The 53931-nt window shown below is 69.5% G+C and carries 67 protein-coding genes (2 of these 67 running past the window's edge); 49 read left to right on the plus strand and 18 right to left on the minus strand.

Annotation, left to right across the window (positions count from 1 at the left end; all coding sequences use genetic code 11):
- On the plus strand, window positions 1-115 hold the 3' portion of the coding sequence (locus ACIO52_RS01140) for an Rpn family recombination-promoting nuclease/putative transposase (RefSeq protein ID WP_402640601.1). Its footprint begins 866 nt before the window's first position; only the last 115 of its 981 coding nucleotides appear in the window; the start codon falls outside the window, past its left edge; the stop codon is at window positions 113-115.
- Window positions 116-183: 68 nt separating this feature from the next.
- Here the strand turns inward: ACIO52_RS01140 and ACIO52_RS01145 are convergent, their stop codons facing one another.
- The gene (locus ACIO52_RS01145) at window positions 184-1314 is read right to left on the minus strand and encodes a serine hydrolase domain-containing protein (protein ID WP_402640605.1); all 1131 of its coding nucleotides are present in this window, start codon (window positions 1312-1314) and stop codon (window positions 184-186) included.
- A gap of 204 nt (window positions 1315-1518) precedes the next feature.
- On the opposite strand from ACIO52_RS01145, the gene ACIO52_RS01150 reads away from it, so the two are divergent.
- Window positions 1519-1866, plus strand: a complete 348-nt coding sequence (locus ACIO52_RS01150; RefSeq protein ID WP_316576213.1) for a DoxX family protein — start codon at window positions 1519-1521, stop codon at window positions 1864-1866.
- Between the two features lie 71 nt (window positions 1867-1937).
- On the opposite strand, the gene ACIO52_RS01155 is transcribed toward ACIO52_RS01150, so the two are convergent.
- Window positions 1938-2684, minus strand: a complete 747-nt coding sequence (locus ACIO52_RS01155) for a hypothetical protein (protein ID WP_402640608.1) — start codon at window positions 2682-2684, stop codon at window positions 1938-1940.
- A gap of 359 nt (window positions 2685-3043) precedes the next feature.
- Between ACIO52_RS01155 and ACIO52_RS01160 the strand changes: the two genes are divergently transcribed.
- The 8 genes from ACIO52_RS01160 (at window position 3044) to ACIO52_RS01195 (ending at window position 8101) form a co-directional block, all read left to right on the plus strand.
- Complete coding sequence (locus ACIO52_RS01160) at window positions 3044-3406, plus strand: hypothetical protein (RefSeq protein WP_402640611.1); 363 nt, start codon at window positions 3044-3046, stop codon at window positions 3404-3406.
- Window position 3407: 1 nt separating this feature from the next.
- Window positions 3408-4043 (plus strand): DUF3558 domain-containing protein, encoded by a 636-nt coding sequence (locus ACIO52_RS01165; RefSeq protein WP_316576210.1) that lies wholly within the window; start codon window positions 3408-3410, stop codon window positions 4041-4043.
- A gap of 21 nt (window positions 4044-4064) precedes the next feature.
- Window positions 4065-4265, plus strand: coding sequence for a hypothetical protein (locus ACIO52_RS01170; protein WP_402640614.1), 201 nt, complete (start codon window positions 4065-4067; stop codon window positions 4263-4265).
- 3 nt (window positions 4266-4268) lie between these two features.
- Window positions 4269-4895, plus strand: coding sequence for a DUF3558 domain-containing protein (locus ACIO52_RS01175; protein WP_316576209.1), 627 nt, complete (start codon window positions 4269-4271; stop codon window positions 4893-4895).
- Between the two features lie 157 nt (window positions 4896-5052).
- Window positions 5053-5415: a hypothetical protein gene (locus ACIO52_RS01180; RefSeq protein ID WP_402640617.1), complete on the plus strand. Its 363-nt coding sequence runs from the start codon at window positions 5053-5055 to the stop codon at window positions 5413-5415.
- Window positions 5415-6050, plus strand: coding sequence for a DUF3558 domain-containing protein (locus ACIO52_RS01185; protein ID WP_402640620.1), 636 nt, complete (start codon window positions 5415-5417; stop codon window positions 6048-6050). Before ACIO52_RS01180 ends, ACIO52_RS01185 begins: the two co-directional genes overlap by 1 nt.
- Before the next feature lie 3 nt (window positions 6051-6053).
- Entirely contained in the window at window positions 6054-7400 is a 1347-nt protein-coding gene (locus ACIO52_RS01190; RefSeq protein ID WP_316576206.1) for a hypothetical protein, read from the plus strand.
- Window positions 7397-8101, plus strand: a complete 705-nt coding sequence (locus ACIO52_RS01195; RefSeq protein ID WP_218721988.1) for an ESX secretion-associated protein EspG — start codon at window positions 7397-7399, stop codon at window positions 8099-8101. Before ACIO52_RS01190 ends, ACIO52_RS01195 begins: the two co-directional genes overlap by 4 nt.
- A 59-nt stretch (window positions 8102-8160) precedes the next feature.
- Here the strand turns inward: ACIO52_RS01195 and ACIO52_RS01200 are convergent, their stop codons facing one another.
- A complete protein-coding gene (locus ACIO52_RS01200; protein WP_402640623.1) occupies window positions 8161-8901 on the minus strand; it encodes an NADPH-dependent F420 reductase in 741 nt (246 codons plus the stop codon).
- Window positions 8902-9011: 110 nt separating this feature from the next.
- Between ACIO52_RS01200 and ACIO52_RS01205 the strand changes: the two genes are divergently transcribed.
- The 3 genes from ACIO52_RS01205 (at window position 9012) to ACIO52_RS01215 (ending at window position 11452) form a co-directional block, all read left to right on the plus strand.
- Window positions 9012-9398, plus strand: coding sequence for a helix-turn-helix domain-containing protein (locus ACIO52_RS01205; protein ID WP_218721986.1), 387 nt, complete (start codon window positions 9012-9014; stop codon window positions 9396-9398).
- Window positions 9399-9527: 129 nt separating this feature from the next.
- Window positions 9528-10766 (plus strand): cell wall metabolism sensor histidine kinase WalK, encoded by a 1239-nt coding sequence (locus ACIO52_RS01210; protein ID WP_218721985.1) that lies wholly within the window; start codon window positions 9528-9530, stop codon window positions 10764-10766.
- On the plus strand, window positions 10763-11452 hold the full coding sequence (locus ACIO52_RS01215) for a response regulator transcription factor (RefSeq protein ID WP_019049472.1): 690 nt from the start codon (window positions 10763-10765) through the stop codon (window positions 11450-11452). The genes ACIO52_RS01210 and ACIO52_RS01215 overlap by 4 nt, the downstream gene beginning before the upstream one ends.
- A gap of 60 nt (window positions 11453-11512) precedes the next feature.
- Here ACIO52_RS01215 and ACIO52_RS01220 read toward each other — a convergent pair whose 3' ends face one another.
- Together ACIO52_RS01220 and ACIO52_RS01225 are read right to left on the minus strand one after the other, a co-directional pair.
- Complete coding sequence (locus ACIO52_RS01220; protein ID WP_218721984.1) at window positions 11513-11842, minus strand: hypothetical protein; 330 nt, start codon at window positions 11840-11842, stop codon at window positions 11513-11515.
- A gap of 70 nt (window positions 11843-11912) precedes the next feature.
- Entirely contained in the window at window positions 11913-12791 is an 879-nt protein-coding gene (locus tag ACIO52_RS01225; protein WP_308248698.1) for a hypothetical protein, read from the minus strand.
- A 65-nt stretch (window positions 12792-12856) separates the two neighbouring features.
- Between ACIO52_RS01225 and ACIO52_RS01230 the strand changes: the two genes are divergently transcribed.
- The 9 genes from ACIO52_RS01230 (at window position 12857) to ACIO52_RS01270 (ending at window position 21319) form a co-directional block, all read left to right on the plus strand.
- A complete protein-coding gene (locus tag ACIO52_RS01230) occupies window positions 12857-13840 on the plus strand; it encodes a Ppx/GppA phosphatase family protein (protein WP_218721983.1) in 984 nt (327 codons plus the stop codon).
- Window positions 13837-15627, plus strand: a complete 1791-nt coding sequence (locus ACIO52_RS01235) for a hypothetical protein (RefSeq protein ID WP_402640630.1) — start codon at window positions 13837-13839, stop codon at window positions 15625-15627. Before ACIO52_RS01230 ends, ACIO52_RS01235 begins: the two co-directional genes overlap by 4 nt.
- Window positions 15628-15642: 15 nt before the next feature.
- Complete coding sequence (locus ACIO52_RS01240; RefSeq protein WP_374104825.1) at window positions 15643-16509, plus strand: sugar phosphate isomerase/epimerase family protein; 867 nt, start codon at window positions 15643-15645, stop codon at window positions 16507-16509.
- A gap of 93 nt (window positions 16510-16602) precedes the next feature.
- Window positions 16603-17469 carry a thioesterase family protein gene (locus ACIO52_RS01245; protein WP_218716617.1) on the plus strand — a complete coding sequence of 289 codons (867 nt, stop codon included), beginning with the start codon at window positions 16603-16605 and terminating at the stop codon, window positions 17467-17469.
- 28 nt (window positions 17470-17497) lie between these two features.
- A complete protein-coding gene (proC, locus tag ACIO52_RS01250; RefSeq protein ID WP_402640634.1) occupies window positions 17498-18316 on the plus strand; it encodes a pyrroline-5-carboxylate reductase in 819 nt (272 codons plus the stop codon).
- Window positions 18317-18478: 162 nt separating this feature from the next.
- A complete protein-coding gene (locus ACIO52_RS01255) occupies window positions 18479-18748 on the plus strand; it encodes a helix-turn-helix domain-containing protein (protein ID WP_255586995.1) in 270 nt (89 codons plus the stop codon).
- A gap of 184 nt (window positions 18749-18932) precedes the next feature.
- The gene (locus ACIO52_RS01260) at window positions 18933-19034 is read left to right on the plus strand and encodes a 30S ribosomal protein bS22 (protein WP_003402602.1); all 102 of its coding nucleotides are present in this window, start codon (window positions 18933-18935) and stop codon (window positions 19032-19034) included.
- Window positions 19035-19271: 237 nt separating this feature from the next.
- Window positions 19272-20306, plus strand: coding sequence for an NAD-dependent epimerase/dehydratase family protein (locus ACIO52_RS01265; RefSeq protein ID WP_218716619.1), 1035 nt, complete (start codon window positions 19272-19274; stop codon window positions 20304-20306).
- Entirely contained in the window at window positions 20303-21319 is a 1017-nt protein-coding gene (locus ACIO52_RS01270) for a lysophospholipid acyltransferase family protein (RefSeq protein ID WP_316576202.1), read from the plus strand. Before ACIO52_RS01265 ends, ACIO52_RS01270 begins: the two co-directional genes overlap by 4 nt.
- A 15-nt stretch (window positions 21320-21334) precedes the next feature.
- On the opposite strand, the gene ACIO52_RS01275 is transcribed toward ACIO52_RS01270, so the two are convergent.
- Window positions 21335-22264, minus strand: coding sequence for an HAD family phosphatase (locus ACIO52_RS01275; RefSeq protein ID WP_255587002.1), 930 nt, complete (start codon window positions 22262-22264; stop codon window positions 21335-21337).
- Between the two features lie 184 nt (window positions 22265-22448).
- Here ACIO52_RS01275 and ACIO52_RS01280 point away from each other — a divergent pair, with 184 nt between their 5' ends.
- From ACIO52_RS01280 to ACIO52_RS01300, 5 genes are all read left to right on the plus strand, one after another.
- Entirely contained in the window at window positions 22449-22730 is a 282-nt protein-coding gene (locus ACIO52_RS01280) for a glutaredoxin family protein (protein WP_218716622.1), read from the plus strand.
- A gap of 206 nt (window positions 22731-22936) precedes the next feature.
- Window positions 22937-23821, plus strand: coding sequence for a redox-sensing transcriptional repressor Rex (locus tag ACIO52_RS01285; RefSeq protein ID WP_316576201.1), 885 nt, complete (start codon window positions 22937-22939; stop codon window positions 23819-23821).
- A 76-nt stretch (window positions 23822-23897) separates the two neighbouring features.
- Window positions 23898-25373 carry a glutamyl-tRNA reductase gene (locus tag ACIO52_RS01290; RefSeq protein WP_218716624.1) on the plus strand — a complete coding sequence of 492 codons (1476 nt, stop codon included), beginning with the start codon at window positions 23898-23900 and terminating at the stop codon, window positions 25371-25373.
- Window positions 25370-26440, plus strand: a complete 1071-nt coding sequence (hemC, locus tag ACIO52_RS01295) for a hydroxymethylbilane synthase (protein WP_218716625.1) — start codon at window positions 25370-25372, stop codon at window positions 26438-26440. The genes ACIO52_RS01290 and hemC overlap by 4 nt, the downstream gene beginning before the upstream one ends.
- Window positions 26437-28008 (plus strand): bifunctional uroporphyrinogen-III C-methyltransferase/uroporphyrinogen-III synthase, encoded by a 1572-nt coding sequence (locus ACIO52_RS01300; RefSeq protein WP_218716626.1) that lies wholly within the window; start codon window positions 26437-26439, stop codon window positions 28006-28008. The genes hemC and ACIO52_RS01300 overlap by 4 nt, the downstream gene beginning before the upstream one ends.
- Window positions 28009-28064: 56 nt before the next feature.
- Here ACIO52_RS01300 and ACIO52_RS01305 read toward each other — a convergent pair whose 3' ends face one another.
- On the minus strand, window positions 28065-28349 hold the full coding sequence (locus tag ACIO52_RS01305; RefSeq protein WP_218716627.1) for a hypothetical protein: 285 nt from the start codon (window positions 28347-28349) through the stop codon (window positions 28065-28067).
- Between the two features lie 222 nt (window positions 28350-28571).
- Between ACIO52_RS01305 and ACIO52_RS01310 the strand changes: the two genes are divergently transcribed.
- The 6 genes from ACIO52_RS01310 (at window position 28572) to ACIO52_RS01335 (ending at window position 32569) form a co-directional block, all read left to right on the plus strand.
- Window positions 28572-29750 carry a serine hydrolase domain-containing protein gene (locus ACIO52_RS01310; protein ID WP_402640642.1) on the plus strand — a complete coding sequence of 393 codons (1179 nt, stop codon included), beginning with the start codon at window positions 28572-28574 and terminating at the stop codon, window positions 29748-29750.
- A 42-nt stretch (window positions 29751-29792) separates the two neighbouring features.
- On the plus strand, window positions 29793-30770 hold the full coding sequence (gene hemB / locus ACIO52_RS01315) for a porphobilinogen synthase (protein WP_218716629.1): 978 nt from the start codon (window positions 29793-29795) through the stop codon (window positions 30768-30770).
- On the plus strand, window positions 30767-31279 hold the full coding sequence (locus ACIO52_RS01320) for a hypothetical protein (protein ID WP_308248371.1): 513 nt from the start codon (window positions 30767-30769) through the stop codon (window positions 31277-31279). The genes hemB and ACIO52_RS01320 overlap by 4 nt, the downstream gene beginning before the upstream one ends.
- 278 nt (window positions 31280-31557) lie before the next feature.
- Complete coding sequence (locus ACIO52_RS01325; RefSeq protein WP_218716630.1) at window positions 31558-31998, plus strand: hypothetical protein; 441 nt, start codon at window positions 31558-31560, stop codon at window positions 31996-31998.
- A complete protein-coding gene (locus tag ACIO52_RS01330) occupies window positions 31995-32264 on the plus strand; it encodes a hypothetical protein (protein WP_218716631.1) in 270 nt (89 codons plus the stop codon). The genes ACIO52_RS01325 and ACIO52_RS01330 overlap by 4 nt, the downstream gene beginning before the upstream one ends.
- Window positions 32265-32347: 83 nt before the next feature.
- A complete protein-coding gene (locus ACIO52_RS01335; protein WP_316576199.1) occupies window positions 32348-32569 on the plus strand; it encodes a hypothetical protein in 222 nt (73 codons plus the stop codon).
- Here ACIO52_RS01335 and ACIO52_RS01340 read toward each other — a convergent pair.
- On the minus strand, window positions 32566-32973 hold the full coding sequence (locus ACIO52_RS01340) for a hypothetical protein (protein ID WP_218716633.1): 408 nt from the start codon (window positions 32971-32973) through the stop codon (window positions 32566-32568). The genes ACIO52_RS01335 and ACIO52_RS01340 overlap by 4 nt on opposite strands.
- Before the next feature lie 253 nt (window positions 32974-33226).
- Here ACIO52_RS01340 and hemL point away from each other — a divergent pair, with 253 nt between their 5' ends.
- The 9 genes from hemL (at window position 33227) to ACIO52_RS01385 (ending at window position 40159) form a co-directional block, all read left to right on the plus strand.
- The gene (hemL, locus tag ACIO52_RS01345; RefSeq protein WP_402642122.1) at window positions 33227-34525 is read left to right on the plus strand and encodes a glutamate-1-semialdehyde 2,1-aminomutase; all 1299 of its coding nucleotides are present in this window, start codon (window positions 33227-33229) and stop codon (window positions 34523-34525) included.
- Window positions 34522-35259 carry a histidine phosphatase family protein gene (locus ACIO52_RS01350; protein ID WP_402640647.1) on the plus strand — a complete coding sequence of 246 codons (738 nt, stop codon included), beginning with the start codon at window positions 34522-34524 and terminating at the stop codon, window positions 35257-35259. The genes hemL and ACIO52_RS01350 overlap by 4 nt, the downstream gene beginning before the upstream one ends.
- Entirely contained in the window at window positions 35256-35897 is a 642-nt protein-coding gene (locus ACIO52_RS01355) for a TlpA disulfide reductase family protein (protein WP_218716634.1), read from the plus strand. Before ACIO52_RS01350 ends, ACIO52_RS01355 begins: the two co-directional genes overlap by 4 nt.
- A gap of 56 nt (window positions 35898-35953) precedes the next feature.
- Window positions 35954-36121, plus strand: coding sequence for a hypothetical protein (locus ACIO52_RS01360; RefSeq protein WP_218716635.1), 168 nt, complete (start codon window positions 35954-35956; stop codon window positions 36119-36121).
- On the plus strand, window positions 36121-36933 hold the full coding sequence (locus tag ACIO52_RS01365) for a cytochrome c biogenesis CcdA family protein (RefSeq protein ID WP_402640651.1): 813 nt from the start codon (window positions 36121-36123) through the stop codon (window positions 36931-36933). The genes ACIO52_RS01360 and ACIO52_RS01365 overlap by 1 nt, the downstream gene beginning before the upstream one ends.
- The gene (locus ACIO52_RS01370; protein ID WP_218716637.1) at window positions 36933-38567 is read left to right on the plus strand and encodes a cytochrome c biogenesis protein ResB; all 1635 of its coding nucleotides are present in this window, start codon (window positions 36933-36935) and stop codon (window positions 38565-38567) included. Before ACIO52_RS01365 ends, ACIO52_RS01370 begins: the two co-directional genes overlap by 1 nt.
- Complete coding sequence (gene ccsB / locus ACIO52_RS01375) at window positions 38567-39532, plus strand: c-type cytochrome biogenesis protein CcsB (RefSeq protein WP_402640656.1); 966 nt, start codon at window positions 38567-38569, stop codon at window positions 39530-39532. Before ACIO52_RS01370 ends, ccsB begins: the two co-directional genes overlap by 1 nt.
- A 28-nt stretch (window positions 39533-39560) precedes the next feature.
- Window positions 39561-39704, plus strand: a complete 144-nt coding sequence (locus ACIO52_RS01380; protein ID WP_316576195.1) for a hypothetical protein — start codon at window positions 39561-39563, stop codon at window positions 39702-39704.
- A 278-nt stretch (window positions 39705-39982) separates the two neighbouring features.
- Complete coding sequence (locus ACIO52_RS01385; RefSeq protein ID WP_316576194.1) at window positions 39983-40159, plus strand: hypothetical protein; 177 nt, start codon at window positions 39983-39985, stop codon at window positions 40157-40159.
- A 68-nt stretch (window positions 40160-40227) separates the two neighbouring features.
- Here the strand turns inward: ACIO52_RS01385 and ACIO52_RS01390 are convergent, their stop codons facing one another.
- The 3 genes from ACIO52_RS01390 to ACIO52_RS01400 form a co-directional block, all read right to left on the minus strand.
- Window positions 40228-40884: a hypothetical protein gene (locus ACIO52_RS01390; RefSeq protein ID WP_255586998.1), complete on the minus strand. Its 657-nt coding sequence runs from the start codon at window positions 40882-40884 to the stop codon at window positions 40228-40230.
- Window positions 40885-40955: 71 nt separating this feature from the next.
- Window positions 40956-41150 (minus strand): hypothetical protein, encoded by a 195-nt coding sequence (locus ACIO52_RS01395; RefSeq protein WP_218716641.1) that lies wholly within the window; start codon window positions 41148-41150, stop codon window positions 40956-40958.
- 114 nt (window positions 41151-41264) lie between these two features.
- A complete protein-coding gene (locus tag ACIO52_RS01400; RefSeq protein ID WP_019049435.1) occupies window positions 41265-41474 on the minus strand; it encodes a BldC family transcriptional regulator in 210 nt (69 codons plus the stop codon).
- Between the two features lie 219 nt (window positions 41475-41693).
- Between ACIO52_RS01400 and ACIO52_RS01405 the strand changes: the two genes are divergently transcribed.
- The 6 genes from ACIO52_RS01405 to ACIO52_RS01430 all read left to right on the plus strand — a co-directional run bounded on the left by ACIO52_RS01405 (window position 41694) and on the right by ACIO52_RS01430 (window position 44996).
- On the plus strand, window positions 41694-42020 hold the full coding sequence (locus tag ACIO52_RS01405; protein WP_218716642.1) for a DUF4229 domain-containing protein: 327 nt from the start codon (window positions 41694-41696) through the stop codon (window positions 42018-42020).
- Window positions 42017-43102, plus strand: coding sequence for a PLP-dependent cysteine synthase family protein (locus ACIO52_RS01410; RefSeq protein WP_316576193.1), 1086 nt, complete (start codon window positions 42017-42019; stop codon window positions 43100-43102). Before ACIO52_RS01405 ends, ACIO52_RS01410 begins: the two co-directional genes overlap by 4 nt.
- A gap of 51 nt (window positions 43103-43153) precedes the next feature.
- On the plus strand, window positions 43154-43696 hold the full coding sequence (locus ACIO52_RS01415) for a dihydrofolate reductase family protein (RefSeq protein ID WP_402640663.1): 543 nt from the start codon (window positions 43154-43156) through the stop codon (window positions 43694-43696).
- Window positions 43697-43750: 54 nt separating this feature from the next.
- The gene (locus ACIO52_RS01420; protein WP_110039216.1) at window positions 43751-43972 is read left to right on the plus strand and encodes a helix-turn-helix domain-containing protein; all 222 of its coding nucleotides are present in this window, start codon (window positions 43751-43753) and stop codon (window positions 43970-43972) included.
- The gene (locus ACIO52_RS01425; protein ID WP_402640667.1) at window positions 43972-44547 is read left to right on the plus strand and encodes a Clp protease N-terminal domain-containing protein; all 576 of its coding nucleotides are present in this window, start codon (window positions 43972-43974) and stop codon (window positions 44545-44547) included. The genes ACIO52_RS01420 and ACIO52_RS01425 overlap by 1 nt, the downstream gene beginning before the upstream one ends.
- 62 nt (window positions 44548-44609) lie before the next feature.
- Entirely contained in the window at window positions 44610-44996 is a 387-nt protein-coding gene (locus ACIO52_RS01430; protein WP_218716646.1) for a phage holin family protein, read from the plus strand.
- On the opposite strand, the gene ACIO52_RS01435 is transcribed toward ACIO52_RS01430, so the two are convergent.
- Complete coding sequence (locus ACIO52_RS01435; RefSeq protein ID WP_218716647.1) at window positions 44993-45862, minus strand: 1,4-dihydroxy-2-naphthoate polyprenyltransferase; 870 nt, start codon at window positions 45860-45862, stop codon at window positions 44993-44995. The genes ACIO52_RS01430 and ACIO52_RS01435 overlap by 4 nt on opposite strands.
- 28 nt (window positions 45863-45890) lie before the next feature.
- Entirely contained in the window at window positions 45891-46349 is a 459-nt protein-coding gene (locus ACIO52_RS01440; protein ID WP_218716648.1) for an SRPBCC family protein, read from the minus strand.
- A 120-nt stretch (window positions 46350-46469) separates the two neighbouring features.
- On the opposite strand from ACIO52_RS01440, the gene ACIO52_RS01445 reads away from it, so the two are divergent.
- Window positions 46470-50102, plus strand: coding sequence for an AfsR/SARP family transcriptional regulator (locus ACIO52_RS01445; RefSeq protein WP_402640671.1), 3633 nt, complete (start codon window positions 46470-46472; stop codon window positions 50100-50102).
- A gap of 31 nt (window positions 50103-50133) precedes the next feature.
- On the opposite strand, the gene ACIO52_RS01450 is transcribed toward ACIO52_RS01445, so the two are convergent.
- From ACIO52_RS01450 to ACIO52_RS01470, 5 genes are all read right to left on the minus strand, one after another.
- Window positions 50134-50958 carry an ABC transporter permease gene (locus ACIO52_RS01450; protein WP_218719588.1) on the minus strand — a complete coding sequence of 275 codons (825 nt, stop codon included), beginning with the start codon at window positions 50956-50958 and terminating at the stop codon, window positions 50134-50136.
- Window positions 50955-51941 (minus strand): ATP-binding cassette domain-containing protein, encoded by a 987-nt coding sequence (locus tag ACIO52_RS01455; RefSeq protein ID WP_402640675.1) that lies wholly within the window; start codon window positions 51939-51941, stop codon window positions 50955-50957. The genes ACIO52_RS01450 and ACIO52_RS01455 overlap by 4 nt, the downstream gene beginning before the upstream one ends.
- A gap of 90 nt (window positions 51942-52031) precedes the next feature.
- On the minus strand, window positions 52032-53156 hold the full coding sequence (menE, locus tag ACIO52_RS01460; protein WP_218719683.1) for an o-succinylbenzoate--CoA ligase: 1125 nt from the start codon (window positions 53154-53156) through the stop codon (window positions 52032-52034).
- Between the two features lie 333 nt (window positions 53157-53489).
- Window positions 53490-53882 (minus strand): VOC family protein, encoded by a 393-nt coding sequence (locus tag ACIO52_RS01465; protein WP_218719590.1) that lies wholly within the window; start codon window positions 53880-53882, stop codon window positions 53490-53492.
- Between the two features lie 14 nt (window positions 53883-53896).
- Window positions 53897-53931, minus strand: the final stretch of a protein-coding gene (locus ACIO52_RS01470; protein WP_316576188.1) for a 1,4-dihydroxy-2-naphthoyl-CoA synthase. It continues 859 nt past the right edge of the window; 35 of the gene's 894 nt are visible here — the last part of the coding sequence; its start codon lies beyond the right edge, outside the window — the gene reads right to left on this strand; its stop codon occupies window positions 53897-53899.

The following is a 53931-nucleotide window of genomic DNA, read 5'->3' on the forward strand; positions in this document are numbered from 1 at the left end:
CGGTGCGGTACAGGCCGAAATCGTGGCGCGAGTCCGTTCTGCCGATTCGGATCAGTTGCGGGTGTGGGCGCAGCGCTTGCTGTCGGCCGACACTATCGACGAGATCTTCGCCTGACAGTCGGCGAGCCACCCTGGCCAGGGCCTGTCGACCGCCGGCGTCTGTGTTCGGTCCATCGTCCGTGATCAGTCACACAGTGCGTGGGTGAGCAACGTGGCGATCTCGGTGGCGGTGGGGGTTCCGGTGAAAGAGAAGGCGACCGCTCGTCCTGCTTCAGTGGCGCCTGCGACAGCGGTGAAACCACGAACACCCCCGACGTGGCCGACGAAGCGGGAGCCGCACGGTAGCTGGGCGTAGCCGACCCCGAGGCCGTAGGACATGCCGTCGTCGCCGCCCATGTCGACGCCGTCGAGCATCTGCCGCAGTTGCGTCAGCGGCACCACCCGGCCGGACAACAGCGCGGTGTAGAAGCGGTTGAGGTCGGCCCCGGTGCTGACCAACGCACCGGAGGCCCATGGCACCGACGGCTCCATCCGCGTTTCGTCGGCGATCGTGCCGTCGACGGTGGTGTAGCCGGTCGGATGCGGTTCGCGCAGGCCGGTCTCGCCGGTGGCCGGGAGATAGGTGCCCGACAGACCCAGCGGGGTGAGGATCCGGTCGCGCAGCTCCTCGCCGTAGCCGCGTCCGGTCACCGCCTCGATCAGCATTCCGGCGACGATGTAATTGGTGTTCGTGTAGTCGAATCGAGCACCCGGGCTGAACTGCGCGGGGTAGCGCAGAGCCAGCGCGATTTCCTGCGCGGGCGTGAAGGTCCGGCCCAGCAGGGCCGCCGTGTGCTCGTTCACGCCGAGGGCTTCGGTCGGCTCGGGCAGTCCGCTCCGATGTCCGAGGAGCTGGCGGACGGTGATGACGCGGCCGTCGACGCCGTCCCCGGTGAGCAGGCCCGGCAGATACGTCTCGATCGGCCGGTCGAGATCGACCCTGCCCTCGGCCGCCAGCTGCAGGACCACCGCGGCGGTGAAGCTCTTGGTGACACTGCCGACCCGGACGTGCTGGGCCGGATCGACGGGCATCGGCCTCCCCGCCGCGAGATCGGCGTTGCCCGCCGCCAGCACGGTGGTGACGCCGTTGTCGGTGAGTGTGGCCAAGGCTCCCACCGCACCGGCACGGATCAGCCCGTCGAGATCGCCTCGCACGATGTCCGCGCGAGCGTGGACGCCCGACGGCGCCGGAACGGGCTCGGCCGCGCTGGTCGCGCAGGCCGACAGAAGCACGGCGGCCGTGCCGATCGAGAGAACGAGGACTCTGGTTCGCATGATCCGACGGTAGAAATCCCCAGCCGCCACCCACATCGGTCTGCGGTACTGCCACCGCCTCGGACCGGGGTACGGGCCCGACCGGCGAATCACCAGGCGACACCCGAGAATTCGGCGACCCGTCCCCGGATGTCACACCCACCCCGCCTACATCGTCACCTCGGTAGACGCCGCGAACACCGCGGCTGCCGAAGGAGGCACACCATGCACACCGCGTACGTCATCGTCACCGTCCTCGCCGCCCTCTGGGTCGGCTTCTCGGCCGTCTCGCTCCTGCGCCGCGCCCCCTTCGTCGTCGATCCGTTGATCGAATACGGCGTCCCCCAAACCTGGTGGACCCCGCTCGGTTTCGCCAAGGCCGCAGGAGCGCTCGGCCTCATCGCCGGCCTGTGGATCCCCGCCCTCGGCATCGCCGCCGCCGTCGGCCTCATCCTCTACTTCCTCGGCGCGGTAGTAACCGTTCTGCGCGCCCGCTCGTACAAAACCGTCGCCTTCCCGGTGCTGTACCTGGCTCCTGTAGCCGTCGCATTGGGCCTCGGCTTGGCCGCCTGAGTTTCCGGCAACAGCGCTGCGGCTGAACGCTGGGGGCGATCAGCCGCACGGTGCGTGCGTCACCAAGCGAATCAGCGTCGATCGCCGGCCAACAGCCGCCAGCGTTCCAACGCCGAATCTGTTCCCAGTTCATCGCGCAGCTCAGGGTTCTCCGCATAGAAATCGAGGTATCGATACAGCGCGACTCGGTCGACGGAGAACCTGGGGCACTCGAGTACCACCCATCCGGTATGTGGTGGCCGATCGAGGTTCCACGCTGGATTCGGTCTGCCGACGATGCTCGGAGATGGCAAGTAATAGGAGACACTCCATCGGGCACCGCTCATGCCCGCGATGTCGATGATCGGAACTCGCTCGAATGAGGTTCGGACTCTGTTCACGTCCTCCCACAACAACCGGGTACGTGAACTCCAGCCCTCATGGACGATCGCTCGGGGAGTGAGGATCAGCTTGCCTGTCCGGAGTCGTCCGGCGAGAGCGGCCGCGAGTGGGATAGTCGCGAACGTTCCGATTCCGGCGAATATGATAACGAGGTGCCAATATTCGTGCCATGCGGTGGTTGCAATCTCATATGCCGCGGGCAGGAAAAGAATCGCGTAGCAGAACCACATCGCTTGCTGGGCCCAGAAAAATGTCTTCGACCCTGGGACGGTGGTGGCGGCGTCACCTTCGTCGGCCCCTGACCGGAGGTTGTCGCCGTGGAATACCTGGAAGTGTTGGGTGGCCGCAACAACAAGCAAGCACCCCATCCCGACCGCGAAGATCCCTACGTATTTCGCAACAGCGACGGCTGTATCGTCGCCGCTTCGCCACATCATCGAACTGATGATTGCGCAGAGTGCGGTAAGTCCTGAAAGTCCTGCCGCCGAGACGATCTGCCGTCGTTGCTGCCCCGCTGGAAAGACCCACAGGGCAGTGTCCTTTCGCCTGTCAGAAGATTGCACTTGGTGTCGGCCGTGAGCTGTGCGAATTTCGCATGAATAGTTTTTCTCCCCACCGTGTTTCACGTGCCGATCCGGCCTGTGTGCCGTCTACACCCTGATCGCCTATTTGTAGCCTGTCAAGACAGTGCGCGAGGTGACGAATCCAGCCGGGGTTGTTGCTGCGGTCGTCGACGCCTCGGCATGGCAAGGTCGCCGCTGGCGCTAGACTTGCGGGGCATCGAGGGAGGGACTCAGTGGCTATCGGTGGGGATGCTGCCGCGCAGCTGTGGAATGCGGCGTCGTCGGGGCAGTTGACGATGGAGCCGGATGCGGCTCGGGAGGTGGCTCAGTCGTATCTGCGGTTCGCGGCGATGTGCGGGACCTGGTCTGACGACGCTGGGCGTCTGCAAGATATCCATGGGTTCGGGGCGCTCGACTCCGCGCTGAACTTGCAGCGAGGGTTTTCGGACAAGGCGGCGGCGGCGAGGCAGGTGCTCGAGCAGTTGGAGTCGGCAGCAAGGAAGATGGCAGACGGATACCTGCAAGCTGCGGGAATCCTTGCCGAGGCGGACCAGCTCAACGCGACAGCATTGAGCACGATTGCTGGGCAGGCATGACATGAAAGCCGTAACGATCGCGGGTTGTGTCCTTGTCGCACTGGCTGCATCTGCGTGCAGTTCGTCGACGGGTTCCACCGACGTCGATGCCTCGGTCTCGGAGACTTCGGCCGCTTCGACGGCGACCCAGGCGGCGCGTCCGACGTTGACGGATCCGAGGCTTCAGCCGCCGGCTCAGGACACCAAGTACACACAATCGACCGGGCGACCGAAAGTCGTCTTCGACCCGTGTACCTGGATTACCGACGCCGACATCGAGTCCGTGGGCTTTCGCCCCGGCTCCAGGAAGCGCGGATCGGATCTCGTCGCCGAGTACACGTTCTTGACCTGCGATTTCCGCACCCCGGACAGTGCGATGTCGCTCGGACTGGACTCCGGCAACATCACGTGGGAAGAGGACCTGCAAAAGAACGGGTACGTGCTGGAACCGACCACAGTCAATGGTCGCCAGGCGGGACTTCTGCGCGGTGAGAAAGGGGACGATTCGTTGTGCAGGGTCCACCTGCGGACGAATGTTGGCGTCGTCATCGTCCGGACCCACAGCCTGGGCCTCGGTCGAAGCCAGAACCTCGACCCCTGCGCCAACATCATGGACATCGCCTCGGTCGTCGAGAAATCCATCGGTAAGGAGAACTGACGATGGCTACGGTTCGCGGCGATGTGGTTTCGGGTCATTGACCCTGCTCTGTCGTTGCAGCAGGGGTTCTCGAACAAGGCGATCGGCGCGAAGCAGGTGTTGCAGCAGCTGGCGACGGCAGCGAGGGGCATGGCTGACGGATATCTGCAGGCTGCGGGAATTCTGAGTGAGGCGGACCGGCTCAACGCGGATGCGTTGAGCGAGACAGCTAGGCAGGCATAACGCATGAAAACGAGAGTGATCGCGGGCGGCATCCTCGTTGCTCTGGCGGCCTCGGCTTGTGGCTCGTCGACAGGCACCGCCGGCCCTGAACCCTCGGCTCAGGGTGGGTCGACCACGACCCAGGCGGCGCGTCCGACGCTGACCGACCCCGAGCTCCAGCCGCCATCCCAGGACAACAAGTACACGCAGTCGACCGGCCGACAGAAGGTCGTCTTCGATCCGTGTACCTGGATCGGCGACGCCGACATCGAGTCGGTGGGCTTGCACTCGGAGTCCCGTCGGCGTGGTCCCGACCTGGTCGCCGAGTACACGTACCTGACATGCATCTTCCGTAACCCGGACAACACAATGTCGCTCCACGTGGACTCAGGAAATGTCTCGTGGGATGAGAACTTGCGGAAGAACGGCGCCTGGTTGCAGCCGACGACCGTCAACGGTCGCCAGGCGGGGTTGGTGCGCGGTCAGCCGGGGGGCGAAGATGCGTGCCAGGTGCACCTTCAGTCCAAGGTCGGTGTCGTCATCGTCGGGAACCTGGTTCTGAGCCTTGGCAAGACCCAGAACCTCGACCCCTGCGCCAACATCATGGACATCGCCTCGGTCGTCGAGAAATCCATCGGTACGGAGAACTGACGGTGGCTGACGGGGGAGGGGCGCGGAATCCGCTGAGCGCGATTCTGCCTGGGCTGGATCAGCAGGTCAGCGGGCGAGAGCAGCTGATCACAAAGCTATGTCGTGTGCGGAGGAGAGGGCGCTAGGATTCCGGTGGGCATCGTTGGGAGGGGATCCTGTGGCTATCGGTGGGGATGCTGCCGCGCAGTTGTGGAATGCGGCGTCGTCGGGGCAGTTGACGATGGAGCCGGATGCGGCTCGGGAGGTGGCTGCGGCGTATCTGCGGTTCGCGGCGATGTGCGATGAGTGGGCCAAGGACGCGACGCACCTGAAGTCGATTCACGGGTTCGGGTCGCTGAACTCCGCCGTGAAGTTGCAGGACGGGTTCGCGACCAAGGCCGAGTCGGCTGAGCAAGTCCTGAAGCAGATGGCAACGGCGGCACGAAGTATGGCAGACGGATACCTGCAAGCGGCGAACATTGTCGGCGAGGCGGACCAGCTCAACAGTGACGCTTTGACGGCGATCGGGCAAGGAGCGTAATGAGATCAGGGACTGTCGCGTTCTGTGCCCTGTTGGCCCTGGTGGTGACTGCCTGCGGGTCGTCGACGGGTTCCGGTGAGCCGAACCCGTCAGAGTCGGGGACATCTACCGGCTCGACATCGACGCAGGCGGCGCGACCGACGCTGACGGACCCGAAGCTGCAACCGCCGTCGCAGGACAACAGGTACACACAATCCACGGGACGCCCCCAGGTGGTCTTCGATCCGTGCACGTGGATCAGTGATGCTGATATCGAGTCTGTGGGGTATCGACCTAAGTCTCGGAAGCGTGGGCCGGACCTCGTTGCTGAGTACACGTTCTTGACCTGCACTTTCGACAATCCGGACCGTACGATTTCGTTGGGTCTGGACTCGGGGAACATCACTTGGGAAGAAAACCTGCAGAAGAACGGGAGCTGGCTGCAGCCGACGACGGTCAACGGTCGCTTGGCTGGGACAGGCACGGGCGCACCTGGGACTCGAGGTGAGTGTCACGTACAGATGCAGACGAAGGCCGGAACGGTGCTTCTGTGGACAAGCGTGCAGAGCCTCGGCCAAGGCAAGAACCTCGACCCCTGCGCCAACATCATGGACATCGCCTCGGTCGTCGAGAAATCCATCGGTAAGGAGAATTGACCAATGGCTGACGGGGGAGGGGCGCAGAATCCGCTGAGCGCGATTCTGCCTGGGCTGGATCAGCAGGTCAGCGGGCGACAGCAGCAGTCCGGTGCCGAGCAGCAACAGGAATCGCTCAGTCACGGGGGTGTCGATCCGAAGTACATTCCCGAATTCGAGCCGTTCGATGGTATGTCGCACGAGGACATCTACAACGCGGTGCAGCAGATGCAACCCGGGGTGATGCAGCAGTTCGGTGATCAGTGGGTCGCGATGTTCACGGAGATCTCCGGGGCCGTGACCGGGCTGATGATTCAGACCGCGCGGGCCTCGTCGAGCTTGCATGGCGAGTTCGCGTCCGCTGGCGAGGCTGCTGGGCGGAAGTTCATCACCGAGGCGACGGATGTCTACACCGTGCTGTCGGCGGTCGGGCATCGGGTGAAGGCGGCGGCGTATGGCGCGGAGGCGGTGAAAGTGGCTGTGCCGGCGCCGGTCAACGCGACCGAGGGGAGCAACGTCGGGACCTCGGTGCCTGCGACTCTGGCGGAACTCTCGGTTCCCGGGTCGGCGGCAGCGACCGAGCGGGAGAAGGACGACCGGCGTCAGCAGGCGATCGCGGCGATGAAGATGACCTACATGCCGACCTACGGCCCCGCCGGGGAGAACGTGCCGACCTTCGTCGCACCCACCCAGCCGGGTACCGGCGGCGGCACCGACGACCCCGGCACCGGTGGCGGCGGATCGAACAACGGCGGCACCACCGGTGGTGGCGGAACCACCACCGACGACGGGACGACGACCGGCGAAAACCCGGGGACCACCGAGGAAACCACGCAACCCGGAACGACGACCGACGACGACACGACGACGGCGGGCACGGATACCGACGACAGCGGCGGTTCCGACGACTCGCAGGGCGACGACAGCAGCTCGACCAACCCGGCGAGCACCACTCCCGCGTCGACGACCCCGGCCACGACCACCCCGGGTACCAGCCCGGGTGGCGGTGGTTCGCCGGGGTCCGGGTCGCCGGGCGGTTCGAGCCCGGGTGGCGCCACGCTGACGCCGGGCGGGTCTGTCGCCGGGCGGGCGCCGGCGGGCGTCGGTCAAAACCTCGCGGCCGCTGGGCTTTCCGGCGCGGCGGGTGCGGCCTCGGCCGGGCGCGGCATGAGTCCGGGCATGATGGGCGCGCCGGGCGCGCGCGGCGGCGGTAAGGACGACGAGCAGGAACACAGCGCTCCCGACTACCTGCGCCGGGTGCAGCCCGAGCTGTTCGGCGACGACGTGCCCGCGGTGCCCGGCGCCATCGGCGCGGACGCACCGGCGACCCGGGTCGCTGACCAGGATCAGGGCGGCGCGGGGGCATCGTGAGCTGGACCTTCACCGCCGACGAATTCGCCGTGGTCTGGCAAGGGGAGACCGGCGACGACCGGTACCCCTTCCCGCTGACCGTGTATTCGGACGCCCTGACCCAGAGCGAATACGAGGAGCTCGCCCGGGCCGCCGCGCAGCGCTGGCCCACCGGCGCCGATCCCGACCTGACCGCGGTGCTGCGGCACGCGGCGCGGCCGGACACCGCGATGGCGGCCTTCGACCAGGCCGGGCCCCGGTTGCGTGCCTATGGCGCGCGGTCGGGGGAGCGCGGGGTCGTGATCCGGCAGTACCACGACAACAGTGTCGAGGTGTTCTCCGGCAGTGCCGGGATGGTGTCGCGCGCGTTCGCCTCCTTCCTCGGCGAACTGCCCGCCGGGCAGGCCGGGCATCTCGTCGAGGACGTCGACCGGCTGGCCGCGCACTTCGAATCCTGGCAGCGCGCACCGGATTCCGTCGCCGAGCGGATGCACCGGCTCACGGCTGCCGAACGCGCCGCGTCCGGCCACATCGAGGCCAGGGTGGGGTTGCACGCCGCGCGCGCGATCCCGGCCCGCTACCTGACCTGGCTCGACGTCGCCGACGACGGCCGCTACCTCAGCTACCGGCGCTACCAGGATCTGCACATCGAACCCGCGGGCAAGCAACGCCTGATCGACGCGATCGAGGCCATCGCGACCGCTCCCGCGCGAGGTGACTGAGACCGGCGACCGTGCACCGGGGACCGCCGGGCCCGCGGCAGGTGGCGGAGGAAGACCACTTAGGAGTCGGCCACCGCGAACGCCGCCGACAGCGGGGGCAGCATGGCCCGTGCGTTCGCACCGGCGAACCACAAGCCGACGGTGAAGACCGAGGTGGCTTCCAGGTATTTCGCGCGATGCAGTCCGCCCGCGGGGAACGGTTGCAGGGCAAGGTCTTCGGCGAGAGACGCTACGGCGCGTACGGCCTCGGCGTTGTCACCGCAGAGCGGGACAGCCAGCCGCTCGCCGTCGAAGACGCGATCCGCGCCGGCCCAGACCTCGGCGGCGAGCAGGTTGAAGGCCTTGACCACGTGGGCTTTCGGAACGCTCGCCGCGATGCGTTCGGCCACCGCGTCCTCGCTCAGTACGAACGCGGTCACGCCCTCGGGTGCGGCCGCGTCGGGCAGGAAGGCGTTGGTGCAGTCGATGAGGACCTTTCCCGCCAAGGCGTCGCGGTGTTCGCCGAGCAAGAGGGTCAGGGCGTCCACCGGTACCGCCAGCAGCACGACGTCGGCGGCCGCGATCGCCGAGCCGATGTCCCCGGCGTGTACCGCGGGCTCGGCCGCCGAAGCGATGACAGCTGCCTCGGTGGATCCGGTCGCCGACGGGCGCGGATCGCGCGGAGTCGAGCTGATCCGGGCGGCCAGCTCGTGTCCGGCGTCGGCCGACCGCGCGCCGATCCACACCTCGTGACCCGCCGCCGCCCAGCCGCCGCCGAGCGCGGCCGCCATCGCACCCGCGCCGATGATTCCGATTCGCATGAGAACTCCCGAGATCCGTGGTTGCCGAGCCCGGTGGCATCGACAGCACCGACGGTAGGAATTCCGATGGGCACTCCCGGGTGCCTTTCGGCGGTGGCAGGCTGACTCGCATGACCGCGGTACCGGCCGAACCGGCGCAGTACGCGCCGTATGGCGACTACGAGTCCGACTGCCCCGCCAGGATGGGCGTGGATCTGTTCGGGAATTCCTGGCTACCCGTGATCGTGTACATGCTGCGGGATGGTCCGCTTCGTCACAGTGACCTCCGTACCGCCGTCGGTGGGATCAGCCAGAAGATGCTCACCCAGACGTTGCGGCGGATGGAACAGATGACGCTCGTACGCAGGCAGCGCTACGCCGAAGCGCCGCCGCGGGTGGAGTACGAACTCACCGAAGCCGGCCGCGATCTGCTCCAGCCGATTTATGCGCTCGGCGCATGGGTCGACCGGCACGGGGCCGCGGTGACCCTCGCGATGTACGGCGAACCGGCGGACTGACACGCCCGCCGACACTCCAGGTGCCTGCCGGGTGAACGGCACGAGAACGCCACGCCAAGGGCCTGTGACCTGCGCGAAACTTCGACGACCCGCCACCGATACGTCGGTCGGCACTCGTACGATCAAAGTGTGAGTGTTCCGCAGGCCGTGCTGTTGGCAGTCCTCGCGGCTGTCGTCGGACTGGCAGTCGGAGGCCTGCTGATCCCGTACGTCAACGCCAGACAGGCCGCCCGCACCCAGGAAGACACCGGGCTGACCATGTCGCAGGTGCTCGACCTGATCGTGCTGGCGTCCGAGAGCGGCATCGCCGTCGTCGACGAGTACCGCGACGTGGTGCTGGTGAACCCGCGCGCGGAGGAACTCGGCCTGGTCCGCAACCGGTTGCTCGACGAACGCGCGTGGGCCGCGGTGGAGAAGGTGCTGGCCACCGGCGAGTCCGCCGAATACGACCTCACCGCCAAGAACCCGCTGCCCGGCCGTGGCCGGATCGCCGTGCGCGGCATCGCCCGCAAGCTCTCGCGCGAGGAGACCAGCTTCGTCGTGCTCTTCGCCGACGACGACTCCGAGCAGGCGCGCATGGAGGCGACCAGGCGCGATTTCGTCGCCAACGTCAGCCACGAGCTCAAGACCCCCGTGGGCGCGATGAGCCTGCTCGCCGAGGCCATGCTGGAATCCGCCGACGATCCCGACGCGGTGCGCCACTTCGGCTCGCGCGTGCTGGCCGAATCGCGGCGCCTGGGCAAGATGGTGACCGAGCTGATCGCGCTCTCGCGGCTGCAGGGCGCCGAGAAGCTGCCCGATCTGGCCGTCGTCGACGTCGACACCGTGGTGCAGCAGGCCGTGGACCGGTCGCGCACCGCCGCCGAGGCCGCCGGCATCACCGTCAGCACCGACCGGCCCAGCGGGCTGGAAGTGCTCGGCGACGAGACGCTGCTGGTCACCGCGCTGTCGAACCTGGTGGAGAACGCCATCGCGTACTCGCCGCAGGGTTCGCACGTGTCGGTGAGCCGGTCGCTGCGCGGCGATCACGTCGCGATGGCCGTCACCGACCGTGGCATCGGTATCGCCAAGGAAGACCAGGAGCGGGTGTTCGAGCGGTTCTTCCGCTCGGACAAGGCGCGCTCGCGGTCCACCGGCGGCACCGGGCTCGGCCTGGCCATCGTCAAACACGTGGCGGCCAACCACAACGGTGAGATCACCCTGTGGAGCAAACTGGGCACCGGCTCGACGTTCACGCTGCGCATCCCCGCCCATCTGGAAACCGATGGGGATGAGGACGCGGAGCAGACGCCGGAGCTCGCCACGAGAGAACCCATCATCCAGCGCACCCCCGCTGGACGAACGAACGGTGTGGAGGCACGCAGATGACGAGTGTGTTGATCGTCGAGGACGAGGAGTCGCTGGCCGATCCGCTGGCGTTCCTGCTGCGCAAGGAGGGCTTCGACGTCACCGTCGTCGGCGACGGTCCGTCCGCGCTGGCCGAGTTCGACCGCTCCGGCGCCGACATCGTGCTGCTGGACCTGATGCTGCCCGGCATGAGCGGCACCGACGTCTGCAAGCAGCTGCGCACCCGCAGCGGCGTGCCGGTGATCATGGTGACCGCCCGCGACAGCGAGATCGACAAGGTCGTGGGCCTGGAACTGGGCGCCGACGACTACGTCACCAAGCCGTACTCGGCGCGCGAGCTGATCGCCCGCATCCGCGCCGTGCTGCGCCGCGGCGCGGGCGACGAGCTGGACTCCGGCAGCGAGAACGGCGTGCTCGAGGCCGGTCCGGTGCGGATGGACGTGGACCGGCACACGGTCCACGTCAACGGCGGGCAGGTCACCCTGCCGCTCAAGGAGTTCGACCTGCTCGAATACCTGCTGCGCAACTCCGGCCGCGTGCTCACCCGTGGGCAGCTCATCGACCGCGTCTGGGGCGCCGACTACGTCGGTGACACCAAGACCCTGGATGTGCACGTCAAGCGCCTGCGCTCGAAGATCGAGGCCGATCCGGCCAAGCCCGAGCACCTGGTCACCGTGCGTGGCCTGGGGTACAAGCTCGAAGCCTGATCCCGCGAACGAACAGAGCCCCGTCGGTCGGACCGACGGGGCTCTCGTGTTCGGAGGGAATTAGATCGTGCTCCAGGCGGCGCCGAGCGGGGTGTCGATCTTGCGCAGCGGGACCCAGCCCCACGGGTCTTCCTGCATGCAGTCGTAGATCGCCACGTCGGTGCCGGTGCCACGGCAGGCGATCGTGGTCGAGGTGCCCTGCGGGCTGACGATGATGTACTTGCCGTCCTGCGCCGCGGTCAGCGCCTCGGGGGAGTTGTAATTCACGAAGCTCGAGGTGAAGTCCGCGTACTTGGCCGGGTCACCGTTCGGTTCGGCGTTGGCCAGGCCGGTCATGGAGAGGGTGGCGCCGATCACGAGGGTCGCCAGGGAGAGCGCTTTCTTCGACATGGATAACGATCCAACCCGACCGGAGTGACTTGCGCATGACCACGGGGTGAACCAGCAGGTTACGAGGTTTTCACGCGGACTGATTCGAAATGTGAGCCTCGGGGTGGATCCGCTCCGCCTCCACCGTCGCCGGATGCACCGCGATCAGGCCGAGGCCCTCGCGACGGCGGCACAGTTTCGCCAATTCCTCGTACGCGGGAGCGCCGAGCAGTTCGCGCAGCTCGGGACCGTAGGACTGCCAGACCGGCTTGGCGCCGACGTGCGCGTCGGGTGAGCCGGTGCAGTACCAATCCAGGTCGAGCCCGCCGGGACCCCAGCCGCGGCGGTCGTACTCGGTGACCACCGTGCGCAGGATCTGTTCTCCGTCAGGGCGTTCCACCCAATCCTGGGTGCGGCGGATCGGCAGCTGCCAGCAGACGTCGGGCTTCACCTCGAGCGGTTCGATGCCCTTGCGCACGGCCATGATGTGCAGCGCGCAGCCGGGGCCCGCGGCGAAACCGGGCCGGTTGAGGAAGATGCAGGCGCCGTCGAAGCGGCGGGTCCGCAGGGCCGGTTCGTCCTCGAGCTCGTCGAGTTCGAGGTAACCCTTCTTGACCACCTTGCCGTTCTCGGTGGCCTCGCCCATCAGCTGCCAGTCCTCGGGTGTGAGCATCTTCACAGCACCGGCCAGGCGCTTGCGGTCGTCCTTGTCGGCGAGGAAAGCGCCGTGCGAGCAGCACCCGTCGTCGGGGCGGTCGGCGATGATGCCCTGACAGGCGGGGGTGCCGAACACGCACGACCAGCGCGACAGCAACCAGGTCAGGTCGGCGACGATCTGGTGCTCGTCGTTTGCTGGGTCGGTGAACTCGATCCACTCACGGGGGAAGTCGAGCTCGACCTCGGGGCTCGGGTCGATCTTTCGCCCAGGTCGGAGCCGGGTCTCCGCGGTGCCAGATGCGCCTTCGGTCACAACTTGTGACGCTAACAGTTCAGTCGCCTGACCTGTAGTACCGGATCACCAAGTACCGTATTCCTGTGCGGCTTGGTGTTCTCGATGTCGGAAGCAATACCGTTCACCTGCTCGTGGTGGACGCGCATCGTGGTGGTCACCCGATGCCGATGAGCTCGTCGAAGTCGGCGTTACGGCTCTCGGAGAACATGGACGGCGACGGGCGCATCACCGAGGCGGGCGAGGCGCGGCTGATCGCGACCATCGACGAGTTCGCCGATCTGGCGCGCAATTCCAAGTGCGTCGAGCTGATGCCGTTCGCCACGTCGGCCCTGCGTGAGGCCACCAACTCCGACGAGGTGCTGGCCCGGGTGCGCGCCATGACCGGGGTCGACCTGCAGGTGCTCTCCGGCGACGACGAAGCCAGGCTGACCTTCCTCGCGGTGCGCCGCTGGTTCGGCTGGAGCGCGGGCCGCATCATCAACCTCGATATCGGCGGCGGCTCGCTGGAGATGTCCAACGGCGGCGACGAGGAGCCCGATGTCGCGCTGTCGCTGCAGCTCGGCGCGGGCAGGCTGACCAGGGAGTGGTTGCGCGACGATCCGCCGGGCAAGCGCAAGATCGCGGTCCTGCGCGATTGGCTCGACGCCGAACTCGTCGTCCCCACCAAGACCATCATCGAGGCGGGCAAGCCCGACCTGGCCGTCGGCACCTCGAAGACGTTCCGCTCGCTGGCCAGGCTGACCGGAGCGGCACCCTCGGCCGCCGGTCCGCGGGTGCGCCGTACACTGACCAGCTCCGGTTTGCGCCAGCTGATCGCGTTCATCTCCCGGATGACCGCGGCCGACCGCGCGGAGCTGGAAGGCGTGAGTTCGGACCGGTCCCAGCAGTTGGTGGCCGGCGCACTGGTCGCGGAGGCGAGTATGCGGGCGTTGTCGCTCGACAGCATCGAGATCTGCCCATGGGCGCTGCGTGAAGGCCTGATCCTGCGCAAGCTGGATACCGAGCCGAACGGGGGTCCGGCCGTCGCCCCGCCGGTCGCCCCCGTGGCGAGAGCGGAGTCGGCATGAGCGGTGACGATTCGAAACAGCTATCGGTCGCCGAACTACTCGCGCGCAATGCCGCGCAGGGCGCCTCGCCGCCGGCCGGCGGTGGCGGTGGCAGGCGACGGCGTAGTGGTCGCGGACTCTCGGTCAATGATCTGACCGGGGAGAACGCGGCCGTCCGGCCGACCTCGCACGCCGCGCCCGCTCCGGACCCCGAGCCGCCCGCCCCGGTCTATCAGCCCGAGCCCGCCCCTGCTCCCGTCTACGAACCTCCCGCGAGTTATCAGCCCGCGCCGTATCCGCCGCCGGGCCCGGCCGAGCCGGCGTTCTCGCCGATGTCGGGGCCGATCACCCGCTTCGATCCCCACTCGGGGTTCTCCGCTCCCGATCCGAACGATCCGCTCGGCGTGGCCGGTCCGCGCCCGGCGGCCGACCCCTTCGGCCCGTTCCGCGCCGAGGCGCGTGAGAGCGGGTCGCGCGGTGCCGGACGCGGTCCCGGCCGGCTGGGCGCGCCGAACTCGGCCCAGCCGGTCGATCCCGGTATCGCCGAGCTGTTCGGCTCCGGCGCCCTGCCCGCGGTCGGCGGCGGCCGTCGTCGCCGGGCCGACCCGGACGACGCGCCCGAGCCCGAACCGCCGCAGGCACCACCCGCCACCGGCGGCCGGGCCGCCCGCAGACGGGCCGCCGAGGCCGCCGAGGAAGCCGCCGCCGCGCCCGCGGCGTGGTCGCCGGAGGCGCCCGGGTACGCCCAGCCCGCGTTCGAACCGCCCACACCCGGCCCCGAGCCTGCCCGTGGCTTCAACGGCCGCCAAGACCCCGCCCCCGCATTCGGCGGCTTTCCCGGTACCGGTGCCACGCCCGGGTTCAACGCGTTCCCCGAGTTCGGCCCGCGTGCCGACGTGGACGCCACCCAGGCCTACAACGTCGCGCCCGCCGCGGACGCCGCGCAGGCCAGGGGGACCGGCTGGCCCGCGCCCGAGGTCGATCAGCGTCCCACGCTGGACCGCAGGCGCGGCGGGCCGGAGACGGGCAAGTCCGGTGGGTTGCCGTCCTGGTCGGCGCGCAGGCACCGGCCCGACCCGGCGCCGCCCGCGCCCGAGAGCGGTGGGTTCCCGACGGCCGCCTGGTCGCCGGTCAGCCAGGAGCAGCCGATGGTCTCGGGTCAGTCGGTCGCCGGTGACCTGCTGCGCCAGCGCGCCGACGACGCCGACGCCCGTACCGAGGTCTACCGCGTCGGCGGCAATCGCGCCGCCGAGCCGGACACCGACGACTACGCCGAGTCCGACTATGTCGACCGCGACTACGTCGACAACGACTACTCCGAGGCGGACTACGCCGACGGCGAGTACGACGCCGCCTACGACGATGACGACTACGACGACGGCTACGAACCCGACCCGAAACCGACCAGGGCGAGCAGGCGGGCCGCGACCAGGGCCGCCGCGTCCAAGGTGGCGAGCCGGGCCAAGTCGCGCGCGGCGAGCCGGGTCTCGGCCGGTCGCGCGGGCGGGCGCGTCTCCCGGCTGGCCCGCGGCGCCGCCGCGGACGACCACCGCAGGCAGTGGCTGATCCTGGCGGGCCAGAGCGCCGGCGCGGCGGTCGCCGGAATGTTGCTGTTCAAGGGTTTCGAGACGATGTGGGAGACGCTGCCGTGGGTCGCGCTCGCCCTGGCCATGGTGGTCATCCTCGGACTGGTGGCCCTCGTGCGGATACTGCGCCGCACCGACGACATCTACAGCACTGTGATCGCCGTCGTCGTAGGCGTCTTCGTGACGCTCGGACCGCTAGCCTTTCTCCTCAGTACCAGCTGAAGCAGGGAGTGGGCTGTGGGGAACGCGCGGGCGGATATCGGAATCGGGCTCTCGACGGCGTCGGTGTATCCGGAGAACACCCAGGCGGCGTTCCGCTATGCGGCCGAATTGGGTTACGACGGTGTGGAATTGATGGTGTGGGCCGAACCGGCCAGCCAGGACATCGCGACCGTGCAGTCCTACGTCAAGCGCTACGGGGTGCCGGTGCTCGCGGTGCACGCGCCGTGTCTGCTGATCTCCCAACGGGTCTGGGGCGCCGACCCGGTGGCCAAACTGGAGCGCAGCGTGCGCACCGCGCAGGCGCTCGACGCCGACACCGTGGTGGTGCATCCGCCGTTTCGCTGGCAGCGCCGTTACGCCAAGGGTTTCGCCGACCAGGTCGGTGAGCTGGAGGCGAGCTACCCGGTCAAGGTCGCGGTGGAGAACATGTTCCCGATGCGGGCCGACACCCTGTTCCGCGAGGGCGCGGTGCGCAGGCTCGAACGCCGCTCCGGGCCCGGTCCCGCGGTGAGCGCGTTCAGTCCGTCCTTCGATCCGACCGACATCGGCTTCGAGCACTACACCCTCGATCTCTCGCACACCGCGACCGCGGGCGCCGACGCGCTCGAGCTGGCCCGGCGGATGGGCGAGGGCCTGGTGCACCTGCACCTGGCCGACGGCCGCGGCGCCGCCCACGACGAACACCTGGTCCCCGGCGACGGCACCCAGCCGTGCGCGCAGCTGTGCGAGCACCTGGTGCACACCGGCTTCACCGGGCACGCGGTCGCCGAGATCAACACCCAGACCGCGCGGACCACCGCCGAACGCTCGGCCCTGCTCGGCCGCACGCTCGACTTCGCGCGCAGGCACCTCACCGGTGCCACCCACGCCGACCTCACCTGAGCCATCGACTCGGTCACACCGCCGCAGTATGGTGCCTTGCATAGCATGCTTGTACGCTGTACGAACTACAGTGAACCGCGACCAGGAGTGACGATGACGCGAGAACTCGCGACCGACGCGCCGTTCAGTCAGGTCGTCGACCTGACCGAGCTCCCCACCACCGATGCCGAGACCGGGCGCTACGTCGGCATCATCGCGCCCGCCTGGACCATCGGTCCCAAGGTGCACGGCGGCACCATGGTCGCCGCCAGCGCGGCCGCGGCCACCCGTCGGCTCACCGAGTCCGACGCCTCGCTCGCGCGGATGGCGCCGATCGCGGCCAGCTCCGACTTCCTCGGCGCTCCTGAGCCCGGCGAGGTCGAGTACGCGGTCCACCTGCGCAAGAAGGGCCGCCAGATCTGCCTGGTCGACGCCGAGCTGATCCAGAACGGCCGCACCCTCGTGCGCACCGCCTTCACCTTCGGCCACCTCGACGTCGACGGCACCCGCTGGAGCGACACCGGCACCGACATGCCCGCCGAGCCCGACGCCACCGCGCTCGAGTACACCCCCGATTCGCCGATGGGCAAGATCGTGCACGTCGGCGAGGTGGCCCGGGTCTACCTGGACGCGACATGGGCCGACTTCGCCCGCGGCGAGACCGGCGCGCCCCGCGCCCGGCTGTGGATCCGCCCGCTCGACGGCGACGAGACCGACCCGCGCGTGCGCGCCGCCTTCGCCATGATGGCCGCCGACATGAGCCCGCCGGTGCCGATCAACCTCGGGCATTTCGGCTGGTCGCCGACCGTCCAGATGACCACCTACCTGCGCCGCGTCCCCGCCCCCGGCTGGCTGCGGGTCATCGCGACCGCCCGTGAGGTCGGTGAGCGCATGTTCGACGAGGACCAGCTGGTGATCGACTCCACCGGCGCCGTCGTCGCGCAGAGTCGCCAGCTGGCCTTGATCCCGGCGGCGCGCTGAGGGGTGGCGCACCACTAACCTTGACTGCATGACGAGAATTGCGGTGGTCGGTGGCGGTCGGATCGGTGAGGCGCTGGTCGCCGGATTGCTGGAGTCCGGCCGGGCGACCAAGGATCTGGTCGTCGTCGAGCCGGTCGCCGCGCGGGCCGCGCAGCTCGCCGAGCGCTTCAAGGTGCGGGTGAGCGGCTCGGTCGTCGAGGCGATCGTCGGGGCCGACATCGTCGTCGTCGCGGTGAAGCCCGGCGATGTCGACTCGGTGCTCACCGACCTGTCCAAGGCCGACCTCGACTCGGGCAGCGAGCAGGTGCTGGTCTCGCTGGCCGCCGGTGTCACCACCGCGCGGCTCGAGTCCAAGCTGCCCGCGGGCTTCCCGGTCGTCCGCGTCATGTCGAACACACCGATGCTGGTCGGGCAGGGGATGAGCGTGCTCGCGCCGGGCCGCTACGCCGACCCCGAGCAGCTCGAGCTCGTCGGCGAGATGCTCGAGGCCGTGGGTAAGGTGGTGACGGTGGCCGAATCGCAGATGGACGCGGTCACCGCGGTGTCGGGTTCCGGGCCGGCGTATTTCTTCCTCGTCGTCGAGGCGATGATCGACGCCGGCGTGAGCCTGGGGCTGACGCGCGATGTGGCCAGCCAGCTGGTCGTGCAGACCATGATCGGCTCGGCGGCGCTGCTGGACGAGACCGGGCAGAACGCGGTCGATCTGCGGGCCGCGGTCACCTCACCCGCCGGCACGACGGCGGCGGCGCTGCGGGTGCTCGAACGTGGTGCGGTGCGGTCGACGTTCATCGAGGCGCTGCACGCCTCCAAGCAACGCTCGGCGGAACAGGGCGCGTCGAACGAATGACGATCGGGTACCCGGGATGAAAACCGATTTCTCACACCCGTCGCAGTAATCCCACTGGTCCCGCTAAGCTCGTAGAAGCACGTGCGTGTCTGTTCCGCCGGTGGGGAAGCCGGCGGCGCGGACGTGCCGGAGGTCAATGGTGCCATGATGTCTGCGAACAGAATGTCTGCAAGCAATTCACCGGCGTCGGGCGGCGGATCGGGTTCCCCGACTCCGCGGGTCGGCTCCACGCAGGGACAACCGGTGATCGGCGGTGGCACACAGTTTCTCACCGTCGCCGAAGTCGCCGATCTCATGCGGGTGTCGAAGATGACGGTGTATCGACTCGTCCACTCGGGTGAACTGCCCGCGGTGCGGGTCGGCCGCTCGTTCCGGGTGCACGCGAAGGCGGTGCACGACTACCTGGAGACGTCGTACTTCGACGCCGGCTGACCTAGGTCGGCCACAAGGGCGGTTTCGTCGCTGCTCGGGTGTCCCGGTAGCATGAACCCTCGGTTCGTGTCCGCCTGCCGGTGGCACCGCTTCGTGGTGTCCGGTGCGCCCCGGCGGCGCGGACACCAGACGACGCACGCGACACCGCGTGTGTATGCCGAGTAGAGAAACGCGAGGAAACCCTATGGGTTCTGTGATCAAGAAGCGCCGCAAGCGTATGTCGAAGAAGAAGCACCGCAAGCTGCTTCGCCGCACGCGTGTGCAGCGGCGCAAACTCGGCAAGTAAGCCTGCGTGCCTACGAGAGCCCGTCACCATCGCGGTGGCGGGCTCTCGTTTTGAAAAGATCAGGTTTGTGAATCTCGTCATGCGCTGACGAGTCGACCTCGTTAAAAGCTTGTTGATCGTGTCGGTGGGTGGCACGAATGCGGCTACTCTGGTACGCGGGAATACATGAGAAGCAGGGGGCTTTGAGTGGGGCCAGGTCCGAGTTCCGATACACGGGAACGACACGTACCGAAGGTAGTGCTGGTGACCGGAGCCAGCCGCTTCTTCGGTGGCAACGTCGCGTCCAGGCTCGCCGCGGAACCGGGTGTCGAACGCGTGATCGCGGTCGACACGATGACCCCCAGCCGGGAGCTCCGCCGTCGGATGGGCAGCGCCGAATTCGTGCGCGCCGACATCAGGAATCCGCTGATCCGCAAGGTCGTCGAGGGCAACGACGTCGACACCGTCGTGCACGCGGCCGTGCTCACCCGTCCGCCCGCCGGTGGCGGTCGCGCGGTGATGAAGGATCTCAACGTGCTCGGCACGATGCAGTTGCTCGCCGTGTGTCAGAAGGCGCCGTCGGTGCGGCGCGTTGTCGTCCGGTCGTCCTCGGCGGTGTACGGCTGCAGCGCCAAGGATCCGGCGAAATTCACCGAGGAAATGGGCGCGCGTACCCCACCGGCCGGTTGGTTTGCGCGCGACATGATCGATATCGAGGCACTGGTGCGCGGAATGGCGCGACGCAGGCCCGATATTTCCGCCTCGATTCTGCGTTTCGCGCCGATCGTGGGTCCCCGGCTGGCCGATCGCGGCGTGCAATATCTGCGTTCGCCGATCACCCCGACCGTGCTCGGGCGCGAAGCCAGACTGCAATTACTGCACGAAGAAGACGCTGTCGCCGTCCTGGTGCACGCGGCATTTCGGGCACACGGCGGTACGGTGAATATCGCGGGCGACGGCGCGCTGGCCATGTCCCAGGCGATCCGCAGGGCAGGCCGTATTGTCGCGCCGGTGCCGTTCTTCGTTTTCCGCACTGTCGGGCGCACGCTGATGGGCCCGGTCATGCGCGGATTCAGCGGTGAACAACCCGACTACTTCTACTTCGGTTGCGGGTTGGATACCACCCGCATGCGGACCGAACTCGGTTTCACCCCACGCTGGACCACTGTCCAGGCATTCGACGACTTCATCGCGGGCGCAGCGTTGCGGCCCGTCTTCGATCCGGCTTGGATCGACGCCGCGGAAACCAAACTGCTCGGCCTCATCGGGGCCGATTCGGGAGCGCACACATGAACGAGGGAGCGAAAGTCATTCGTCTCGACGTGAATGTCGAGACCCGACAACGACCGCAGGCGCGTCGCTGGCCGGACCAGCCGACGCAGGCCACTCCGGTCACCTCGCTGAGTGAACGCAGGCCGGGCATGCCGACCCGGCCGCCCAAGACCCTGTCCGACATCGTCCGCGACACCGTCGCGGGCCAGATCGAGAACGCCGCGGAGTTCGCCCGGCGCAGGCTCACCGGCGACTACTCGGTCGACGAGTTCGGCTACGACGAGCACCTGCTCGAGTCGGTCATCCTGCCCGCGCTGCGGCCGCTGTCGGACTACTGGTTCCGGGTCGAGGTCGCCGGCATCGAGAACATCCCGGCCACCGGCGGGGCGCTGATCGTCGCCAACCACGCGGGCACCGTTCCACTCGACGGGCTGATGCTGCAGCTGGCCATCCACGACAAGCATCCGAGCCACCGGGCGCTGCGGCTGCTGGCCGCCGACCTGATCTTCGAGCTGCCCCTGCTCGGCGCGCTGGCCCGCAAGGCGGGCCATACCCTGGCCTGCCACCCCGACGCCGAGCGCCTGCTGCGCTCCGGCCAGATCGCGGGCGTGTTCCCCGAGGGCTTCAAGGGCGTCGGCAAGAACTACGCCGACCGCTACAAGCTGCAGCGGTTCGGGCGCGGCGGGTTCGTCTCGGCCGCCGTGCGCACCGGCGTGCCGATCATCCCGTGCTCGATCGTCGGCTCGGAGGAGATCTACCCGAAGCTGGCCGACATCAAGCCGCTGGCTCGTCTGCTCGGCCTGCCGTACTTCCCGGTGACCCCGCTGTTCCCACACCTGGGCCCGCTGGGCGCGATCCCGTTGCCCTCGAAGTGGTACATCGAATTCGGCGAGCCGATCGCCACCACGGCCTACGAGCCGGAAGAGGCCGAGGACCCGATGACGATGTTCGAGGTCACCGACCAGGTCCGCGAGACCATCCAGCAGACCCTCTACAAACTGCTGGCCAAGCGCCGCAACCCCGTTCTGGGGTAGCGGCGCCGCCGTGGCTCAGTGCTCGCGGTGTCGGGCGACCGCCGCCGCGACCGCACCGCCCGCCGCGCCCAGCGCGAGCGCGGTGGGCACGCCGATCTTGGCGGCCTTGCGGCCGGTGCGGAAGTCGCGGATTTCCCAGCCCCGGTTCTTGGCGACCTCACGCAGGTCGGAATCGGGGTTGATCGCCACCGCGGTGCCGACGAGCGAGAGCATCGGCACGTCGTTGTGGCTGTCGGAGTAGGCCGTGCAGCGCTTGAGGTTGAGGCCCTCGCGGATGGCCAGCGTGCGCACCGCGTGCGCCTTGCCGAGGCCGTGCAGGATGTCGCCGACGAGGCGGCCGGTGAACTTGCCGTCGACGCTCTCGGCCACCGTGCCCAGCGCGCCGGTGAGCCCGAGCCGCTTGGCGATGACATTGGCCAGCTCCACGGGCGTCGCGGTGACCAGCCACACCTGCTGGCCCGCGTCCAGGTGCATCTGGGCGAGCGCGCGGGTACCGGGCCAGATCTTGTCGGCGATGATCTCGTCGTAGATCTCCTCGCCGAGCGCGGCCAGTTCCGCGGTCGGACGGCCCGCGATGAAGCTGAGCGCCTTCTCCCGGCCCGAGGCCATGTCGGAGGAGTTCTCCTTGCCGGTGACCCGGAACTTCACCTGCTTCCAGGCGACGTCGACCAGGTCGGAGGTCTTGAAGTACTTGCGGGCGGCCAGCCCGCGGGCGAAGTGCACGATCGAGGCGCCCTGGACCAGGGTGTTGTCGACGTCGAAGAACGCCGCCGCCGTCAGATCGCGGGGTACTTCGGGGCCCGTCGGCTCGCCCTGTTCGGCGAGTTCGGACTCGTGCAGGGTGAGCGCGGCGTCGGCACTGGCCTCACCGGCCAGATTGGCGCGCAGCTCCTCCTCGCTCGGCCCGAACGGGCTGCGAGGCAGCCGTGCGAACTGTTCCTGCAGTTCCTGGCCGAGGCGGCTGGGCTGCCACCGCGCAGGGAACTCCCCGAATCGCCCTGCGACGAATCCGGCCCTAGCCACCTTCGAACGTTCCGGCACCAGTACCCTCCGCTAGTCGCGCGAACCATGTCCACAGTAACCGGATTCACCGACAAGCCGCGGCGGGCTCGGGGATTAAATAGGGCTCATGACTAATCCCACACCCACCGTGACCCTGTTGACGCGCGCCGGCTGCTACCTGTGCACCACGGCACTGGCGCAATTGGAGACCATCTGTGGTGATTTCGGTCTCCCGGTGCACACCGTCGACGTCGACGAGGCGGCGGCCAGTGACCCCGGACTCCGCGCAGAATACGGCGATCGGCTGCCCGTGGTCCTGTTGGACGGCCGTGAACACAGCTATTTCGACGTCGACGAGCCGCGTTTGCGGGCCGACCTGAGCCGTTTCGCTGGTCGCGGCGGAAAATGAGGCCAATTTCACCGACTTTGTGAACGCCTGCACAAGCGGTTACGGTGGTGGCACGCAATCCGCACCGCCGCGCTCAGCAGCGGCGGTGACCGGGTTTGCACAGCCCCCCATGGCACCGGTCGCGCTCTCGCGACGCAGTGACCCACACCGGTGAACGAACGACAGGAACCGGACCGTGATCAGGCCCGGCACGAGGAGCCGACGACGTGACAGAGCAGCATGAGACGCCCGGTGGCGTCTCCGGCAAGGCTCTTCAGAGGGATATCCCCCAGGCCACGGTGACTCGTCTTGCTACCTATCTCCGGGTTCTCGCCGGGTTGGCCGACGAGGGTGTAGCCATCGTATCGAGTGAGGAACTGGCTGTCGCGGCGGGTGTCAATTCGGCCAAGCTGCGCAAGGATCTTTCCTTCCTCGGACCCAACGGTGTGCGGGGTGTCGGCTATGACGTAGCCAAGTTGCGCACCAGGATCGAAGATGTGCTCGGTCTGTCGCAAGGACATCGGGTGGTGCTGATCGGTGCGGGCAATCTGGGCCGCGCCCTGGTCGGCTACGGCGGTTTCGGGGTACGTGGCTTCACCGTGGTCGGGATCTTCGACAACGACTCCGCGGTGATCGGCCAGTCGTACGCCGGTTTGGTCGTGCGCGATGTCGACCGGTTGACCGAGCAGATCCCGGCGCTCGCGCCGACCATCGCGGTGCTCGCCGTGCCGGACGAGGCCGCCCAGGACGTGTGTGACCGGCTCGTCGCCGCCGGGCTCCCGTCCATCCTGAGCTTCGCCCCGTGTGAACTGCGCGCACCCGCCCACGTGGAGGTCCGCCGCGTCGACCTGGCGATGGAGCTGCAGATGCTCTCCTTCGACGCCGCTCGCAACGACGCGCCCGCCCTGCCCGAGGTGGCGCAGGCCGGATCCGGCCGGATCGCGCGCCGGGTTCCCGCGCAGAACCATCCCGCCCTCACGCACCCCGCGCCGGTCGAACCGGTGCGCGGCAGGCCTACGCGCCGCACCGCGCCGCGCTCAGCCACTCCACACACAGCCACCCCGCATTCGGCAACGGAGCCAAGCACCAAGGGATCGGTGATCACGCCATGAGCGAGCGCCAGCGAGCGAATCAGCAGGCCAGTGCGCGGACGCGCAGGACGGCGCCGAGCGCGAGCGAGGTGCTGTCATGAGTGTCCTGCTCGTCGGAATTTCTCACCGGAGTGCGCCGGTCTCGGTGCTCGAGAAGGTCGCGATCAGCGAGGCCGACCGCCCGAAGCTGGTCGACCGGCTGCTCGCCTCCAGCCACGTGTCCGAGGCGATGATCGTCTCCACCTGCAACCGCGTCGAGATCTACGCCGTGGTCGACGCCTTCCACGGCGGGCTCGGCGAGGTCAGCGAACTGCTCACCAAGCATTCCGGGCTGCCGCTCGGCGACCTCACCAGGCACGCCTACGTGCGCTACAGCGAAGCCGCCGCCGAGCACCTGTTCGCGGTCGCCAGCGGCCTGGATTCGATGGTCGTCGGTGAGCAGCAGGTGCTCAGCCAGATCCGCAGCGCCTACGCCAGTGCCGACGGGCAGCAGGCGGTCGGGCGCACCCTGCACGAGCTGGCCCAGCACGGGCTGCGGGTCGGCAAGCGGGTGCACTCGGAGACCGGGATCGACCGGGCGGGCGCGTCGGTGGTGTCGGTGGCGCTGGACCGGGCGCGCGGCGTCGTCGGCGATCTCGCGGGCCGTACCGCGGTGGTGGTCGGCGCCGGTGCCATGGGCGGGCTGGCCGTCGCGCATCTGTCGCGGGCCGGGATCGGCCGGATCGTGGTCGTCAACCGTACGCTCGACCGTGCCCAGCGCCTCGCCGAGACCGGACGCAGCATGCACGGGGTCGACGCCGAGGCCATGGAGATGTCGCGGCTGACCGAGGCGATGGCAGGCGCCGATGTCGTCATCACCTGTACCGGCGCGGTCGGTGCGGTCGTCACCCTGGCCGACACCCACCGCGCGCTCGCGGGCCGGGCCACCACCGAAGCCGCCGAGCGGCCGCTGGTCTTCTGCGACCTCGGCCTGCCGCGCGACGTGGAGCACGCCGTGGCCGGGCTGCCCGGCGTCGCCGTCATCGACATCGAATCGCTGCAGCGCGATCCGGCCGCGGGCGCCGCGGCCGACGACACCGCCGCCGCGCGTCAGATCGTCGCCGATGAACTCGCCAAATACCTTGCCGGGCAACGCATGGCGGAGGTCACCCCCACGGTGGCTGCGCTGCGGCAGCGGGCCGCCGAAGTGGTGGAAGCCGAACTGCTGCGGCTGGATTCGCGGCTGCCCGACCTGGCCGATCCGGCCCGCGACGAGGTGGCGCGCACCGTGCGCCGTGTCGTCGACAAGCTGCTGCACGCGCCGACGGTGCGCGTCAAGCAGCTGGCTTCCACGCCGGGCGGCGACAGCTACGCCGAGGCGCTGCGTGAGCTGTTCGAGCTGAAACCCGGTGCGGTGCAAGCGGTTGCCGCTCCCATGGAGGTCGCCGCGGCGGAGTCCGCGCTGGCCGATGACTTCACCGCAGGACACCTCGGCGACGGGCAGTCCCGCATGACCGAGTCGAGGCCCGGAGGAGGCAGCCCGCGTAACCACGCAGGGCCTCTCGGGCATGCGCAGGAGGACACCGCATCATGACCACGACAGTGCAGGAAGAGGACACCGTGACCGCAGGCAGCATTCGTGCGCCGTGGCGGATCGGCACGCGCGGCAGCCTGCTCGCCCTGACACAGGCGGGCACCATCCGCGATGCGCTGATCGCCGCGGGTCAGCCCGCCGAGCTGGTCGTCATCAAGACCCCCGGCGACCTGTCGTCGGATCCGGTGCAGAAGATCGGCGTCGGCGTGTTCACTTCGGCGCTGCGCGACGAGCTCGCCGCCGGCGGCATCGACATCGCGGTGCACTCCTATAAGGATCTGCCCACCGCGCAGGACCCGCGCTTCACCATCGCCGCCATCCCGCCCCGCGAGGACCCGCGTGACGCGCTGGTGGCCCGCGACGGCCTGGTTCTCGGCGAGTTGCCCGCGGGCGCCAAGGTCGGCACCTCCGCGCCGCGCCGCGCCGCCCAGCTGCGCGCGCTCGGCCTCGGTCTCGACATCGTCCCCCTGCGCGGCAACATCGACTCCCGGCTGCGCAAGGTGAGCGAGGGCGAGCTCGACGCGATCGTCATCGCCCGCGCCGGCCTGTCCCGGATCGAGCGGACCGACGCGATCACCGAGTCGCTCGAGCCGGTGCAGATGCTGCCCGCGCCGTCGCAGGGTGCCCTCGCGGTCGAGTGCCGCAGCGACGACCAGGAACTCATCGAGATCCTTACCGGCCTCGACGACGCGTCGACCAGGGCCGCCGTCCTGGCCGAGCGTTCGTTGCTCGGTGAGCTCGAGGCGGGCTGTACCGCACCGATCGGCGCGATCGCCGAGGTCGTCGAGTCGATCGACGAGGACGGCCGCATCTTCGAGGAGCTGTCGTTGCGGGCTTGTGCCGCCGCGATCGACGGCTCCGATGTGCTGCGAGCCTCGATCGTCGGGGCGCCCGCCGACGCCGAGGAGCTCGGCCGCACGCTCGCGCGCGAACTGCTGGATCTGGGCGCTCGCGCACTGCTGAGCGTCGCGGACGAGCCGGAACCGGAGGTCGGTTCCCCCACACAGGCGGTGAACACTCCCGCCCCAGACTTCACCAATTCCAGCCCGATGGAGAACAACCGATGAGCAGCCGAGGCACCAAGAAGCAACCAGGGCGGATCCTTTTCGTCGGATCCGGCCCCGGCGACCCGGCCCTGCTGACCGTGCGCGCCCGTGAGGTGCTCGAGCGGGCGACACTGGCGTTCACCGACCCCGACGTCGACAAGGGCGTGCTCGCCCTGATCGGCCTCGGCGTGGAGGCGGCCGAGGACGGCGAGCGTCCGGTCGACGTGCGGCCCGCGCTCGGCGAGCCCGCCGAGGTGGCCAAGACGCTGATCGCCGAGGCCCGCAACGGCCACGATGTGGTGCGCGTCGTCGCCGGTGATCCGTTGACCACCGATTCGGTGATCAACGAGGTCAACGCCGTCACCCGCTCGCACATGGTGTTCGAGGTGCTGCCGGGTCTGCCCAACGGCTCCGCGGTGCCCAGCTACGCCGGCATCGCCCTCGGTTCCGGGCACACCGAGGCCGATGTGCGCGGCGAGGTCGACTGGGCGGCGCTGGCCGCCGCGCCCGGTCCGCTGGTGCTCAGCGCCACCTCCGGCCACCTGGCCGAGACCGCGAGCGCGCTGGTCGAGCACGGGCTGGCCCCGCAGACCCCGGTCGCGGTGACCGTGCGCGGCACCACCCGGCAGCAGCGCACCATCGAGGCCACGCTGGCCACGCTGAACAACGCCGCCTCCGAGCTGGTCGGACCACTGGTCGTGACGGTCGGCAAGGAAGTCGACAAGCGTTCGAAGATGTCGTGGTGGGAGTCGCGTGCCCTCTATGGCTGGACCGTGCTGGTGCCGCGCACCAAGGACCAGGCCGGCGAGATGAGCGAGCGGCTGGTGACCCACGGCGCCATCCCGATGGAGGTGCCGACCATCGCGGTCGAGCCGCCGCGCAGCCCCGCGCAGATGGAGCGCGCGGTGAAGGGTCTGGTCGACGGCCGCTACCAGTGGGTGGTGTTCACCTCCACCAACGCGGTGCGCGCGGTGTGGGAGAAGTTCGCCGAGTTCGGCCTGGACGCGCGGGCGTTCTCCGGTGTGAAGATCGCCTGCGTCGGCGAGGCCACCGCGGAGAAGGTGCGCTCCTTCGGCATCAACCCCGAGCTGGTGCCCAGCGGTGAGCAGTCCTCCGAGGGCCTGCTCGCCGACTTCCCGCCCTACGACGACGTGTTCGACCCGGTCAACCGGGTGCTGCTGCCCCGCGCCGACATCGCCACCGAGACCCTCGCCGAGGGCCTGCGGGAGCGCGGCTGGGAGATCGACGACGTCACCGCCTACCGCACCGTGCGCGCCTCGCCGCCGCCGGCGGAGACCCGCGAGATGATCAAGACCGGCGGCTTCGACGCGGTCCTGTTCACCTCGTCCTCCACGGTCCGCAACCTGGTCGGCATCGCGGGCAAGCCGCACGCGCGCACCATCGTCGCCTGCATCGGCCCGAAGACGGCCGAGACCGCGATCGAGTTCGGCCTGCGGGTGGACGTGCAGCCCGAGACCGCGCAGGTGGGTCCGCTGGTGGAGGCGCTGGCCGAGCACGCCTCGCGCCTGCGCGCGGAGGGCTTGCTGCCGCCGCCGCGGAAGAAGAGCCGCCGCAGCAGCAGCCGCTAGCCTGCCGAGACCGCCCGAAGGCCCGCCCACCGTGGCGGGCCTTCGGCGTATCAAAATCATCGGCTGTAGCGCAGCAGGGTGCGCACCAGCCGACAGGTGGCATCCGACGGCGGGCGCAGCTCGATCTGCTCGGCGGTGCGCCGGATCGTGTCGTTGGTCGCCTGATTCGGCAGGTACACACCGGAATCCAGCAGCGCGATCGTCAGCCGCATGGCCTTGAGCCTGCGGTTGTGCGCCACGTACCAGCGGCGCGGCCTGCCCGCGGGCAGGCGCTTCTTCTCCAGCGGTACGTACGGCGCGGTGATGAACGTGGACTTCGGTGCTGCGGCAATGGCGTTCATGGCGTCCTCCCGTCGCGAATGGGTCCCGCCCCCGATCGTCGGGAACCCTCGAACACGCTTTCGATTGTAGCGAGAGGGTCCGACAAGTTTCGTCGATCTCTCGCGGAAGCCATTGAGCTCCAGTGCGATTCGATGTTATCCACACGTTCGTGGCGGCCTGTCGCCGGGCGGCTGTCGGACCCGTGTGGTCTAGTGGGCTCCGATGTCACGGGAGGAGACGCGATGACGGTGGACGGGATCGGCGAACGTCTCGGCGTGCATGTCGAGCAGGGTGAACTGCTCGGCCTCGCCTGGCTGGTCGCGGTCGGTGACGCGGTGTCGACCGGGACGGCGGGGCACGTCGACGAGTCGCGCGCGGCGCCGGTGCGCGCCGACACGATCTTCCGCATCTCCTCGATGACCAAACCGCTCACCGCGGTCGCGGCCTCGATCCTGATCGACGACGGCCTGCTCGACCCGGCCGAGCCCGTCGATCGACTGCTGCCCGAACTCGCCGACCGCCGCGTGCTGGCGCATCCCGCCGCCGAGATCACCGACACCGTCGCGGCCCGGCGCCCGATCACCGTCGACGACCTGCTCACCTTCCGGCTCGGCTGGGGCATGGACTTCGCCGACTTCTCGCCCAAGCCGTTCGACGCGGCCTGGAGTGAGCTCGGCCTCGGCTGGGGTCCGCCGACGCCCGCGCGGTTGCCGGGACCGGACACCTGGCTCGCCCGGCTCGGCACGCTGCCGCTGCAATATCAGCCGGGGGAGCGCTGGCTCTATCACGTCGGCGCGCCGATCCTCGGTTTCCTGGTCGGCAGGGCCGCCGGCAGGCCGTTCTCGGATTTCCTGGCCGAGCGGGTCCTGCGTCCGCTCGGCATGGTGGACAGGGGCTTCTCCGTCCCCGCCGACAAGCTCGACCGCTTCGGCCCGCACTACGCCGACCGCGACGGCGCGCGCGTGGTCTTCGATCCGGTCGACGGTCAGTGGAGCACGCCGCCCGTGTTCGAGGGGGGTGGCGACGGACTCGTCTCCACCCTCGCCGACTATCACCGGTTCGCCCGCATGTTGCGCGACGGCGGCGTCCTCGACGGCACCCGGATCCTGTCCGAGGCGGCGGTGGCGACGATGACGCGCGACCACTTGACCGCCGCGCAGCTCGCGCGCGGCGGTCCGAACCCGGACGGCAGCGCGGGCTGGGGCTACGGCGTCGGTGTGCAGCTCAGCGACCTGCCCGACGGCCCGCGCGCGGGCTCCTACGGATGGTCCGGCGGCCTCGGCTCCACCTGGTCCACCGACGGCGCGGTGACCGGAATCCTGCTCACCAACCAGACGTGGAACTCGGCCGGACCGCTCCCGGTGTTTGCCACGTTCGAGTCGATCTTGGGCGAGGTGGCCCGCGCAGGCGACGCCGCGTAGGCGCCGTCGCGGGCCTGCTCGCCCAGGCGTATTCTGCGGTCTATGACCGCTTTCGACCGCCCGCGGCGGTTGCGCAGGACACCCGCATTGCGTCGGCTCGTCGCCGAGACCACGCTCGAGCCGCGTCAGCTGGTGCTGCCGATGTTCGTCGCCGACGGCATCGACGAACCGCGCGAGATCAGTTCGATGCCCGGCGTGTATCAGCACTCGCTGGACTCGCTGCGCAAGGCGTCGGTCGAAGCGGTGACCGCGGGGGTCGGTGGCCTGATGCTGTTCGGCGTGCCGCTGCCCGAGGACAAGGACGCCACCGGCAGTCAGGCCAGCGATCCGAACGGCATCCTCAACCGCGGTCTGCGCGCACTGGCCGAGGAGGTCGGCGACGCGACCGTCGTCATGGCCGACACCTGTCTGGACGAGTTCACCGATCACGGCCACTGTGGCGTCATCGGTTCCGACGGCGCGGTCGACAACGACGCCACCCTGCACCGCTACGTCGAGATGGCGCTCGCGCAGGCCGAGGCGGGCGCCGATCTGCTCGGCACCAGCGGGATGATGGACGGCCAGGTGGGCGCGATCCGGCGCGGTCTGGATGCGGTCGGGCGCACCGACACCGCCATCCTGGCCTACGCGGCGAAGTACGCCTCCGCTTTCTACGGCCCGTTCCGCGAGGCCGTCGGTTCGTCGCTGGAAGGCGATCGCCGCACCTACCAGCAGGACCCGGCCAACCGCCGCGAGTCGCTGCGCGAACTCGAGCTCGACCTCGCCGAGGGCGCCGACATCGTGATGGTGAAGCCGGCGATGTCCTACCTCGACATCCTGCGCGATGTGGCCGACCGCTCCACCGTCCCGGTCGCCGCTTACCAGATCTCGGGCGAGTACGCGATGATCACCGCCGCCGCCGAGCGCGGCTGGATCGACCGCAGGGCCTCGGTCCTGGAGTCGTTGATCGGTATCCGGCGGGCGGGCGCCGACATCGTGCTCACCTATTGGGCGACCGAGGCTGCACACTGGCTGTCGTGATCGTTCCACCGCACAAACCCGAGTCCCTCCCGATGCCCGAGGATGTCGGCACCGCACGCCAGCTGTGGTGGGCCGTGTCCGGGCTCGGGGTCGTCTACACCGGCGCCGGAATCGTCACCATGACCGGGCAGCGCGACGAGCTGAGCAAGCAGTTCCTCGACGAGATGCACAAGAGCGACCCGAATTTCCCCGCGTCCACGGTCGATGTGATGGTGCTGGCAGCCTTCGTACTGACCGCGATCGTCGGGCTGGTGCTCGCCGGGGTGACCGTACTGATCGCGCAGCAGCTCGGCCGGGGCAAGTCCTGGGCGCGCACGGTACTCACCGTCGTCGCGGTCTGGCTGGGGATGGGTGCGATCGCCACCATGTTCGCCTTCTCCGGGGACACCTCGGTGGCCACGATGGTCGCCGGCGGCACCGCGATCGTGCAGGGCGTGCTGGCGGTCGGCGCGGCGTACCTGAGTTACCGTCCGGAATCGACCAGGTACTTCCAGCTGAACCGCCGGTGAACGCCAGGTTGAACCCCGACGTCTTTGGTCACTGACACGCCACAGTGTATGGTGAGCATGATCACAGGGATTTGGGGTAATCCCAGTGATGTGACCGGTAGAAGTCCGGGGGATTCGGAGGCAATGATGCGCGTGGTGATCGAGCAGCAGCACCGCCTGCGACGCGACCTGTTGGTCATCGGCTTGATGGTCCTGCTGGCCGTCGTCACCATCGCACTGATTCTGTTGCCGAGTCTGGTCGGCTGATCCACCGGCGCCCTCGGCGCCGCGGTCCTCCCATGGTGTTGTTCTCCGAGCCCGGCGCGCGCTGGCGCGCGATCGCCTACGGCCCGCTGTTGTGCGCGGTGATCCTGCTGGTGGAGTGGCTCGCGGGCAGCACGCTGCACGGGTTCGCCCTCGGTTTCTGCGCCGTCGCCATCGGTGGTTTCACGGTGCTCCAGGTGATCGCCGGCCGCACCCACGCCCGTGTCGAACTGACCGGCACCACCCTGCATCAGGGCGTCGAGTCCGTGCCGCTGACCGAGATCGCCGCCGTGCTGCCCACCGATGACGACGACGCCGCCGAAGGCCGGGCGCTCGGCGCGCTCAGCGGCGTGCCCCGGCGCCGTCGCGGCATCGGGTTGCGCCTGGTGGACGGCCGGATCGTGCAGGCGTGGGCGATCGACCACGCCGGGCTGCGCGCCGCGCTGGGCTCGGCCCTGGCAGGATCGCAAGGATGAAACGCTGGATCGCCACGGCGCTGTTCGAGCTCGGCCTCGCCGTGATCTGCCTGGCCGGAGCGGTCTACAGCTGGCGCCACGCACGACGGGTGACCGGCTTCGTCACCTCCGACGAGCATCCGGGGTTCGAGGCCGTCCGCTATGTGCCGCCGCTGCTGCTGCTCGCCAGCGCGCTGGTCATCGTCGCGGGGCTGCTGGTGATCGACGCCGTCGCCCGGATCGCGACCCGATCTGTAGCACTGCGGTCCGTCGAACCGATGTCTTGAGTGAAGCCGAATCCCGATGCGCGCGTTGGGGTTCGGGACATATCTCGACCGCTCGCCTCGGCGGGCAACATGGAGGACCACCGATGACCAAGCTCACCGCGGGATTCTGTACGGCCGCCGCGGCCGTGGCGGCGATCGCCCTGGCAGCGGCACCCGCCCAGGCCGCAGGCCTGCCCCTGACCCCCATGGTCGCCGAGCCGGCCGCCGGTGGCTTCGCCCCGGAGACCGGCTCGAGCGGCATCTACAACGGCATCATGTGCCAGCTGCACACGATCTCGGCCGACGTCCCCTGCATGTACACCTAACCGGCCCACTGCTGGTAGACGTCGACGACGCGGCCTCCGCGCGTGCCCGGCGCGTTCAGGAACACGGTGACGGTGCCGTCGGGATGACTCGCCGCCTCCGTCACCACCTGGCGCAGGGTGGCGCGGATGCCGCCGTCGGCGTCGCGGTAGAGCGTGGTGTCCCCGTGCAGGCCCGCGCCGATCCGGTTGGCCGGGACGAACATCGCGGTGAGCGCCGGGACCGGACCCGCGCCGAGCGCGACGGTCTCCTCGTGGTCGAGCTGGGCGCCGATCCGATCCGGGTGGACCTGCGGTGCGAAGGCGGTGGCCGTGCCCGCGCCGAGGACCACTCCGGCCGCGACGAACCCCGTACACAGGGCAGCCCGCGGGAAACACAGTGCAGTGCTGGTGACGCCGAAACGCATGAAACACCCTTCCGCTGATAGCTGATGTCTACCGCTCGGTGCTCGAGCAGCCCGCAGCGTAGCCGCAGGCCAGCGCACCCGGATCCAAATGATCTCCGCGCAGGGGCGGCGTGTCGGGCGTGTCGCCGGTGGGTCGCTGCGGTCTGGGTCACTGTGCTCCACCCTGTCGTCCGGCGCGCCGAGGCGAGCTGAGAGACTGGAATCCGTGAGTTCTTCTCCGCGCGCGGCCGAGGCCAGTCCGTCGCAGGTACCGATGTCCGCTCAGCTCTTCGAGCGGGCCGCTTCGGTGATCCCGGGTGGGGTCAATTCCCCGGTCCGTGCGTTCAATTCGGTCGGCGGAACTCCGCGGTTCATCGTCTCGGCGAACGGCTACACCCTCGTCGACGCCGACGGCAACGAATACGTCGATCTGGTCTGCTCCTGGGGTCCGATGATCCTGGGCCACGCGCACCCCGCCGTCGTCGAAGCGGTGCAGCGGGCCGCCACCGGCGGACTGTCGTTCGGCGCGCCCACCGAGGCCGAGATCGAACTGGCCGAGGCCATCGCCGCGCGGGTCGAGCCGGTCGAGCGGGTCCGGTTGGTCAACTCCGGCACCGAGGCCACCATGAGCGCGGTGCGGCTGGCCCGCGGCTTCACCGGCCGGTCCAAGATCATCAAGTTCGCCGGCTGCTACCACGGCCACGTCGACGCGCTGCTGGCCGACGCGGGCTCGGGCGTCGCCACGCTCGGGCTGCCGACCTCACCCGGCGTCACCGGCGCCCAGGCCGCCGACACCATCGTGCTGCCCTATAACGACCTGACCGCCGTCGCTGCCGCGTTCGAGGCCAACCCGGGCCGGATCGCGTGCGTCATCACCGAGGCCGCCGCGGGCAACATGGGCGCGGTCGCGCCGCTGCCCGGCTTCAACGAGGGCCTGCGCACCCTGGCGCACGACAACGGCGCGCTGCTGATCATGGACGAGGTCATGACCGGCTTCCGGGTCAGTGCCGCGGGCTGGTACGGCCGCGAGGGCGTCGCCGGTGACCTCTACACCTTCGGCAAGGTGATGAGCGGCGGCCTGCCCGCCGCCGCGTTCGGCGGTCGCGCCGAGATCATGAACAACCTCGCTCCGCTCGGCCCGGTCTATCAGGCGGGCACGCTCTCCGGTAACCCCGTCGCCGTCGCGGCCGGCCTGGCGACGCTGCGCGCCGCCGACGCCGAGGTGTACGCGGCCCTGGATCGCAACGCCGATCGGCTCGGCGGTCTGTTCGCGAAAGCCCTGACCGAGGCCGGGGTCGAGCATCAAGTGCAGTTCGCAGGCAATATGGTGAGCGTGTTCTTCGCCGACCGCCCGGTGACCGACTACGCCGCCGCCAAGGCGAGCCAGACCTGGCGTTACCCAGCCTTCTTCCACGCTCTGCTCGACGCGGGCGTGTACGCGCCGCCGAGCGCGTTCGAGGCATGGTTCGTCTCCGCGGCGCTCGACGAGGACGCGTTCGACCGTATCGCCGCCGCTCTGCCCGCCGCCGCCCTCGCGGCCGCGGCCGCAACCCCCGAAGGATCCCCAGCGTGAGCTCCGACCAGCCCGACGCAGAATTCACCACTCCGGTCGACGGTGACGAGGCGCCGCATCCCGCGCCCGCCGCCGCGCCGCCCGGCCTCGACGACGACCCCGCGACGGTGGAAACCATCGTCCACGTGCTGCGCCACGGCGAGGTGCACAATCCGAACGGCATCCTCTACGGTCGCCTGCCCGGCTTCAGCCTCTCGGTGACCGGCCGATCGCAGGCCGGGGCCGTCGCGCGCTCGCTGGCCGACCACGACGTCTCCCTGGTGATCGCCTCCCCGCTGCAACGCGCCCAGGAGACGGCGGCCCCGATCGCGGCCGCCCACGACATCATCGTGCGCACCGACGAGAACCTGATCGAGGCGGGCAACACCTTCGAGGGCCTGCGGGTGTCCGTCGGCGACGGCGCGCTGCGCAAGCCCCGGCACTGGTGGAAGCTGCGCGACCCGTTCACCCCGTCCTGGGGCGAGCCGTATCTGCAGATCGCGCATCGCATGCTGGCCGCGGTCAACAAGGCCCGCGTCGAGGGCGCCGGTCACGAGGTGGTGCTGGTCTCGCATCAGCTGCCCGTGTGGACGCTGCGCCGGTTCCTGCAGGGCCAGCGTCTGTGGCACGACCCGCGCAACCGGCAGTGCTCGCTCGCCTCGCTGACCTCGCTGGTCTACCACGGGGATACCCTGGTGGACATCGTGTACTCCGAACCAGCGGGCGCCTCCGACCCTTCGGTTCACGGCGCATGACACGCTCCACCGCGTCGGTCCCCGCCCGCAGCCACCGGCTGCGGGCGATCACTGCCGTCCTGTCCGCGCTGTTCGTGATCGTCGCGGCCGCCGGCTGTTCGACAGGTACCGATGCGGTGGCCACCGGGGGCGGCACCTTCGAATTCGTCTCGCCCGGTGGTAGAACCGATATCTACTACGATCCGCCCGCGACGCGCGGAACGATCGGCAAGCTCTCGGGGCCCGATCTGATGAACGAGGGAAAGACCGTCTCGGTCGACGATTTCCCGAACCAGATCGTGGTCGTGAATCTGTGGGGACAGTGGTGTGGCCCGTGCCGCGCCGAGTCGCCCGCGCTCGAAAAGGTCTTCGCGGCGACCAAGGACAAGGGCGTCGCGTTCCTGGGCATCAATGTCCGCGATCACCAGCGGGACAAAGCCCAGGACTTCGTAGTGGACAACAAGATCGAATACCCGTCCATCTACGACCCGTCGATGCGAACCTTGCTCGCGCTCGGCGGAAACTTTCCCACCAGTGTCATTCCGACCACGTTGATCCTGGATCGTCAGCACCGGGTCGCCGCGGTCTTCCTTCGCTCGCTATTGGCAGAAGATCTGCAGCCCGTGGTCGAGCGCATCGCCGCCGAGGAGAAGCAGTGAGCCGTCGTCGTCCCGGAAATCTGACCGCGTGTCGCCCCCGTCAGGGCGCGCGCCGCATGGGAGCGGGGTGGACCGTCGACGATCGTTGGGCGGGCATCGCGACCGTCCCGCGCAGCGTCGCCGGCGCGGGCCTGTTCGATTTCGGCCCGGTCGAACCGGCCGAAACCGAGCGCACCCTGTCGTTGCCCCGCGACGAGCAGCGTGACGAGGACACCAGCGAGTGATGGTGCTCGCCGCAGTCGGGGATTCCTTCCAGCAGACGGCGGCATCGGGTCCGTTGCTGTTGGCGTTGGGTGCCTGCCTGCTCGCGGGCCTGGTGTCGTTCGCTTCACCGTGTGTCGTGCCGTTGGTGCCGGGGTACCTGTCCTATCTGGCCGGGCTGGTCGGCGCCGAGGCGCCACCGGCCAGTGCCGCGCAGGCGGGCACGCTCACCGCGCAGCGCCGTAGCGCCAAGCTGCGGGTGGCCGGTGCCGCCGGACTGTTCGTCGCCGGGTTCACGGTGGTATTCGTGCTGGCCACGGCCACCGTGTTCGGCGTGATCCAGACCCTCAACGTCAACCGGGAGTTGCTGCAGCGCATCGGCGGTGTGGTGACCATTCTGATGGGTCTGGTCTTCATCGGCCTGGTGCCCGCGCTCCAGCGCGACACCAGGATGGAACCGCGCAGGTTCACCAGCATCGTCGGCGCGCCCCTGCTGGGCGGGGTGTTCGCGCTGGGCTGGACGCCGTGCCTCGGGCCGACACTGTCGGGCGTGATGGCGGTGTCCGCGGGCACCGAGGGCACGACCGCGGCGCGCGGTGTCGTGCTGATCGTGGCGTACTGCCTCGGGCTCGGGCTGCCGTTCGTCGTGCTGGCGTTCGGGTCGGCCGGCGCGCTGCGTGGGGTGGGATGGTTGCGGCGCAACTCGCGCACCATTCAGGTAATCGGGGGTGTTCTGCTCGTCGCCGTCGGCGTCGCGCTGGTCACGGGGGCATGGGATCAGTTCGTCGGCTGGGTGCGTGACGGGTTCGTCTCCGAGGTGACTCTCCCGATCTGATGACTGACACACTGACTCCGCCGACCACCCCCAACCCGCCCGTCCGGCAGTCCCTGCCCGGCCGTGCCTGGGCCCTGGTCCGCAATACCTGGCGCGGCCTCACCAGCATGCGCACCGCCCTGGTGCTGCTGTTCCTGCTGGCCCTGGCCGCCATTCCCGGCGCCTTGCTGCCCCAGCGCAGCCTGAACACGCAGAAGGTCGAGCAGTACATCGCCGACCGGCCGACGCTGGGTCCGTGGATGGACCGGTTCGAGCTGTTCGACGTGTTCGGCAGCTTCTGGTTCACCGCCATCTACGTGCTGCTGTTCATCTCGCTGGTCGGCTGCATCCTGCCGCGCTGCTGGGACCACTACCGGGCCTTGCGCACCCCGCCGGTGCCGACGCCGCGCAATCTGGGCCGGCTGCCGCACCACTTCAGCGAGACCGTCGACCGCGACGCCGACGCCGTCGTCGAGCAGGCGCGTGGGCAGCTGCGCGGCTGGCGCACCGAGGTGCGGCCGGGCAAGCGCGACGGCGAGGTCACACTGTCGGCCGAGAAGGGCTACCTGCGCGAGTTCGGCAACCTGGTCTTCCACCTGTCGCTGGTGGGGCTGCTCGCCTCGATCGCGCTGGGCAAGCTGTTCGGTTACGAGGGCAACGTCATCGTGATCGCCGACAACGGCGCCGGCTTCTGCACCACCTCGCCCGCGGTGTTCGACTCCTTCCGCGCGGGCAATGTCAACGACGGCACCGGGATGACCCCGCTGTGCGTGCGGGTCAAGGACTTCAAGGCCGACTACCTGCCCACCGGCCAGGCCGAGATGTTCACCTCGAACGTCGAGTACCAGGCGGGCGAAGACCTGAGCACCGATACCTGGCGCTCCACCGAGCTGCGGGTGAACCATCCGCTGCGCGTCGCCGGTGACCGCGTCTACCTGCAGGGTCACGGTTTCGCGCCGACGTTCACCGTCACCTTCCCGAACGGGCAGACCCGCACCGAGACCATCCAGTGGCGCCCCGACGACGCCAGGACCTTCCTGTCCAGCGGCGTCCTGCGGATCGACCCGCCCGGCGGCATGTACGCCACCGACGAGGAGCGCCGGCAGAACCAGATCGCCATCGAGGGCCTGTTCGCCCCGACGGCGCTGTTCCACGGCAGCCTGCTCACCTCGTCGTTTCCGACGATGGACGATCCGGCCGTCGCCGTCGACATCTACCGCGGCAACACCGGCCTGGACACCGGCCGCTCGCAGTCGCTGTTCTCGCTGGATCCGGAGATGATCAAGCAGGGTCGGCTCACCAAAGAGGCGCGGGTCAACCTGCGACCGGGCGAGTCGACCACGCTGCCCAGCGGCGCGAAGGTGACCTTCGACGGCGCGAAGGAATTCGTGAACCTCCAGGTCTCGCACGATCCGGCCCAGCAATGGGTGCTGGTGAGCGCGCTGACGATGATGGCGGGCCTGCTGGTGTCGCTGCTGGTCAAGCGGCGCCGAATCTGGATCCGGGCGTACCCCGCCGAGAGCGGGGCAGGTACCGTGGATCAACGACGGACCGTAGTAGAAATGGGCGGTCTGGCCAGAAGCGATCAGGCGGGCTGGGGCGGCGAATTCGACCGGCTGCGCGCGCGGGTACTGGACGCGGAAACGGAGAACTGATGCCGATCGACGAAACGGTGGCGCGCTACAGCGACTTCGCCTTCATGTCGGCCATGGCGATCTACGCCCTGGCGCTGGTGCTGTTGCTGGTGCAGTACGCCTCGGCGCGCGCCAACAAGGTCGCGGAGCGCGAGCTGGTCACCGCGGGCGCGCCCGTCGACCCGTCAATGCCCGGCCGGATCGAGACCCCGGCCGCCAAGCCGACCTCCGAGCGCCTCGGCAACATGGCGTTCGCGGTACTGCTCGTCGGCGCGCTGCTGCACGTCGGCTCGATCGTGCTGCGCGGCTTCGCCACCCACCGCTTCCCGCTCGGCAACATGTACGAGTTCACCACCATGGCCACCGCGGCCGCCGTGGTGATCGGCCTGTACTTCCTGCGTGACCAGCGTTACCGGTCCATGTGGGTCTTCCTGCTGGTCCCCGTGCTGATCCTGATGTTCCTGGCCGGCACCGTCCTCTACGCCGACGCCGCGCCCGTCGTCCCCGCGCTGCGTTCGTTCTGGCTGCCGATCCACGTCACCATCGTCAGCATCGGCAGCGGCGTCTTCCTGGTCTCCGGCGTCGCCAGCCTGCTCTACCTCTACCGCATGCGCCAGCCCGCGGGCGCGGAGTCGAACTCGATCTTCGGCACCATCGCCCGCCGCCTCCCCGACGCCCGCACCCTCGACCAGCTCGCCTACAAGACCACCATCATCGGCTTCCCCCTCTTCGGCGCCGGCGTCATCCTCGGCGCCATCTGGGCCGAAGCCGCCTGGGGCCGCTTCTGGGGCTGGGACCCCAAGGAAACCTGCTCCTTCATCGCCTGGGTCCTCTACGCCGCCTACCTCCACGCCCGAGCCACCTCCGGCTGGCGCGACACCAAGGCCGCCTGGATCAACATCGCCGGCTTCGTCGCGATGCTGTTCAACCTCTTCATCATCAACATGGTGATCAGCGGGTTGCACAGCTACGCCGGGTTGAACTGACTCTTCGCCCCCCGGATCGCTGGTTCCGGTGGCCGACGGAACCGTGGTGATCGAGTGCTTCTCGGACACCCACCCCAGCAGCACGGTGGCACCGGTGGCGGAAGTGGCGCCGCTGTTCTGGCAGTGCGTAGCCACGGTCTTTGACATCACGCCGTCACTCGCGGTCGGCTGAATCGAGTACCCCGAGGTCGCCGATGGGGAACTGACGCCGTCTGGTCGGCTCGTCCGTACAGTCGGCGCATGGCCCTGGAGTTCTCCGCGCAACCTGCTCCGCCGTTGCAGCTCACGGCGACCTGCACGATCTACAGCGGTATTGTGCGACTCGTCATGACGGGGAGGTTCTTTCAGTCTGCCCGGGCTGCGGCTGACGAGTTCGGTGGTTTCCTCCCGGACGTCCCACCGGTGCCCGCGGGCGCGCCCGAACCGCGAGTGTGGGCTGAAGGGTGGTGGATGAGCACGGCGTCTGCTCCCGCGAGTGGGTTCCCGTCGGGAGTCGAATACGTCCGTGCGACATACCTCCCTGATCCACGCGCCGGTGGTACCGCCAGATGGCTCTACCTCGGCGGTGCCGCGCATATCGGCAAAGAGATCACCATCGGCTACCGGGTGACCGTCCAAGCCGTGTAGCGGTGATCGGAGACGACGATGCCCGGACGCTCAGATGAGCGTCCGGGCATCGTTCGGGTGATCGCCGATCAGCAGTAGTAGCAGATCTTGTTGGCCGGGAGTTCGACGTGGCAGTTGAGGCAGACGGGCTTGCGGACCGGTTCCGGCTTGGGGACGGTGACGCTACGGCGTGAGGACGTCGAGGTGCGCTTGGGCTTGGCGGCGGCTTCGGCCGCTTCGGCGGCGGCGAGGTCCTGGGAGGTCTGCTGGCGCAGGGCCGCGACCTTCGGGGGGAGGGTGGGGAGGCCGCCGTCGGCGGGGAGATCGGTGGCGTAGTGCTGGTAGCACTGCCAGCGGGCCGCGGCGGCGTGCATCTCGAGGTCGTCGGGGATGGGCAGGCCCGCGAGTTCGAGGATGTAGCGGTAGCCGGTGCCCACGGTCTGGTTCTTGCGCACGCACAGCGCGCTCAGCGGCGGCTCGTTGTTCTTGTGACAGTGCTCGGCGACCTTGTCCAGCACGACGGGCAGCCAGTGCTGCCACTTCACCTGCGTGCGGATCCCGGATTCCTCCTGGACCAGCTCCGCCAACTCGGTGTTGACGATGAAGTTGTTGAACCTGGTCGCGGTGTCGGCGAGGACCTCGTGTGCGGCGCGAGTCCACGCCGACCGTGCCTCGGTGAACGTCACGGCGCTGCCGTCGGCCGCGCGCCAAGTGGTCGGAATGGAACTCTGCTGCACATCGATCACCGGAATACGTTATCTACCCGGGTTTTTCGCGGTGCATCGGGGGTATGTGGGTAAGCTCACGCGCGCGCGAACTACAGGTCGGACTGGCCGGAATCGTCGCGGTGCTGCTTGCCGAGGCGCCAGAGGAATTCCGGGTCGTCGTCGGGGCCGAGAATCGGTCGCCGCGACGGTGGGCCGGAACTCGGTCCTGCCTTCTCGGGGCCGAACGCCTTCCAGCACAACACCGCGACGGCCACGATCGCGATGAGTGCCAACACGTACGTCACGTCGCTCACCTCCTGCTATCGAGGGTAGCCGTGTCCGCGCCGTGTGCACATCCGTAACGGAAGGGAAATTCCCGGCAAACGCGAGCCCGGGTGGACTCGCGTCGGCCGGTCGGGTCAGCGGGGTGCTGCCTCGGTGGTGAGCGATTTCAGCAACTGCAGAACCTCGGACTCGCGGAATCGGCGATGCCCGCCCGGCGTGCGCAGCGAACCGAGCCTGCCCGCATGGGCCCACCGGGTGACGGTCTTGGGGTCTACGTGGAACATTGCGGCTACTTGGCCTGGTGTCAGCAGAGTGTCCTGGCCGCCGACGGTGATCGCAGTCATAGCTAACCTCTCCGTTCTCGACAGTTCCCTCATCAGATGGCGTCATCGTCGCACTGCGACCCCCACGTAGTCGAACCACCTACTGTTGGTAAAGGGGAAGTAATAGACAAAAGCCGCGAACGGGGCTGCGCCGAGCCTGGCCGTCGTGGGGTCGGGCCCGCCTTCGGCCGTGCGCGGGTCTGTTGACGGCTTCACCGGCGGCGCGCATAAGCTGGTGGCGTGAGTGAAGCAACTGGTCAGCAAGGTTCTGGCGCGGGGAAGCGGCTGGTCCGCAATCTGGCCCTCTACACGCTGGCCCGGCTCGGGCTCGTCGTGCTGATCGCCGCGGTGATCATCGGCGTCGCCAAGCTCATCGGCGTCGAGGTGCCGATCATCGTGGCCGCGCTGTTCGCGCTGATCGTCGCGATGCCGCTCTCGCTCACCCTCTTCAAGAAGCTGCGCACGAAGGTCAACGAGGACATCGCCGTCGTCGACGCGCGCCGCCGCCAGGACAAGGCGCAGCTGCGGGCCCGGTTGCGAGGTGACGACGACGGGTCGGCCGCGTGAAATACCTCGACCGCAGCGCCCCGCGTGACTGGGTCGACAACGCCGTCCGGCTGATCGACGCCGACTCCCAGCGCTCGGCCGACACCCACCTGCTGCGGTATCCGCTGCCTGCCGCCTGGCCGGTGCAGCTGTACCTCAAGGACGAGTCCACCCACATCACCGGCAGCCTCAAGCACCGGCTGGCGCGCTCGCTGTTCCTGTACGCGATCTGCAACGGCTGGGTCACCGAGGGCACCACGGTGGTGGAGGCGTCGTCGGGGTCGACGGCGGTCAGCGAGGCCTACTTCGCGAAGCTGCTCGGCCTGGATTTCGTCGCGGTGATGCCGGCGAGTACGTCGCCGCAGAAGATCGCGCTGATCGAAGCCCAGGGCGGGCGATGTCATTTCGTCGAGCGGGCGCCGGAGATGTACACCGAGGCCAAGCGCCTGGCCGCCGAGACCGGCGGGCATTTCATGGACCAGTTCACCCATGCCGAGCGCGCGACCGACTGGCGCGGCAACAACAACATCGCCGAATCCATCTTCCAGCAGCTGGCGCTGGAGACCAATCCGATCCCGGAGTGGATCGTGGTCGGCGCGGGCACCGGCGGCACCAGCGCCACGATCGGCCGCTACATCCGTTATCGCAGGCACGCGACCAGGCTGGCCGTGGTCGACCCCGAGCATTCGGCGTTCTTCGGTGGCTACGAGACCGGTGACGCGGGCTACGAGACCGGGATGCCGTCGCGGATCGAGGGCATCGGCAGGCCGCGGGTCGAGCCGTCCTTCATCGGGCAGGTCGTCGACCGGATGATCCTGGTTCCGGACGCGGCCTCGGTCGCCACGGCGCGCCACGCCAGCACGGTGCTGGGCAGGCGGGTCGGTGGTTCGACCGGGACGAACCTGTGGGGTGCCTTCCACCTGGTATCGGAGCTGCTCGCCGCGGGCCGTACCGGCAGCGTGGTGACGCTGCTGTGCGACGGCGGCGACCGCTACGCCGGTACCTATTTCGACGACGCCTGGCTCGACGCCCAGAATCTCGACCTGGCCGGACCCACCGCCGTCCTCACCGAATTCGCCGCCACGGGGCGCTGGCACGGCTGATCCGTGAAACCTGACCGGAGGTGTCAGGTTTCACTGTCAGGATCAGTGTCCATGACGACCCGCTACTACACCGCTACCAGCCTCGACGGTTACATCGCCGATCCCGACAACTCGCTGGATTGGCTGATGGCCGTCCCCGATGCCGACACCGCGCTCGGCGACGTCAGCGACTTCGTGCTCGGCGTCGGCGCGCTGTGCCTCGGCTCGACGACCTACGAGTGGATGGTGACGAACAATCCGCCCGAGGACTGGCACGAGAACTACGGTGACCGCCCGACCTGGGTGTTCACCCATCGTGAGCTGCCCGAACTCCCCGGTGCGAACATCCGTTTCGTCGCGGGCGAGGTCGGGGCGGTGCACGCGCAGATGGTCGATGCCGCCGCGAGCCGCGACATCTGGATCATCGGCGGCGGCGATCTCGCCGGCCAGTTCGCCGATGCCGGACTGCTCGACGAGGTGGTCGTCGGCGTCGCGCCGGTGACCCTCGGCGGCGGCGCCCCGTTGCTGCCGCGCCGCCTGCTCTCCGATCGGCTGCGGCTGGTCGAGGTCGCCCAGCTGGGCCAGTTCGCGAAGCTGGTGTACCGGGTGAGCTGACCGTGTTGTCAATTTTTGTTGACACCGCGTGGATCGTCAATCAAAATTGACGACATGACCGATGCAACAACGCTCGCCTCGGCGGCGGGCAATCCCGATCCGGCGGTCGGCCTGCGCGCGGTACTCGCCCTGCGCAGGCTGGCCGACCGGCTCGAAGCCATCCAGGTGGCCAATGCCAGGGCCAACGGCTGGTCGTGGCAGGCGATTGCCGAAGCGCTCGAGGTCAGCAAGCAGGCGGTGCATCAGAAACACAACCGGAAGGGCGGTACCCGCTGATGTTCGAGAAGTTCAGCCGACAGGCCAGGGTGGCGGTAGTGAGCGCCCAGGACGACGCCAAGGACCTGGGCGCGACGCAGATCGGACCCGAGCATGTGTTGCTCGGTGTGATCGCCCACGCCGAGCCGGGCCTGCGGGCGGTGCTCGACGCGCGGGGCATCACCGCCGACGGGGTGCGCACCGCTCTCGCCGCCCGGACGAGCGCGCCGCCGCTGGGCGCCGACGACGCCGAAGCCCTGCGCTCGATCGGCATCGACCTCGACGCCGTGCGGGCCAGCGTCACCGAGAACTTCGGCCCCGAGGCCTGGGACCGGGCCGAACCCGAGGTCCGTCGCGGCGTCTTCGGCCGGTTGCTGGGCGCCGGGCACATCCCGTTCGCCGGGCCGGCCAAGAAGTCGCTCGAACTCGCTCTGCGCGAGGCGATCCACCGCAGGGAGCGCGAGATCTCCACCGCCTACCTGCTGCTCGGGATCCTTCGCGGCGCCGACCCGGCCACCACCGACCTGCTCGGCGGCCGCGACGGGGCCGCCGACTTGCGTGCCGACGTCTACGGAATGCTCGACCGCGCAGCGTGAATTCTGCGTCGGGTGTGTGTCAGACCCGCCGCAATGTCCGTTTCCGGGCCTAGCATGGCTCTATGCAGCTAGCCATTCGATTGGTCATCAACGCCATTGCCATCTGGGCCGCGGCGGCGTGGATCGACAAGATCGACATCCTGGTCCCGGCCGATTCGGGGAACTGGGGCAAAGCCCTGGTGATCCTGATCGTCGCGGCGGTGTTCACCGCGGTGAACGCCGTCATCAAGCCGATCGTGAAGCTCCTGTCCCTGCCGTTCGTGATCCTCACGCTCGGCCTGTTCCTGCTGCTGGTGAACGCGGGCATGCTCTGGCTCACCGCGAAGATCACCGAACTGTCCGACTACGGTCTGCGGGTCGACGGTTTCTGGGCGGCGTTCTGGGGCGGTGTGATCATCTCGCTGGTCAACTGGGCGCTCGGCATCCTCGTCCCGGACGGCGACGACTAACCGAGTCCGACGGCCAGCGCGCTCAGTGCCGACCAGACCAGCAGCGCCAGCCCGGAATCGCGCAGGGCGGGAATCAGTTCCAGCCCACCCTTGCCGGTGCGCACCGGGGCATTGGCACGGATCGCCAGCGGCAACGCCAGCAGTCCGGCCAGTGCCCACGGGGTGCGGGCCACCAGGGCCAGGCTGATCACGAACGGCGCGACCAGCAGCATCAGGTGCAGCGTGCGGGTGCGCGCGTCGCCGAGTTTCACCGCGAGGGTGACTTTCCCGGCCTCGGTGTCGGTGGGGATGTCGCGCAGATTGTTGGCGACCAGCACCGCGCTGGAGAACGCGCCGACGCCGATCGCCAGCAGCAGTCCCACCCAGTCCACGCGCAGCGCCTGCACGTACTGGGTGCCCAGCACCGCGATCAGGCCGAAGAACACGAACACGGCGATCTCACCGAAACCGCTGTAGCCGTAGGGCTTGCTGCCGCCGGTGTAGAACCAGGCGCCGGCCAGACAGACGGCGCCGAGTACGACCAGCCACCAGGCGGTCGTCACGGCCAGCACCAGACCAGCGACCGCGCCGATCGCCAGGCTGAGGATCGCGGCATTGCGGACGGCGGTGGGGGAGGCCAGTTTCGAGCCGACCAGCCGCAGCGGACCGACCCGCACGTCATCGGTGCCGCGGATGCCGTCGGAGTAGTCGTTGGCGTAGTTCACGCCGACGATCAGCGCCAGCGAAACCAGCAGCGCCAGTATCGCTTTCCACCAGACGGCCCCGCCGATCGACGCGGCCGCGCCGGTGCCGGCGAGTACCGGCGCGATCGCGTTCGGCAGCGTCCGCGGCCGGGCGCCCTCGATCCATTCCGCTGCTGTAGCCATGGATCGAAGCCTAGCCCCGGCCGGTGTACTAGGCGGATTCGGCGATGGTCTTGAGCCGGGCCAGTCCCTTGTCGAAGTCCTTGCCGATCATGTTGTCGATCGGGAAGACCTTGCCGAGCACGCCCATCAGCCCGGAGTGGGTGCCGGTCATCCGCCAGGTCACCTCGGTGGCGGCGCCGCGCGGCGTGAGGGTGAAGGTGACGAAGTTGGTGGCCTTGAACGGCTTCTCGAACGCCAGCTCGATGCCGATCTCGTGCGCGGCGTCGGCCTTGATCTCCATCGCGCCCGCGCCGGCCTTACGGTTGCCGCGCCAGGTGTAGCGGGCCCCGACACCGGACTCGGGGCCGGTGTAGGTGCGTGCGAGCTGCGGATCGGCGTCCTCCCATGGCGACCACAGTCGCCACTGGCGGAAATCATCGATGAAACCGTGGATGCGTGCGGGTTCGGCGGCAATGGTCGTGCGCCGGGTCACCTCGAAGTCGCCCATGCGGGTCAGCCTAAGCCGGGCTACCGACAATTCCGCGGCGTGCGGGCGTGGTGTCGCGCCCGGGGCGGTCCCGCAGGGAACGCCGGCTCGTCGTCGCGCTCGCCTACGATGACTTGCGGCATGTCTGCACAGCATCTCGGCCCCGACGGGCCGCCTCCCACCGTCGCGGTGGCCGCGTCCCCCATCGTCGTGGGGGTGCTCGGCGTGATCGCGATCCGCCGCGACGACGCGACCTTGCTCGCGCTGCCCGGCGCGCGGGCGCGGTTGCTGCTGGCCGCCCTGGCCGTGCGCCCCGGCCGGGCCCGCAGCGCGCAGTCGCTGGTCGACGAGGTCTGGGGCGACCAGCCGCCCCGCGCGCCGATGAACGCCCTGCACACACAGGTCTCGCGATTGCGGGCGCTGCTGCCCGACGGCGCGCTGGAGATCGGCCCCGCCGGCTACCGGTTGACCCTGCCCGCCGACAGTGTCGACCTGACCGCGGCCGCCGTCCTGGTCCGTCGCGCCGAAGACCTCCTCGCGACCGGCGAGACCACCGCCGGCCTGGCCACGATCGCCGCCGCCCGCGCCCTGTGGCGCGGCGAACCGGGCGCCGACCTGCCCGAATCCGGCCCGGCCGACGACCTGCGGACCGCCGCCGACCAGCTGCGCCGCGACCTCGATCGCGCCGAGCTGACCGCGCACACCCAGCGCGGTGACTTTCCCGCCGCCATCCCGCTGGCCGCCGCCGACGCGGCCGCCCACCCCCTCGACGAGCCCGCCCACACCACCCTCATCCGCCTGCTCGCCGCCGCGGGACGCACCAGCGACGCCCTCGAAATCTTCGCCGCCTACCGCCTGCGGCTGATCGAGGAACTCGGCGCCGACCCCGGTCCGACCCTGGTCGCGCTCAATACCGCCGTGTTGCGTGGCGATCCGATCGAGCTTCCGGGCGCCAGCCGTCGCCGCACCGAGCGGGGCCCGGATCACGCGGACGCCTCGACCGACACCTCCGAACGCGCGGTCGCCGGTTCACCACCGGCGAATCGGAGCGCGAACGGGGACGACCGCGCGACGGTCGGCGCCGCGATCACCGACGACCTCGCAGCGCGGACGAGGACCCCGGGCGCGACCGAGCCGCCGAGCCGGGACGGGTGGTCGGCGGCGAACAGCGGCTGGGACACACCCGCGGTCGGACAACCCGGCGGCGCGGGCGCCCCGGACCGATCCAACGGCCAACCGCGCACCCTCCCGCCCACCTCCCTCGGCCTGCGCGCCGCCCCCAACGAACTACTCGGTCGCGCGGCCGATCTCGACGCGATCACCGATCTGGTGCGCCGGTCGCGGGTGACGACCGTGCTCGGCCCCGGCGGCACCGGCAAGACCCGCGTGGCGAACGCGGTCGGCGAACGACTCACCGGCACCGTGCCGGTGGTGCTGGTCGAGCTGGCCCCGGTGCAGGCCGAGTCGGCGGGCCCGCAGGCCCTGGTCGACATCGAAGCGGCGATCGGGCACGTCATGGGCCTGGGTGAGGTGATGCGGGAGCCGGGCGGTCTGCGCCTGGGACGGCAGGTCGACCAGCGCGCTCGACTGCGCGACGCGCTCGCCGCCCGCCCGACCCTGCTGATCCTGGACAACTGCGAGCACGTGATCGAGGCGGCCGCCGAGGTGGTCGCCGACCTGGTCGGCAGCTGCGCCCAGCTCACCGTCCTGACCACCAGCCGCTCGCCACTGGCGATCACCGCCGAATCCGTCTATCCGCTGGCACCGTTGGCGATCGACGCGGCGGGCTCACCCGCGACGGATCTGTTCACGGCGCGAGCGCGGGCGGTGCGCCCCGACGTCCGGCTCGACCCGGAGATCGTGGCCCGGCTGTGCCGCACCCTGGACGGTCTGCCGCTGGCGATCGAGCTGGCCGCGGCCCGGGTGCGCACGATGAGCGTCGCCGAGATCGAATCCAGGCTCGAGCATCGTTTCGCCCTGCTGCGCAGCGGTGATCGGGCCGCGCCGCTGCGGCATCGCACGCTGCACGCGGTGATCGCGTGGAGCTGGAATCTGCTCGACCTCGATCAGCAGATCGTGCTGCGCAGGCTGTCGCGGTTCCCGGGCGGGTTCACCCTGTCGGCGGCCGAGGTCGTCGCGGCCGGGCCCGAGGTCGCCGAGGTCGCCGCCGCGGTCGACGGCCTGGTCGGGCAGTCGCTGCTCACCGTGCTCGACGACCCCGACGGCACCGGTATCCGGTATCGCATGCTCGAGACCGTGCGCGAGTTCGGCGCCGAGCAGATGGCCGCCGTCGACGCCGCGACCGGCGGCGCGGAAACCGCGCTGGTCCGCGATCGGATGGCCGGGTGGGCGCGGGACTTCGTGCTCGGCGCCGTCGCCGACTACACCGCTGTCGATCAGGTGCCGGTGGTGCTCGCGGTGACCGCCGAGCTCGACAACCTGGTCGCGGTCCTGCGCACGGCCACCGCGCACGCCGACGCCGACACGGTCTACACCGTGTTCCCGGTGGTCGCGACGCTGTGGGTGATGCGGGGCGCGCATCTGGAGTTCATCGGCTGGGCGGTGCGGCTGGTCGCGGTCACGCCGCCGGAGCCGGTCACCGGGGTGGCCGCCGACCTCCAGATGGTCACGCACATGCTCACCTGTCTGCACCTGATGTTCCACAACGGCGGTGACGCGCGTCCGGTCGCCCGGGCCCGGCTGCGGGCCCGCAGACTGCTGCGCCACCCGGGGCTCGATCCGGGCCTGCGATTGCTCGGGGGGCTGATCACGGTGCGCCCCCAGACTTTCCGTCTGGGGCGACTGCTCGCCGACGGCGCCCACTCGCCGGAGCGCAGCGCCCGGGTGGCCGCGCTGGCCGCCCGCGCCAACTTCTGGGAGAACGCGGGCAATGTGGCGGGCTCGACCCGCGACGCGCTGCGCGCGCTGGACGAACTGGCCTCGCAGGACATCTGGGGCGCGGCGATGATGAGCCAGCATCTGGCCCAGCTGTGCGGCCAATCCGCGCGGTACGCCGAGGCGGCCACCTACTACCGGCAGGCGCTGGGGCAGATGAGCCGCCTGCGGGTCGACGACGAGATCCTGGAGGGCCGGTGCTTCCTGTCGGCCGTCCTGATCGGCGCCGGACAGCGCGAGCAGGCCCGCGCGGAGATCGACTTCGTGCTCGGCTCCGAGGATTCCGGGCTCGGCCAGGTCGACGACCCCACCATCCGCCGCAACCACCGGCTCTCGACGGTCGCGACCGCGGTGGCCGAACTGGAACTGGCCGACGGTGACATCGATGCCGGACTCCGGCACTATCGCCGGGCCCTGGATCTGCTGGGCTGGCCCGATTTCGAGCTCAGTCCCGGGCCCGGCGCGATGATGGTGTCGGCGGCGGCGGTCAGCGCCCACGTCCTGCACGACCGGGCCGCGGCGGCCGCAGATCTGGTCGCCCAGATCGTCGCGACCACCGAGCGCAGACTCTCGCAGTATCTCGACCTGCCGCAGATCGGCGCGGTCGGCTGCGCGCTCGGCTCCTACCTGCTGGCGACCGATCCCGCCCGACCCGAAGGACTCGAACTGCTCACGCTCGCGGCGGCTTCGGCGGCCCGACAGGACTATCCGTCGATGGAGCTGGCCCGCCATCGCGCCCTGCACCGGGAGCGGGTGGGCGCGGACGCGCTGGCCGGGGCCGAGCGCGCGGCGGCGGGGGTGCGTCGCCTCGCCGCGGCCACCCGCATCATCGAGATCGTCGCGCACCTCGACGGATACGCCGACGGCATCCGACCCTGACGGATCGGATGCCGTTGCGGTAGTGCGGGAGTCAGGCCCGGCGCATGTAGGCGCGCACGGTCAGCGGCGCGAATACCGCGATGACCACGAGCGAACCGACCAGCGACCAGACCAGGTCACTGCTGTAGATGTTGGCGTTCATCAGGTCCCGGCAGGTGTTGACCATGTAGTACACCGGGTTGGCGTGGTTGATCGCCTGCATCCAGCCCGGCATGGTGCTCACCGGGGCGAAGGCGCCGGACATGAAGGTCAGCGGGAACATCACCATCATCGAGATGCCCTGCACGGAGGCGGCACTCTTGCCGGTGACGCCGACCAGCGCCCACACCCAGCTGATCGCGAACGAGCAGACCACGACCACCAGGCAGGCCGCGACGACACCGGCGAAGCCGCCGCCGGGCCGGTAGCCCAGACACAGGCCGACGATGATCGTCAGCGTGGAGGCGATGCCGTAGCGCACCATATCGGCCAGCAGTGCCCCGGCCAGGGCCGAAACCCGGGCGATGGGCAGGGATTTGAAGCGGTCGAAGACGCCCTTGTCCATGTCCTCGCGCAGCTGGGTGCCGGTGACCACCGAGGTGAGCACCACCGTCTGGACGAGGATGCCGGGGATCAGCACGGGCAGGTAGTTGTCGACGCTGCCCGAGATCGCGCCGCCGAAGATGTAGGTGAACAGCGCGGTGAACAGGATCGGCTGCACCGTCACGTCGAAGAGCTGCTCGGGATTGTGCTTGATCTTGAGCAGGCCGCGATAGGCCATGGTGAACGAGGTGGAGATCGTCTCGCGCAGGCCCACCCGGTCGCTGACCTGCGTGACGTCGGTGGCGGGTACGGGAGCGGTGAGAACTGCGGTCATGCCGCGCTCCGTTCGGTGTCGTCGGATTCGTCGGCCGGGTGGCCGGTGATGGTGAGGAAGACCTCGTCGAGGGTCGGCTTGGAGACGGTGATCTCCTCGACGCCGATCTCCCAGTCGCGCAGGCGGATCAGCAGGTCGGCGGTGAGGTTCGGATCGGGCAGCGGCGCGGTGAGCCGGCCCGCCTCCGGGCTGATCTGGGCGGCGACGCCGAGGAAGTCGCCGACGATGCGCCGGGCTTCCTCGAGCTGCCCGCGATCGAGCAGCGTCAGATGCACCGAGGAGCCGCCGATGGAGGCCTTGAGCTCGTCGGCGGTGCCGTCGGCGATCACCCGGCCGTGGTCGATCACGGCGATCCGGTCGGCCAGCTGGTCGGCCTCGTCGAGGTACTGGGTGGTCAGCAGCACGGTCGCGCCCTCGGTGACCAGCCTGCGGATGGTGTCCCACATCTGCGCGCGGGTGCGCGGATCGAGGCCGGTGGTCGGTTCGTCGAGGAACAGCAGCGGCGGGGTGGAGATCAGGCTGGCCGCGAGATCCAGGCGCCTGCGCATGCCGCCGGAGAAGTTCTTGAGCGGCTTGTTCGCCGCCTCGGCGAGGTCGAACTCGGCGAGCAGCTCGACGGCGCGACGACGGGCGTCGGGCCTGCTCAGGCCGAGCAGGCGGGCGAAGATGATCAGGTTCTCGGTGGCGGAGAGCTCCTCGTCGACCGAGGCGTACTGGCCGGTGACGCCGATCAGCGAGCGGACCGCGTTGGGCCGTTCGACAACGTCGTGGCCGAAGATCCGCGCGCTGCCGCCGTGGGGACGCAGCAGCGTGGCGAGCATCTTGATGGTCGTCGTCTTGCCCGCGCCGTTCGGTCCGAGCACCCCGTAGACCGAGCCGCGCGGCACCGCCAGGCTCACCCCGTCCACGGCACGCTGCTTGCCGAACACCTTGACCAGACCGTCCGCCTCGACGGCGAGGGCTGAAGTGGGTGTGTAAGTCATGGGACCTACGGTGCCCGGCCCGCCTTGCACGGCCCTTGCGCGGCGCTGTCGACCTCCTGGCACAACCTCGAGGGGTCTACAGCACGCCGGTCAGAGAGCCAGCAGGTGTTCGCGCAGGGCCGCGCGATCGGGCTTGCCGGGGCCGCGCAGCGGGATCTCGGTCAGCACGGCCAGCTCGCGCGGAGCGGCGATGGAATCGAGTTCGGCGACCACGTGGGCGCGGATCTCGTCCAGGGTCGGCGCGGCGCCGGGCACCGGCACGATCGCCACCGCGACCCGCTGACCCAGCCGCTCGTCGGGCAGGCCGAGCACGATGCACTCCCTGATCCCGGGATGGTTGGCCAGCACAGCCTCCACCACCTGCGGGATCACCAGCAGCCCGCCGGTCATGATCGCCTCGTCGAGGCGGCCGCTGATCGAGAGCACGCCGTCGGTGTAGGTGCCCGCGTCCTCGGTGCGGAACCAGCCGGGTTCGGCGAAGGCGGGGTGGTCGGGCAGGTTGCGGTAGCCGCGGGCGATCATCGCGCCGCCGAGCAGCACCCGGCCGTCCTCGATCCGCACCTCGGTGCCGTCGAGCGGTACGCCCTCGTAGACGCAGCCGCCGCAGGTCTCGCTCATGCCGTAGGTCCGCACGACGGTGATGCCCGCCTCGCGCGCGCGTTCGTAGACCGGCAGCGGTGTCGCCGCCCCGCCGACCAGCACGCCGTCGAGTTCGGCCAGCGCCTTGGCGGCCACCGGCGAATCCAGCGACTTGATCAGCTGCGTCGGCACCAGCGCGGTGTAGCGGCGCGGCCCGCGCATCGCGGCCACCGCGCCGGCGAGCGCCTCGGGCAGGAAACCGCCCGACACGTCCAGCACAGTCGGCTCGGTGCCCGCCAGGATGCTGCGCAGCAGCACCTGGATGCCCGCGATGTGGTGGGTCGGCAGGGCCAGCAACCAGCTGCCCGGTCCGCCGAGCCGCTCGTGGGTGGCGTTACCGCTGGCCCGCAGGGCTTCGGCGCCCAGCAGGGCGCCCTTGGGGATGCCGGTGGTGCCCGAGGTGGTCACCACCAGGGCGACATCGTCGTCGATCGGATCGCCGGGCTTGAGCGCGTCGGAGAGCCTGCGCGCCTCGCGGCGGTCGGTGGTCGGGATCGGCAGCCAGGCCGGGCCGTTGCCGTCGAGGGCCTGGCGCAGGTGGGGAAGCACTTCGCCGACACCGGAACCGGTCGGCATCTGCAGCGTCCGCAGGGTTCTGCTCACGCCACACCCTCACCGGCGCTCGGCTGTGGCCTGCGCGGTGCGCGCTCCCTCATGCCCACCACCTCCGGATACAGCTTGCTGCGCTCCCTCACGGCTTCGATCGTGTCATGCGGCGGCCGAGACCCGGCCAACGGGTCGGTTTGCCGGGAATTGGTGAGCCAAAAGGCAGGCATAGCGACTGCGATTCAGTAGATGGACAACGATTCGCACGGCGGTCCGGACGACGGCGGTCGGGCGCTTGCTCGCAGCTATCGTGCGCGGCCGGACCCGGATCGGCAACTCGGATTCGCCGCGACGACCCCTCCTTCACTCCGCCGACCAGCGCGGATCCCGCCGGATCGGATGTTCGGCAGGAACCTGTACCAGAACGATCGCGAGGCCGTCCGGGTCACGCACCCACATCTCCCACAGGCCCCATGGTTCGAGCACGGGCGCGCGCTCGATCGCAATTCCCTTCAGCGCCAACTCCGCCGCCGCGTCGGCCACATCGCGCACCTGCAGCCAGAGCGCGCCGTCGAAGCGGCCCGGATCGCCGCTGCCGCCGTGCGCGGCGACCTCGATCAACCCCTGCCCGGCGTAGAACACGGTGCCGCCCGGGTACTCCCGGGCGATCGCCAGGCCGAGGCCGTCGCGGTAGAACGCCAGCGTGGTCGCATAGTCGCTGGGCCGCACGATGATCCGGCTGTTGAGAATGTCCATGGGGCCGTCCGTTCTCAGAAGTACCAGGGGTAGGGCGCCCAGTCGGGCT

The sequence above is a fragment of the Nocardia sp. NPDC087230 genome (genome assembly GCF_044744725.1).
Classification (GTDB): Bacteria; Actinomycetota; Actinomycetes; order Mycobacteriales; family Mycobacteriaceae; genus Nocardia; species Nocardia canadensis.

Coding starts and splice junctions, on each gene's coding strand:
- hemB (WP_218716629.1), top strand. CDS start 29,793: ATGACCGCTTTCGACCGCCCGCGGCGGTTGCGCAGGACACCCGCATTG.
- ACIO52_RS01435 (WP_218716647.1), bottom strand. CDS start 45,862: ATGGCTACAGCAGCGGAATGGATCGAGGGCGCCCGGCCGCGGACGCTG.
- ACIO52_RS01175 (WP_316576209.1), top strand. CDS start 4,269: ATGAAAACGAGAGTGATCGCGGGCGGCATCCTCGTTGCTCTGGCGGCC.
- ACIO52_RS01335 (WP_316576199.1), top strand. CDS start 32,348: ATGACCAAGCTCACCGCGGGATTCTGTACGGCCGCCGCGGCCGTGGCG.
- ACIO52_RS01235 (WP_402640630.1), top strand. CDS start 13,837: ATGAGCGGTGACGATTCGAAACAGCTATCGGTCGCCGAACTACTCGCG.
- ACIO52_RS01465 (WP_218719590.1), bottom strand. CDS start 53,882: ATGGACATTCTCAACAGCCGGATCATCGTGCGGCCCAGCGACTATGCG.
- ccsB (WP_402640656.1), top strand. CDS start 38,567: ATGCCGATCGACGAAACGGTGGCGCGCTACAGCGACTTCGCCTTCATG.
- proC (WP_402640634.1), top strand. CDS start 17,498: ATGACGAGAATTGCGGTGGTCGGTGGCGGTCGGATCGGTGAGGCGCTG.
- ACIO52_RS01220 (WP_218721984.1), bottom strand. CDS start 11,842: ATGTCGAAGAAAGCGCTCTCCCTGGCGACCCTCGTGATCGGCGCCACC.
- ACIO52_RS01450 (WP_218719588.1), bottom strand. CDS start 50,958: ATGACCGCAGTTCTCACCGCTCCCGTACCCGCCACCGACGTCACGCAG.
- menE (WP_218719683.1), bottom strand. CDS start 53,156: ATGCCGACCGGTTCCGGTGTCGGCGAAGTGCTTCCCCACCTGCGCCAG.
- ACIO52_RS01340 (WP_218716633.1), bottom strand. CDS start 32,973: ATGCGTTTCGGCGTCACCAGCACTGCACTGTGTTTCCCGCGGGCTGCC.
- ACIO52_RS01145 (WP_402640605.1), bottom strand. CDS start 1,314: ATGCGAACCAGAGTCCTCGTTCTCTCGATCGGCACGGCCGCCGTGCTT.
- ACIO52_RS01355 (WP_218716634.1), top strand. CDS start 35,256: ATGACACGCTCCACCGCGTCGGTCCCCGCCCGCAGCCACCGGCTGCGG.
- ACIO52_RS01150 (WP_316576213.1), top strand. CDS start 1,519: ATGCACACCGCGTACGTCATCGTCACCGTCCTCGCCGCCCTCTGGGTC.
- hemL (WP_402642122.1), top strand. CDS start 33,227: ATGTCCGCTCAGCTCTTCGAGCGGGCCGCTTCGGTGATCCCGGGTGGG.
- ACIO52_RS01305 (WP_218716627.1), bottom strand. CDS start 28,349: ATGAACGCCATTGCCGCAGCACCGAAGTCCACGTTCATCACCGCGCCG.
- ACIO52_RS01245 (WP_218716617.1), top strand. CDS start 16,603: ATGACGCGAGAACTCGCGACCGACGCGCCGTTCAGTCAGGTCGTCGAC.
- ACIO52_RS01325 (WP_218716630.1), top strand. CDS start 31,558: ATGGTGTTGTTCTCCGAGCCCGGCGCGCGCTGGCGCGCGATCGCCTAC.
- hemC (WP_218716625.1), top strand. CDS start 25,370: ATGACCACGACAGTGCAGGAAGAGGACACCGTGACCGCAGGCAGCATT.
- ACIO52_RS01205 (WP_218721986.1), top strand. CDS start 9,012: ATGACCGCGGTACCGGCCGAACCGGCGCAGTACGCGCCGTATGGCGAC.
- ACIO52_RS01165 (WP_316576210.1), top strand. CDS start 3,408: ATGAAAGCCGTAACGATCGCGGGTTGTGTCCTTGTCGCACTGGCTGCA.
- ACIO52_RS01190 (WP_316576206.1), top strand. CDS start 6,054: ATGGCTGACGGGGGAGGGGCGCAGAATCCGCTGAGCGCGATTCTGCCT.
- ACIO52_RS01280 (WP_218716622.1), top strand. CDS start 22,449: ATGACTAATCCCACACCCACCGTGACCCTGTTGACGCGCGCCGGCTGC.
- ACIO52_RS01215 (WP_019049472.1), top strand. CDS start 10,763: ATGACGAGTGTGTTGATCGTCGAGGACGAGGAGTCGCTGGCCGATCCG.
- ACIO52_RS01400 (WP_019049435.1), bottom strand. CDS start 41,474: ATGACTGCGATCACCGTCGGCGGCCAGGACACTCTGCTGACACCAGGC.
- ACIO52_RS01300 (WP_218716626.1), top strand. CDS start 26,437: ATGAGCAGCCGAGGCACCAAGAAGCAACCAGGGCGGATCCTTTTCGTC.
- ACIO52_RS01270 (WP_316576202.1), top strand. CDS start 20,303: ATGAACGAGGGAGCGAAAGTCATTCGTCTCGACGTGAATGTCGAGACC.
- ACIO52_RS01200 (WP_402640623.1), bottom strand. CDS start 8,901: ATGCGAATCGGAATCATCGGCGCGGGTGCGATGGCGGCCGCGCTCGGC.
- ACIO52_RS01260 (WP_003402602.1), top strand. CDS start 18,933: ATGGGTTCTGTGATCAAGAAGCGCCGCAAGCGTATGTCGAAGAAGAAG.
- ACIO52_RS01360 (WP_218716635.1), top strand. CDS start 35,954: ATGGGAGCGGGGTGGACCGTCGACGATCGTTGGGCGGGCATCGCGACC.
- ACIO52_RS01445 (WP_402640671.1), top strand. CDS start 46,470: ATGTCTGCACAGCATCTCGGCCCCGACGGGCCGCCTCCCACCGTCGCG.
- ACIO52_RS01440 (WP_218716648.1), bottom strand. CDS start 46,349: ATGGGCGACTTCGAGGTGACCCGGCGCACGACCATTGCCGCCGAACCC.
- ACIO52_RS01425 (WP_402640667.1), top strand. CDS start 43,972: ATGTTCGAGAAGTTCAGCCGACAGGCCAGGGTGGCGGTAGTGAGCGCC.
- ACIO52_RS01290 (WP_218716624.1), top strand. CDS start 23,898: ATGAGTGTCCTGCTCGTCGGAATTTCTCACCGGAGTGCGCCGGTCTCG.
- ACIO52_RS01370 (WP_218716637.1), top strand. CDS start 36,933: ATGACTGACACACTGACTCCGCCGACCACCCCCAACCCGCCCGTCCGG.
- ACIO52_RS01155 (WP_402640608.1), bottom strand. CDS start 2,684: ATGATGTGGCGAAGCGGCGACGATACAGCCGTCGCTGTTGCGAAATAC.
- ACIO52_RS01170 (WP_402640614.1), top strand. CDS start 4,065: ATGTGGTTTCGGGTCATTGACCCTGCTCTGTCGTTGCAGCAGGGGTTC.
- ACIO52_RS01420 (WP_110039216.1), top strand. CDS start 43,751: ATGACCGATGCAACAACGCTCGCCTCGGCGGCGGGCAATCCCGATCCG.
- ACIO52_RS01365 (WP_402640651.1), top strand. CDS start 36,121: ATGGTGCTCGCCGCAGTCGGGGATTCCTTCCAGCAGACGGCGGCATCG.
- ACIO52_RS01255 (WP_255586995.1), top strand. CDS start 18,479: ATGTCTGCAAGCAATTCACCGGCGTCGGGCGGCGGATCGGGTTCCCCG.
- ACIO52_RS01455 (WP_402640675.1), bottom strand. CDS start 51,941: ATGACTTACACACCCACTTCAGCCCTCGCCGTCGAGGCGGACGGTCTG.
- ACIO52_RS01430 (WP_218716646.1), top strand. CDS start 44,610: ATGCAGCTAGCCATTCGATTGGTCATCAACGCCATTGCCATCTGGGCC.
- ACIO52_RS01385 (WP_316576194.1), top strand. CDS start 39,983: ATGAGCACGGCGTCTGCTCCCGCGAGTGGGTTCCCGTCGGGAGTCGAA.
- ACIO52_RS01310 (WP_402640642.1), top strand. CDS start 28,572: ATGACGGTGGACGGGATCGGCGAACGTCTCGGCGTGCATGTCGAGCAG.
- ACIO52_RS01185 (WP_402640620.1), top strand. CDS start 5,415: ATGAGATCAGGGACTGTCGCGTTCTGTGCCCTGTTGGCCCTGGTGGTG.
- ACIO52_RS01415 (WP_402640663.1), top strand. CDS start 43,154: ATGACGACCCGCTACTACACCGCTACCAGCCTCGACGGTTACATCGCC.
- ACIO52_RS01330 (WP_218716631.1), top strand. CDS start 31,995: ATGAAACGCTGGATCGCCACGGCGCTGTTCGAGCTCGGCCTCGCCGTG.